General features: G+C 38.3%; 44 protein-coding genes, 1 tRNA gene and 9 pseudogenes. 38 read left to right on the top strand and 16 right to left on the bottom strand.

From position 1 onward, the window contains the following. The 4 genes and pseudogenes from STRIC_RS03190 to recX form a co-directional block, all read right to left on the bottom strand. Positions 1-680, bottom strand: a 680-nt coding sequence (locus STRIC_RS03190) for an IS30 family transposase (protein ID WP_200857367.1), incomplete at its 3' end; no start/stop codon positions are given. Positions 681-777: 97 nt separating this feature from the next. Next, a pseudogene (locus tag STRIC_RS11735) lies at positions 778-885 on the bottom strand (DUF960 family protein); the annotation flags it as partial. Between the two features lie 55 nt (positions 886-940). Next, positions 941-1,474: a nucleoside tri-diphosphate phosphatase gene (gene ntdP / locus STRIC_RS03185; protein WP_008087845.1), complete on the bottom strand. Its 534-nt coding sequence runs from the start codon at positions 1,472-1,474 to the stop codon at positions 941-943. A gap of 80 nt (positions 1,475-1,554) precedes the next feature. Then, complete coding sequence (gene recX, locus STRIC_RS03180) at positions 1,555-2,331, bottom strand: recombination regulator RecX (protein ID WP_040831904.1); 777 nt, start codon at positions 2,329-2,331, stop codon at positions 1,555-1,557. Between the two features lie 103 nt (positions 2,332-2,434). On the opposite strand from recX, the gene rlmD reads away from it, so the two are divergent. From rlmD to STRIC_RS03165, 5 genes and pseudogenes are all read left to right on the top strand, one after another. Beyond that, on the top strand, positions 2,435-3,793 hold the full coding sequence (gene rlmD, locus STRIC_RS03175; RefSeq protein WP_008087926.1) for a 23S rRNA (uracil(1939)-C(5))-methyltransferase RlmD: 1,359 nt from the start codon (positions 2,435-2,437) through the stop codon (positions 3,791-3,793). Positions 3,794-3,882: 89 nt separating this feature from the next. Then, positions 3,883-4,467 (top strand): annotated as a pseudogene (locus tag STRIC_RS03170) (N-acetyltransferase family protein). Positions 4,468-4,507: 40 nt separating this feature from the next. Further along, positions 4,508-4,669 (top strand): ParB/Srx family N-terminal domain-containing protein, encoded by a 162-nt coding sequence (locus STRIC_RS11730; protein WP_234944186.1) that lies wholly within the window; start codon positions 4,508-4,510, stop codon positions 4,667-4,669. Continuing rightward, complete coding sequence (locus tag STRIC_RS12090; protein ID WP_008087991.1) at positions 4,656-4,826, top strand: hypothetical protein; 171 nt, start codon at positions 4,656-4,658, stop codon at positions 4,824-4,826. The genes STRIC_RS11730 and STRIC_RS12090 overlap by 14 nt, the downstream gene beginning before the upstream one ends. Before the next feature lie 11 nt (positions 4,827-4,837). Next, positions 4,838-5,365 (top strand): P-loop NTPase family protein, encoded by a 528-nt coding sequence (locus STRIC_RS03165; RefSeq protein ID WP_008087917.1) that lies wholly within the window; start codon positions 4,838-4,840, stop codon positions 5,363-5,365. A gap of 109 nt (positions 5,366-5,474) precedes the next feature. On the opposite strand, the pseudogene STRIC_RS03160 reads toward STRIC_RS03165, so the two are convergent. After that, positions 5,475-8,168, bottom strand: a pseudogene (locus STRIC_RS03160) (alpha-mannosidase). 15 nt (positions 8,169-8,183) lie between these two features. Continuing rightward, positions 8,184-9,434 carry a glycoside hydrolase family 125 protein gene (locus tag STRIC_RS03155; protein WP_008087859.1) on the bottom strand — a complete coding sequence of 417 codons (1,251 nt, stop codon included), beginning with the start codon at positions 9,432-9,434 and terminating at the stop codon, positions 8,184-8,186. A 171-nt stretch (positions 9,435-9,605) separates the two neighbouring features. Between STRIC_RS03155 and STRIC_RS03150 the strand changes: the two genes are divergently transcribed. The 3 genes and pseudogenes from STRIC_RS03150 to STRIC_RS03140 all read left to right on the top strand — a co-directional run bounded on the left by STRIC_RS03150 (position 9,606) and on the right by STRIC_RS03140 (position 13,808). Continuing rightward, the gene (locus tag STRIC_RS03150; protein ID WP_008088004.1) at positions 9,606-10,658 is read left to right on the top strand and encodes a GntR family transcriptional regulator; all 1,053 of its coding nucleotides are present in this window, start codon (positions 9,606-9,608) and stop codon (positions 10,656-10,658) included. Positions 10,659-10,700: 42 nt separating this feature from the next. Beyond that, positions 10,701-12,385 (top strand): annotated as a pseudogene (locus STRIC_RS03145) (beta-N-acetylglucosaminidase domain-containing protein). Positions 12,386-12,413: 28 nt separating this feature from the next. Further along, complete coding sequence (locus STRIC_RS03140; RefSeq protein ID WP_008087855.1) at positions 12,414-13,808, top strand: glycoside hydrolase family 1 protein; 1,395 nt, start codon at positions 12,414-12,416, stop codon at positions 13,806-13,808. 54 nt (positions 13,809-13,862) lie between these two features. Here the strand turns inward: STRIC_RS03140 and STRIC_RS03135 are convergent. Beyond that, positions 13,863-16,038, bottom strand: a pseudogene (locus tag STRIC_RS03135) (GH92 family glycosyl hydrolase). Then, complete coding sequence (locus STRIC_RS03130; RefSeq protein WP_008087985.1) at positions 16,038-16,922, bottom strand: ROK family protein; 885 nt, start codon at positions 16,920-16,922, stop codon at positions 16,038-16,040. The pseudogene STRIC_RS03135 and the gene STRIC_RS03130 overlap by 1 nt, the downstream one beginning before the upstream one ends. Before the next feature lie 266 nt (positions 16,923-17,188). Between STRIC_RS03130 and STRIC_RS03125 the strand changes: the two genes are divergently transcribed. The 8 genes and pseudogenes from STRIC_RS03125 (at position 17,189) to STRIC_RS03090 (ending at position 26,337) form a co-directional block, all read left to right on the top strand. Beyond that, the gene (locus STRIC_RS03125) at positions 17,189-18,070 is read left to right on the top strand and encodes an ABC transporter permease subunit (protein ID WP_407635922.1); all 882 of its coding nucleotides are present in this window, start codon (positions 17,189-17,191) and stop codon (positions 18,068-18,070) included. A 160-nt stretch (positions 18,071-18,230) separates the two neighbouring features. Next, positions 18,231-19,094, top strand: a complete 864-nt coding sequence (locus STRIC_RS03120) for an IS982 family transposase (RefSeq protein WP_008086983.1) — start codon at positions 18,231-18,233, stop codon at positions 19,092-19,094. A 17-nt stretch (positions 19,095-19,111) separates the two neighbouring features. After that, positions 19,112-19,975 (top strand): annotated as a pseudogene (locus STRIC_RS03115) (carbohydrate ABC transporter permease). A gap of 80 nt (positions 19,976-20,055) precedes the next feature. Then, entirely contained in the window at positions 20,056-21,501 is a 1,446-nt protein-coding gene (locus STRIC_RS03110) for an ABC transporter substrate-binding protein (protein ID WP_008087843.1), read from the top strand. A gap of 184 nt (positions 21,502-21,685) precedes the next feature. Beyond that, positions 21,686-22,291: a YesL family protein gene (locus STRIC_RS03105; protein WP_008087862.1), complete on the top strand. Its 606-nt coding sequence runs from the start codon at positions 21,686-21,688 to the stop codon at positions 22,289-22,291. Beyond that, positions 22,281-24,002, top strand: coding sequence for a sensor histidine kinase (locus STRIC_RS03100; RefSeq protein ID WP_008087872.1), 1,722 nt, complete (start codon positions 22,281-22,283; stop codon positions 24,000-24,002). The genes STRIC_RS03105 and STRIC_RS03100 overlap by 11 nt, the downstream gene beginning before the upstream one ends. Before the next feature lie 341 nt (positions 24,003-24,343). Then, on the top strand, positions 24,344-25,366 hold the full coding sequence (locus STRIC_RS03095) for an IS30 family transposase (RefSeq protein WP_200857358.1): 1,023 nt from the start codon (positions 24,344-24,346) through the stop codon (positions 25,364-25,366). Positions 25,367-25,407: 41 nt separating this feature from the next. After that, the gene (locus tag STRIC_RS03090; RefSeq protein ID WP_156033574.1) at positions 25,408-26,337 is read left to right on the top strand and encodes a hypothetical protein; all 930 of its coding nucleotides are present in this window, start codon (positions 25,408-25,410) and stop codon (positions 26,335-26,337) included. A gap of 187 nt (positions 26,338-26,524) precedes the next feature. Here the strand turns inward: STRIC_RS03090 and STRIC_RS12585 are convergent, their stop codons facing one another. Together STRIC_RS12585 and STRIC_RS13025 are read right to left on the bottom strand one after the other, a co-directional pair. Beyond that, complete coding sequence (locus tag STRIC_RS12585) at positions 26,525-26,782, bottom strand: hypothetical protein (RefSeq protein ID WP_234944185.1); 258 nt, start codon at positions 26,780-26,782, stop codon at positions 26,525-26,527. A 16-nt stretch (positions 26,783-26,798) separates the two neighbouring features. Further along, positions 26,799-26,843 (bottom strand): annotated as a pseudogene (locus STRIC_RS13025) (hypothetical protein); the annotation flags it as partial. A 348-nt stretch (positions 26,844-27,191) separates the two neighbouring features. Between STRIC_RS13025 and aroE the strand changes: the two are divergent. The 12 genes and pseudogenes from aroE to STRIC_RS03025 all read left to right on the top strand — a co-directional run bounded on the left by aroE (position 27,192) and on the right by STRIC_RS03025 (position 38,990). Continuing rightward, the gene (gene aroE / locus STRIC_RS03080; RefSeq protein WP_008087878.1) at positions 27,192-28,073 is read left to right on the top strand and encodes a shikimate dehydrogenase; all 882 of its coding nucleotides are present in this window, start codon (positions 27,192-27,194) and stop codon (positions 28,071-28,073) included. A gap of 124 nt (positions 28,074-28,197) precedes the next feature. Beyond that, positions 28,198-29,109, top strand: coding sequence for an AEC family transporter (locus STRIC_RS03075; RefSeq protein WP_008087929.1), 912 nt, complete (start codon positions 28,198-28,200; stop codon positions 29,107-29,109). Between the two features lie 400 nt (positions 29,110-29,509). After that, positions 29,510-29,680 (top strand): streptolysin S family TOMM toxin, encoded by a 171-nt coding sequence (locus STRIC_RS11725; protein ID WP_083835413.1) that lies wholly within the window; start codon positions 29,510-29,512, stop codon positions 29,678-29,680. Positions 29,681-29,878: 198 nt separating this feature from the next. Next, positions 29,879-30,826: a SagB/ThcOx family dehydrogenase gene (locus tag STRIC_RS03070; protein ID WP_008087933.1), complete on the top strand. Its 948-nt coding sequence runs from the start codon at positions 29,879-29,881 to the stop codon at positions 30,824-30,826. 158 nt (positions 30,827-30,984) lie between these two features. Continuing rightward, a protein-coding gene (locus STRIC_RS03060; protein WP_156033572.1) for an IS3 family transposase occupies positions 30,985-32,090 on the top strand; the annotation gives its coding sequence in 2 pieces (ribosomal slippage) (positions 30,985-31,261 and positions 31,261-32,090; 1,107 coding nt in all). 47 nt (positions 32,091-32,137) lie between these two features. Then, a pseudogene (locus STRIC_RS03055) lies at positions 32,138-33,097 on the top strand (streptolysin associated protein SagC); the annotation flags it as partial. Positions 33,098-33,108: 11 nt separating this feature from the next. Continuing rightward, on the top strand, positions 33,109-34,467 hold the full coding sequence (locus STRIC_RS03050) for a YcaO-like family protein (RefSeq protein ID WP_008087931.1): 1,359 nt from the start codon (positions 33,109-33,111) through the stop codon (positions 34,465-34,467). After that, entirely contained in the window at positions 34,442-35,113 is a 672-nt protein-coding gene (locus tag STRIC_RS03045) for a CPBP family intramembrane glutamic endopeptidase (RefSeq protein ID WP_008087834.1), read from the top strand. Before STRIC_RS03050 ends, STRIC_RS03045 begins: the two co-directional genes overlap by 26 nt. After that, entirely contained in the window at positions 35,110-35,793 is a 684-nt protein-coding gene (locus tag STRIC_RS03040; protein WP_040831897.1) for a SagF family protein, read from the top strand. Before STRIC_RS03045 ends, STRIC_RS03040 begins: the two co-directional genes overlap by 4 nt. Before the next feature lie 20 nt (positions 35,794-35,813). Then, entirely contained in the window at positions 35,814-36,737 is a 924-nt protein-coding gene (locus tag STRIC_RS03035) for an ABC transporter ATP-binding protein (protein WP_008088010.1), read from the top strand. A gap of 10 nt (positions 36,738-36,747) precedes the next feature. Continuing rightward, complete coding sequence (locus STRIC_RS03030; protein ID WP_008087943.1) at positions 36,748-37,875, top strand: SagG family ABC transporter permease subunit; 1,128 nt, start codon at positions 36,748-36,750, stop codon at positions 37,873-37,875. After that, a complete protein-coding gene (locus STRIC_RS03025; protein ID WP_008087994.1) occupies positions 37,872-38,990 on the top strand; it encodes an ABC transporter permease in 1,119 nt (372 codons plus the stop codon). The genes STRIC_RS03030 and STRIC_RS03025 overlap by 4 nt, the downstream gene beginning before the upstream one ends. A 58-nt stretch (positions 38,991-39,048) precedes the next feature. On the opposite strand, the gene aroB is transcribed toward STRIC_RS03025, so the two are convergent. From aroB to STRIC_RS03000, 5 genes are all read right to left on the bottom strand, one after another. Continuing rightward, positions 39,049-40,131: a 3-dehydroquinate synthase gene (gene aroB / locus STRIC_RS03020; RefSeq protein ID WP_008087981.1), complete on the bottom strand. Its 1,083-nt coding sequence runs from the start codon at positions 40,129-40,131 to the stop codon at positions 39,049-39,051. Between the two features lie 26 nt (positions 40,132-40,157). Next, complete coding sequence (locus STRIC_RS03015; RefSeq protein ID WP_008087891.1) at positions 40,158-40,910, bottom strand: bifunctional 3-deoxy-7-phosphoheptulonate synthase/chorismate mutase; 753 nt, start codon at positions 40,908-40,910, stop codon at positions 40,158-40,160. 251 nt (positions 40,911-41,161) lie between these two features. After that, a tRNA-Thr gene (locus tag STRIC_RS03010) sits at positions 41,162-41,232 on the bottom strand. A 79-nt stretch (positions 41,233-41,311) separates the two neighbouring features. Beyond that, positions 41,312-42,682 carry an MATE family efflux transporter gene (locus tag STRIC_RS03005; RefSeq protein WP_008087958.1) on the bottom strand — a complete coding sequence of 457 codons (1,371 nt, stop codon included), beginning with the start codon at positions 42,680-42,682 and terminating at the stop codon, positions 41,312-41,314. 2 nt (positions 42,683-42,684) lie between these two features. Beyond that, positions 42,685-43,131 (bottom strand): MarR family winged helix-turn-helix transcriptional regulator, encoded by a 447-nt coding sequence (locus STRIC_RS03000; protein WP_040831895.1) that lies wholly within the window; start codon positions 43,129-43,131, stop codon positions 42,685-42,687. A gap of 153 nt (positions 43,132-43,284) precedes the next feature. Between STRIC_RS03000 and STRIC_RS02995 the strand changes: the two genes are divergently transcribed. Together STRIC_RS02995 and STRIC_RS02990 are read left to right on the top strand one after the other, a co-directional pair. Next, positions 43,285-43,539, top strand: a complete 255-nt coding sequence (locus STRIC_RS02995) for a DUF1912 family protein (protein WP_008087830.1) — start codon at positions 43,285-43,287, stop codon at positions 43,537-43,539. Positions 43,540-43,558: 19 nt separating this feature from the next. Further along, complete coding sequence (locus STRIC_RS02990; RefSeq protein WP_008087883.1) at positions 43,559-43,984, top strand: helix-hairpin-helix domain-containing protein; 426 nt, start codon at positions 43,559-43,561, stop codon at positions 43,982-43,984. A 19-nt stretch (positions 43,985-44,003) separates the two neighbouring features. Here the strand turns inward: STRIC_RS02990 and STRIC_RS02985 are convergent, their stop codons facing one another. Next, complete coding sequence (locus STRIC_RS02985; protein WP_200857366.1) at positions 44,004-45,026, bottom strand: IS30 family transposase; 1,023 nt, start codon at positions 45,024-45,026, stop codon at positions 44,004-44,006. 394 nt (positions 45,027-45,420) lie between these two features. Between STRIC_RS02985 and STRIC_RS12580 the strand changes: the two genes are divergently transcribed. The 8 genes and pseudogenes from STRIC_RS12580 to STRIC_RS02945 all read left to right on the top strand — a co-directional run bounded on the left by STRIC_RS12580 (position 45,421) and on the right by STRIC_RS02945 (position 55,699). Beyond that, entirely contained in the window at positions 45,421-45,978 is a 558-nt protein-coding gene (locus STRIC_RS12580) for a GNAT family N-acetyltransferase (protein ID WP_008087812.1), read from the top strand. Further along, positions 45,969-46,526, top strand: coding sequence for an ATP-binding protein (locus tag STRIC_RS12575; protein WP_008087974.1), 558 nt, complete (start codon positions 45,969-45,971; stop codon positions 46,524-46,526). The genes STRIC_RS12580 and STRIC_RS12575 overlap by 10 nt, the downstream gene beginning before the upstream one ends. A gap of 4 nt (positions 46,527-46,530) precedes the next feature. Continuing rightward, the gene (locus STRIC_RS02970; RefSeq protein WP_008088013.1) at positions 46,531-47,112 is read left to right on the top strand and encodes a GNAT family N-acetyltransferase; all 582 of its coding nucleotides are present in this window, start codon (positions 46,531-46,533) and stop codon (positions 47,110-47,112) included. Between the two features lie 207 nt (positions 47,113-47,319). Beyond that, positions 47,320-49,971 carry a valine--tRNA ligase gene (locus tag STRIC_RS02965; protein ID WP_008087961.1) on the top strand — a complete coding sequence of 884 codons (2,652 nt, stop codon included), beginning with the start codon at positions 47,320-47,322 and terminating at the stop codon, positions 49,969-49,971. Between the two features lie 437 nt (positions 49,972-50,408). Then, entirely contained in the window at positions 50,409-50,621 is a 213-nt protein-coding gene (locus STRIC_RS12265; protein ID WP_008087948.1) for a hypothetical protein, read from the top strand. A gap of 1,063 nt (positions 50,622-51,684) precedes the next feature. Then, a pseudogene (locus STRIC_RS12065) lies at positions 51,685-51,831 on the top strand (HD domain-containing protein); the annotation flags it as partial. 70 nt (positions 51,832-51,901) lie between these two features. Next, positions 51,902-53,007, top strand: a protein-coding gene (locus STRIC_RS02950; protein ID WP_156033570.1) for an IS3 family transposase whose coding sequence is annotated in 2 segments (ribosomal slippage) — positions 51,902-52,178 and positions 52,178-53,007 — 1,107 coding nt in all. Because the reading frame shifts where the segments join, the coding sequence is not laid out codon by codon here. Between the two features lie 19 nt (positions 53,008-53,026). Next, positions 53,027-55,699, top strand: coding sequence for a CRISPR-associated helicase/endonuclease Cas3 (locus STRIC_RS02945; RefSeq protein WP_008087910.1), 2,673 nt, complete (start codon positions 53,027-53,029; stop codon positions 55,697-55,699). The last annotated feature ends 2 nt before the right edge of the window (positions 55,700-55,701 follow it).

Here is a 55,701-nt window from a genome sequence, read left to right as displayed (position 1 = left end):
TTAACTCCTAGTGCATAGCGTGTCTGGCGCTCTACCAAAGTCAACATAACAGCTTCACCTTTGGTTTTCTTGCCGAGAACCAAATCAATCTCCCAATGCCCAAATTCAGAACGATCATTAATATATTCTGGACGTTCTTCGATAGATTTACCTAAAGTCTTCTTATTCGTCTTCATGACTTTCTTAGAACGTTTTCTGATACTAACCATCTTAGGCAAATCGATTGGTTTAATAGCTAATACCCCCTCTTTGATATAACGATAAATCGTTTTGGTAGAGGGGACGACTTCTTCAGGATGGTTCACTTTGTAAGTCTGAACAAAACTATCCACACTATGGAGACGAATGTTAGCCGTCAAGGCAGATTCTAATTGTTCAATGAACCTAGCGGAGCAGTCATTCAACTTGAGATAAGAACTCTTTTGACGATTGGTTTCATAGACACGTTGCCCACTATCAGCGAAATAGGCGTTGAAGAAGGTTTGTTTTCCATTCTTATCCTTTACCTGTTCTACTGAACCACGTTTTATTTCTCGGCAGATTGTAGAACGGTGACGACCCAAGAGTCGAGCAATCTCAGCGGGTTTCTTTCCCATTTTAAGATAAGCAGCAATTTCACCCCGTTCTGTGGCTGAAAGATGAGAATAGGATGATTTTCTGGTAGAATTAATGTTGGACATGTTCATCTGCTTTCCATACTGAATTGGGGAATTCTAGTATATCAGACGAACATGTCTTTTTTGTTGCACTTCATTTTACAACGCGGGAAATGAAACCCTTTAAATTCTGGTCAATAATTTGCCATATGTCATCAATTAATTCAGGTGGTAAACTTGTAGCCACACCGAAACTAGCATAGCGTTTTTTAATGGTTTGAAATGCCATATATCTTTTCTTTTGTGTAATCAATAAAGCACTCCAAAGGAGCGCTTGACAACTATTAACGATTCTTCAGTTCAAGATAACGTTTGTACCAAATAGTGATGTAAGCATCTGAGAATGGTCCTTTTTGATTATTAATCCAGTCAACTAATATTTTGACATTTTCTTTCAAAATAAAATCCATATCAGGGCTATATTGCATTTCTTTTTTGTGTATTTCATATTCATCAACGTCAAGTAGTCGTTTTTCGCCATCTGCAAAAACTTTGACGTCTAAATCATAGTCAATATATTTTAATGCTTCAGCATCCATGAGATAAGGACTTGCTAAATTGCAGTAATAAGAGACACCGCTATCTCGAATCATTGCAATAATGTTAAACCAGTATTTTTTATGGAAATAAACGATTGCGGGTTCTCTTGTCACCCAACGCCTACCATCGCTTTCTGTGACTAAGGTGTGATCGTTCACTCCGATAAGAGCATTTTCAGTTGTTTTTAGTACCATAGTATCGCGCCAGGTGCGGTGCAATCTACCATCATGCTTATAACTTTGAATTGTAATAAAGTCGCCTTCTTTAGGTAATTTCATGCCTTACCAACTTTCTACAATTAAACTTATCTTTTATAGTTTACCATATTTAAGTAAATAAATCACTTTTTTAGTTAGCATTAGAAATATTCTCGTAACTTAGATTTAATGTCATCGTTATCGAAACCTTTACGGTAAAGTGCTTGATAAAGCTTTTGTTTGAGGTCGTAACCTTGAAATTTTCGACTGTATTTTCGATACTGTTTGTCAAATTCTTTATCGAGTAAATCATATAGGTCTTCAGTTGGCTCATTGAAATCCAACTGCTCAATGGCTTGCTTTGTTTGTTGGTAAGAAAAACCTTTTTGTAATAAATTTTGGTTTATTTTTTCTTTAAGTGCTCTTAGTGGTAGTCGTTTTGCCTGTTTTTGATAGAGTTTTTGAGCTACTTTTTCGGCAATGGGTAAAAAAGATTCTTCTTCGAGAAGAGGTAATAGGATGTCGCTAGTGATTCCTTTTAGCTGAAGTTTTTGTTTCAATACAAGAGGCCCCTTATCACCGGATAATTGATTTTGTCGAATGTAACTTTGGGCATAGCTTTGATCATTTACCCAATTATGATTGATTAAGTCAGTCATAATTTGTGGGACAATTCTTGAGTCAATATCATGTTTTAAGAGATAATCTTGAACCTCTTTTTGGGTACGTTGCTGGAAGCTAATAAAATAAAGGGCTAGATTTTTACCATGTGAGAATTGGGCAAAGCTCGTGATGTCTTTTAATTCCTCTTCAGTGATAATGGTATCTTTGCTCAGCATAAATCTTACAATCGTATCCTCGGTGACGTAAAGTTTTTGGCCATTGTCGAGTTCAATAAGATAAAGACGTTTTTTCTTTTCAATTTTCTGTATTTTCATATTTTCATTATAGCAAAAATGGTAAAATAGAAGTAAGATTTTATGAAACGATAAAGAGAAGTTGACCTTTTTGGGGAGAGTTAGGAGAATTAGTAACAGAACTATGGCTATTAAAGTTAAACAAAAAATTTCGCTAAAAATCAAGCGAATGGGAATAAATGGTGAGGGAATTGGATTTTATCAAAAGACACTGGTCTTTGTTCCTGGAGCTTTGAAGGGGGAAGATATTTTTTGTGAAATTACGGCTGTTAAGCGTAATTTTGCGCAAGCAAAACTGTTAACCATTAATAAAAAGTCTAAACATCGTGTTATTCCTGATTGTTTCATTTATGAACAGTGTGGTGGTTGTCAGATTATGCATTTAGCTTATCCCAAGCAACTTGATTTTAAAGATGATGTGATTAGACAAGCCTTGAAAAAATTTAAGCCTAAAGGCTATGAAGCGTTTGAGGTCCGTCGTACCTTGGGAATGGAGAAACCTCAACATTACCGAGCTAAGCTACAATTTCAAACGCGTTCTTTTGGTGGGAAAATTACATCTGGTTTGTTTTCAGAAGGAAGCCATCGCCTGGTAGCTATTGAAGATTGCTTGGTACAAGACCCTTTAACTCAAGCTATTATTAATAAAGTGACTTCTCTTTTAGACAAGCATAAGGTTCCTATCTATAATGAACGCAAAATTGCAGGGGTCAGAACGGTTATGGTGCGTAAAGCTGAGGCTAGCAATGAGGTACAGTTAATTATTATTAGTAGTAAGGAACTTAGGTTAGCAGCCTTTGTCAGGGATTTAACGGAGGCTTTCTCAGAAATCAAAACGGTAGCTCTTAATATTAATCCTTCTAAGTCCAGTGAGATTTATGGGCCAAATACTGAAATTATCTGGGGACAAGATACTATTCAAGAAGCTGTTCTGGATTATGGATTTTCCTTGTCTCCGAGAGCTTTTTACCAGCTAAATCCTCAGCAAACAGAGGTTCTATATGGGCAGGTGCTTAAAGCACTTGATGTATCGGAGCAAGACCACATTATTGATGCCTATTGTGGTGTGGGATCAATTGGATTTGCCTTTGCTGGGAAAGTGAAGTCGGTGCGTGGAATGGACATTATTCCAGAAGCTATTTCGGATGCTAAAAAGAATGCCAAGGCTATGGGATTTGACAATACTTACTATGAAACTGGTAAGGCTGAGGAGCTGATTCCTAAAAGGTATCAAGAAGGATATCGCGCTGATGCTATTATTGTTGATCCACCACGAACAGGACTTGATGAGAAGCTGCTAGAAACTATTTTAGACTATCAGCCTGAGCAGATGGTTTATGTGTCTTGTAATACCTCGACTTTAGCAAGGGATTTGGTTTCCCTGGTAAAAGCTTATGAGGTTTCCTATATTCAGTCTGTTGATATGTTTCCACACACTGCAAGAACAGAGGCTGTGGTTAAATTGAAAAAGAGAGCGAACTAGTCTTTTTTTAGGTGACTAGTTTGAGAGAGCTTATCACACAAATAGTATGATGATGAGTGATTATCTGTTAGATAGAAGGGGAATCAGAAATGACTATTAGGATACGAGTGGCAACTGAGGCGGATGCAAAAGCTTTGCGTGAGATTTATAAACCTTATGTGACGCAAACAGCCATAACCTTTGACTATGAGGTTCCTAGCTTAGAGGCGTTTAGGCAACGGATGCTTTCGGTGATGACCTTTTATCCTTACTTGGTTGCTGAAGAAAATGAAACGATTTTAGGCTATGCTTATGCGAGTCAGTTTCATGAAGGACCTGCCTATGCTTGGTCTGCAGAGCTAGCGATTTACCTTGCTCCGTTAGCACGTGGCCGAGGAATTGGTCGAAAACTCTATCAGTAATTAGAGGCCTACTTGAAAGAAATGGGAATTCTTAATTTGAATGCTTGTATTGCTTATACAGACAAACAAAGTCCTTTTTTAAATCAAGCGAGTCGTAATTTTCATGACTCTTTGGGCTTTGAGTTGGTGGGAAGGTTTCATCAGTCTGGCTATAAATTTGAGCAATGGTTTGATATGATTTGGATGGAAAAGAGGATTGGTAAACATACTAGCCCTATGAATCCACCTAGGCAGTTTGGAGAAATCTATGACAAAGCTAAAGATAAGTCTTGATTAGCTTCAATCCAGTCAGTTTTACTTGTCTGAAAAGAAAGTGGACCAAGTCGCAACTTGGTTAACTAAGGAAACCATTAATCAAATGTCTGCCATTACGGTTAGGCGCTTTGGAGATGGTTTTTACATTTTAGATGGGCATACAAGGGCATTCTGGGCCATGCGCTTAGGTTTTGAAAGCCTTCTTTGTGAACTTAGATGACAGTGATCAATGGCCTTATTATGAGCATTGCGTAAAGGCATGTCAAAACAGAGGGATTTATCAGGTATCGGATTTAGAAGGGCTTATTGTGACAGAAAGTTCTTATCAAGCCCATTGGTTAGATTATGGTAAGGCTTTGTCAGAAAAGAACATGTAATAGGTGAGTAAATGAAGATGATTGTTATAGGTAGTCCAGGTTCGGGAAAGACCTATTTGTCTCAAATAATTTGCCAGCGTTTGGACCTTCCTTGTCTGCATTTGGATGTGATTTGGCATGACATGGATTATTCAAGTCAAGCTGAAGAACGTTTTGGTCAGCTCTTATTTGAATTTATGCAAGGGCATGAGAGATGGCTTATTGATGGCAATTTTCAAAATAGTTTAGCCATACGCTTAGCTGAAGCAGATCATGTAGTCTGGCTAAAAAGACCGCGAGTTTTCAACCTTTTACGGGTCCTCAAACGAAGTCTGCTCTTTGCCTTTTCTTCTTCTAGTCGACCGGAAATGCCTAAAACATTTAAGGAGTCTTTAGACCGAGATTATTTAACGTTCTTAGCCTTTGTTTGGCAATTTTCAAAGTCTTATCCAGCTATGGAAAAGCAATTGCAAAGTTATGATGGAAAAGTCAGTGTTTTAAGGTCAAAAAAGGAAATGGATGCATTTTTGACCTCTCTCACCAGTTTGGCGACCGATTAATCAGGCAATTAGAAACGTCTGTTTCAAAAGAGCTATTTAGAAAAATGACGGAATTAGTTGGCAAGTAAAAAAGCTTAACACTCTTTTAGGAGTTGCTAAGCTTTTTCTTTTAGTCTTCTTTCCAAGCTAGTGTTATAATTTCTGCCTTTTCTAGATTATGAGGAAGGGAATCGCCCATTTCCCTTTCCAGTAAATCAGTGACTTGTGCTTGGTGGTGAGTAAGGTCTAAGGATAAAGGACAGGACTTATCATTAGAGAGGTTGTAGGCGCGTGTGATTAGGGCATTATCAGAGATACGACGCTTGAAGGCTGTTAAGGCCACTTGATCAGCTAGAGGAGCCAAATAAGTCTTACTTGAAGCGATTTGTCCTTTGTGGTGATCAGTTTGTGTGATGACTGGTGGAACTTGTCCTTCTTGCGCTCTCCAGTAGCTGGCATATTGAGTTTCTTTGCGAATACTTTCAAAGCTATAATGGACTTCTTGCTGACCTAAGCACTGGGCTTCAGGCGTTGGGAAATAGCCCCAATCACCTAGCTCACCAACGCAACGTAGTAAGGTTAAAGCAACCGTAGCTGTTTCTGGTAAGATTTCATATTCATTTAGACCATAGTTGCCGATAGTCAGTCCATTTTCGCCATCAAAGAGGCTGACAAAGCATTCTTGGTGTTGTGGATTACTTGGATTTTCCCAGAACTGTTGGTTTGGTTTATTAGGGCGTTTGACGGTTTCAAAGATACTATCAGCAAAGTGATGATCAACTTCTATTGGACTTGGGAAGAGGACACGTAAGCGATGGTTTGTCATTTGATTGTCAAAAGTAGTTGTAAATTGAAGACGAGGATTGCCTTTTTCTAATCGGATAAGGGTTGTTAAGGTCAGCTTAGCCAGTTCTTTAGAACGTCCAGCACGGCGTTCGGTAATGTCTATGACAGCTTCCATCTCTTCTTGTAAGAGGTCATCTGCTTAGACTGGGATGGCAAAGCTCTGCCTTAAGACTAACTCTGCTAAATTTGGAGTGATGGTCTTAACCTGAAGAGTGGAGTGACCTTCGTGGGCAAAATAAGGTTGATCGTGATTGGGTTGTCTGAAAATGTATTCGTTTCCGACGTCACCACAATCTTCAAATTGTAGGCAGTCGTGGAAAACCTGTTGGCTGACCTTATCTCTAATATCTAAGAGTCCTTTTTCATTCAAAGTGATAGAGAGGTAGTCGTTTTCTAGTGTACCAGTTTCCTCATCAAAGAGACCTTTTTCAGCTTCTGGCTCAGAACTATTACTACTTACTAGGGCAAAACTTTGCCAAGACATCGCTTCTAGAGTTAAAGGTAAGCGCAGATTTACTTTTATGGCGAAATAAGCTTCACGGAAGGTTCTTTCTGGTAAATCGTAATCAAAGGCAATTTCTGTTGATAGGATTTCGGCTTCTTTGACCACTTGTCCCTTAGCGTCAATAATTTGGAAGTGCTGTGGGTGGTTGGCAAGATAATCTTTAGCTTCTTGATAAACATCTTTAGGAAAACGTTGCCCAAAGAAACATTTTTTCCAAGTGATACTAAATTCTTCCACCTTGTTTTTAGGATGTCCACTGGTATTAAAGGCTAAGAAGGGCTGACTATCTTCTGGGAAATAGCTGGTATCAACTGCGTCAGCAATTTGCTGTGCCGCTTTGTCAGCTAAGTAAACACCAACTTGATAAGCTTTTTCAAAGCGGGGCATCATTTCTTGGTGGACGCTATCAACACTACAGCCACAGATGGAATCATGTGGATGGTTCTGCATTAAGGTTTTCCAGGCATAGCGTAATTGGTCATGAGGGTAAGTTCCTGTGATATCATAGGCCATGCTGGCTAGAGGTTCGGTTAGATTTTCCAACTGACGAGAGACTCTGGTATTGGCTTGTTTGATATAAACGCGGGCAGAAGCAGTGTTGGCTAAGATATACCAACCGTTGGTTTCTTGACTGGTAATTTCGCCATAAACAGTTGATAAATCGTCTGGAAGCTCACTTGCCAGATCATTTAGGTAGTCTTCAAAGCAGATGTGGACAAAGTCGTAGTCTGGGTAGAGACGGTTGGCTAGTGCGATAGCTTCGGTGACATCAAGCTGAACGGGTTGATGGTCAACACCATTCATCATTAACAGGTGCTTTGTCGAAGCAAAGCGCTCCACGTCAGCTAATTTTTGGTCCCAATAGGCTTTGGCTTTAGCCTCATCTGTAGGAATCTCATTGCCATTACTATACCAATTGGCAAATAAGAGGCCAAGAATTCGGCTATCATCAGGTCCTTGCCAGGCCATTTCTGAGAATTGTGAGGTGAATTTCTCACTATTGTCTACTTGATTGTTGAAGCCAGTTGGACGAATTCCACGTCCAAAGGCAGCTGCCTTGAGACCTGCTTTGAGCATTAATTGAGGGGTTTGTCCCATGTTACCAAAGGTATCTGGAAAATAACCAAGAGGGACACTGGCTCCCCATTTATCACAGTCTTCTTTACCAATCAACATGTTGCGGACATTTGATTCGCTACTGGTTAAGAAATCATCTTGTAAGATGTAAAAGGGACCAATTCTTAGTTTGCCTTTAGCAATGGCTTGTCTGACTTCGGCTTCTACTTGTAGGTAATCGTCTAGAATAATGGTTTGACCATCAAGATGGAAGCTATGAAAGTCAGGATTTGTCTTGAAGAGGTCAAGCAAATCATCCATCAAGTTGATTAAGCGCATGTGGTGTTGTTCATAAGCCATGTACCATTCACGGTCCCAGTGGCTGTGAGAAATAATATGTACTTTCTTGCGGGTCATAGGATAAGTCCCTTTCTAAGGAGCAATGTGGTAGCCCAGGTAGTCGAGTAAGAGTTCACAAAACATCATGTTAGCCCAAGAGAACCACTGGCGCGTGTATTGTTTAGGATCATCGACATGGAAGCCTTCGTGCATAAGATGGGTTCCGGCATCAGTGGCTACCAGTAAATCAAGCATCGCTTTTTTATCTTCTTTGTCGATGGCTGTTAAGCCCTGCAGCGCTAAAGCGATATGCCAGATATAATCTTCTGGGGTATGGGAGGAACCAATACCAGAAGCCACCTTTCCTTGGTAATAGTAAGGATTTTCTGGGCTAAGGATGGTTTGACGTGTCGCCAGATAAATAGGATCATCTTTGGCACAAAAACCAAGATAAGGAGCCGCTAATAAGCTTGGGATATTAGCATCATCCATAATGGAATAGTGTCCAAAGCCATCTACTTCATAAGCATAAACAGTTTGCCCTTTTTGGTTTTGCACCAAGGCTTCTTCTTGGATACCTTTTAGAATATCTTGTCTGAGCTCATCAGCCTTATTGGCGATAGCTTGATTATCAAAGACTTGACTATAGAGCTCTTTGATGTAGCCTAAGACGACTGAGGCAAACATATTAGAAGGGATGAGGTAACCATATTGACAGGCATCATCGCTTGGTCTAAATCCAGACCAGGTCATTCCAGTTGGCTTGACTGGACTTCCTTTTCCTTCATGGGTTAAGGTATCTTCTTTTCGCCAAGTGTCACGTTCAAAAAGGTAAGGAGCTTTAGAATGATCTTGCTCGACAGTCCATAAGTCAAGGATTAAGGAAATCCCCTTGTGGAAATCATCATTGAAATGGTCAGTGCTGCCAGTTTCTCGGTACAAGAGATAGGCTAACTGAACAGGATAGCAAAGCGAATCTATTTCATATTTACGTTCCCAGATCCATGGATTCATTTGAGTGTGATCACTTTGGTGACCTTTACCATTTTCTTCTTCATTAAAAGCGTTGGCATAGGGGTCGATACAAATGTAACGGAATTGGCGTTTGACTAAGCCAGCAATGATTGTTTCAATCTCTTTGTCTTCTTTAGCTAAAAAAAGGTAAGGTTTCATTTGTTCCGTTGAATCGCGCAGCCACATGGCAGGAATGTCTCCTGTCAGTAAAAAGCTCGTACCGTCCTCATAGGTTTTTAGAGTGGTTTCTAAAGTGTTGGCAAAGCTGGTTTTAAAATTAAGAGCCCAATCGGCGTGTTCTTGACCACACAGGCTTTCAATCTTGTCCATAAAGGTTAAGACGCTTTGTGGAATAGGTCATGTCATGTCATCATCCTCCGAAATGATATATCTTTTTACAGTCAAGTCCATTATAAATGATAAGTCTTTTTTTGTCCATTGTTTTTTGAAAAGGTTTACAATGTTTTTTTATCGTGCTATACTAACTAAAGGAGAACTATCATGGCGGAATTATTGTATAAAAAGATATATCATTTTATTAAAAATCAGATTGACCAAGGCGATTTGAAAGAGGGGGATCGTTTGCCAACTGAAAAAGAACTGTCCCAACAGTTTTCAGTAAGTCGTATTACGTCCAAGCGTGCTTTGGTTGAACTAGAGCAAGAAGGCTTGATTACAAGGACTAGAGGGAAAGGGAGTTTTATTCGACATCAAAAAGAAGTCATCCCTAGTCAGTATCAAGATATTTTGTTGATTTTACCGTTTGCTTCTGATTTTGAATTGGGAGATTATGCCAAGGGTATTATGGAAGTAGCTGCTGAAAAAGGTTACCGACTCATGGTTCAGTTGGCTAGCCAAGTTAAAATGGAAGAGCTTAACGATTATCAGGGCATCATTTTTTATCCTGAGGATGTTAATCACAGCATTGACCTGCCTTTTTATTGCGATTTGCACCATATTCCACTTGTCTTATTGGATAAGAGCTTGGATCTTTTTGCTTTTCCCTCTGTTGTGGCAGACAATAAAGGTGGTTCCTATCAGTTGACCAAACATTTGATTGATCAAGCTTGTGATCGTATCTTATTTGTCACCACTGAATCTTTTGGGGAAGTCTCCTCGGTTCGTGACCGCTATCTGGGTTATTTGGCTGCTATGGCAGAAACTGACGGACAGGCTAGGCTCTTTTCAAAGGAAGCTCTTCAAAGCAAGGAAGATTTTTTGGAATATTTGCTAGAAGACTTGTTAGCCCATAAGGAGCTTAAAACAGGGCTGGTTATGGAAAATGACTGGTTGGCCATTTCCTTGATTCAACTCTTAATCCAGAGTTCTTTAACCATTCCTGATCAGGTGGCCATTGTTGGTTTTGATAACAATCAAGCTTCCAGTCTCTTAAATCCAACCTTGACCACAGCAGGTCAAAACTTTTATCAGATGGGAAAAGAAGCTGCTGAATTGTTGATTGCTCAGATGAAAGATCCTAAACAAGTGGTTAGCTCTTGCCAGCTTCCCGTTCAACTCTATATGAGACAAAGTAGTTGTCAAAAAGACGAGTAGTAGTTATAAAGATTATCAATAAATGTTAAAAGGAGTATGAAGATATCAATTTACCAAGCTCTTAAGCAGTATCAAGAAGTGGTGACCAGAGGGGATTATTTAGTCTTTGAAGCACCAGTAGCCACCCGTTTTGTAGGTCGTTTTTTCCGTTTTGAAAACCAAACGTCTATGAAGGACTCTCTAGCTCAAGCGAGTTACTTTAATTGGATTGAAGAAGGAAAGGCTAGCCTTACCATTAAGCACCTTTTTAACCGTCACTTGGCTAAAGATGCTTTTAAATTGACCATTTCAGATTAGGCAGAAATTGTGATTGAAAGTCAAAATTTACGGGCTTTTGGCTATGCTCAAGAAGCTTTGCAAAAGGTTATTAGCTTTGAAAATGGTCGTCTTTATTTGCCAATCGTTTCTGTCAAACATTTGAGATGCGTGGGGTCATTGAAGGCTTCTACGGTACACCATGGACGAGACAAGAGCGTTTAGATTGCTTGCATTTTATTGCAGATAAGGGCATGAACACTTACATGTATGCTCCTAAAGATGATGATTACCAACGAAAGAACTGGCGTGACCTTTACCCAGAAGATTGGATGGTTTATTTTGAAGAGCTGGTGAAGGTTGCTAAAGACAGACAGGTGGATTTTTGGTATATGATTAGTCCTGGTTTGGATTTTGATTATACTAAGGAAGAAGATTATGACTTGCTTTATCAAAAATTGCAGCAACTCTTAGATTTGGGTGTTTGTCATTTTGGGCTTTTACTAGATGATATTGATTATCAGATTGTAGATGCTGTGGAAAGACGGTTTAAAAAGACGGCTTTTGCACAGGGGCATTTGGCAACTAGCCTTTATCAGTATCTGCAAGCTCATCATGCAGCGCCAGAATTGGTGGTTTGTCCGACCGAATATGACAACCATCATGATTCCTTATATTTAGAAGAGCTATCTCAATCAATTCCTTCAGATGTGGCCTTTTTCTGGACAGGGCCAAGCACACTAGCCAGTCAAATTTCAGAAGATGACGTGGTAACTATGGCAGCCGTCTATCAACGCCCGATGATTATTTGGGATAATATTCCAGTAAACGATTACCAAAATGACTCTGAAAGACTCTTTTTAACGCCTTTTGCTAATCATTCGCCCTTCTTAGCCAAGTCAGATTACCAAGTCAGGGGAATTGTTTCAAATCCGATGATTAGCTGGGAATTGTCTAAGTTGACTTTGACAGATATGAGTTATTATTTGTGGGATGCTAGTCGATACCAACCAAGTCTTTCTTGGCCACAAGCCTTGCTTGATTATAGTGGTGATGCTCAAATGGCAGCATTTCTTGAACAATTTGCTTGGCATAATGGCAATCGACACCTGCATCGTGACTTGCCATTTGAGGTAGAAGAGGCTTTATTAATGAAAAATAAAGCAGCTTTAAGTGCTTGGATGGATGAACTTGAGAAAGTTACTGAGCAATTAAAGGGACTAGCAAATCCAGCCTTTCAAAAGGCAATTGCGCCATGGTTTGAACGTGTTGCGCAAGACAAGGCACTTTGGCAAGTCATTCTAACAGATAATAAGAAAGCAAAAGACCTTTACCAAGCCTTAACAGAGAATCGACATCGCATAGGAAGCAATATCCCTAGCCGCTATTACCAGCTGCATTGCAGTGGTGAATTAGCTACTTTAGCATCCGGTGCACAAGTTAGCCAAGCGCGAGCTGAAGATTATCAGTAAGGCACACGATAAGAGAAAGGAAGACAAGATGTTACAGTTTCCAGACAACTTTTGGTGGGGAGGAGCTACTTCAGGTCCTCAAAGCGAAGGGCGTTTTCACAAACCGCACCGTAATTTGTTCGATTACTGGTATGAGCAAGAACCAGAGCGTTTTTATAATTATGTTGGACCCGATACGGCATCTGACCTTTACCATAACTATGAGAGCGATTTAGCCTTACTAGCTTCGCTTGGTCATAATTCTTATCGCACCTCCATCCAGTGGACCCGCCTGATCAATGATTTTGAAACGGCCAGCATCAACCCAGATGGCCTAACTTATTATAATAAGGTCATTGACGCTTGTCTAGCTAATGGCATTCGACCAGTTATCAATTTGCACCATTTTGATTTGCCAATTACTCTTTATAAGGCTTATGGTGGATGGGAATCTAAAAAAGTTGTAGAGCTTTTTGTCGCATTTGCTAAAGTCTGTTTCGAGGCTTTTGGAGATCGAGTTAAGGATTGGTTTGTCCACAATGAGCCCATGGTGGTTGTGGAAGGTTCATACTTGATGCAATTCCATTATCCTGCTATTGTGGATGGCAAAAAAGCGGTCCAGGTGGCTTATAACTTAGCCCTAGCCACTGCTAAAGTAATTGAGGCCTATCGCCAAATGCCTGCCGATAAGCAAGATGGTCGCATCGGTACAATTTTGAATTTGACACCTGCTTATCCTGCTAGCTCTAGCGAAAGAGATCTTGCGGCTGCTCATTTTGCGGAATTATGGAATAACGAATTGTTCATGGATGCTGCTGTTCATGGGCAGTTTCCAGAGGAATTGATTGCTGTTTTGACAAAAGATGGTGTCTTGTGGGAATCAACAGCAGAAGAACTAGCTATTATTGCCAACAATAAGGTAGATTATCTGGGCTTGAATTTTTACCATCCTAAGCGCGTGAAAGCGCCAGATGTGATCCCTGTCATTAGCCCTTCATGGAGCCCTGAGTGGTATTATGATGCTTACCTAATGCCAGGTCGACGCATGAATGTGGATAAGGGTTGGGAGATTTACCCAGAAGCGGTTTATGACATTGCCATCAAAATGCGAGACCACTATAATAATATTCCTTGGTTTTTATCTGAAAATGGGGTGGGTATCTCAGGAGAAGATCATTACCGTAATTCAGATGGTCGTATTGATGATGACTACCGCATTCAATTTTTAACAGAACATTTAAGGTATTTGCATAAAGGCATACAGGATGGATCTAACTGTTTTGGTTTCCATGTTTGGATGCCAGTTGATGGCTGGTCTTGGCTAAATGCTTATAAAAACCGTTATGGCTTGGTAGAAAATAATATTCATACCCAAGTCAGACGACCTAAAAAATCGGCCTATTGGTTTAAAGATGTGATTGCTCAAAATGGAATAGAAGACTAAAAAAGCTGATACTTGGGAAGAACCTAAGTATCAGCTTTTGTTTTGATCCCTTCTTTAAGTGGTTAAAGAATAAGGAAGATCGTTTTTGGCATAATTGTTAAGAGGAGGGACGAGTCCTAAGGTGACTTCTAGTTGACAACCTTCTATTAAATCTTGGTGATTCAGATAAAGTTTGTCATAGTTACTTTGGTTAAGTCTTGTCTTAGTGACAAATTGGTACTGGGGCACATTGCCCTTACAATGGATAGTGATGTCTTTTTGATTTGGCAGGTGAATGGTAGCTTTATCCAGCATTGGAATGCCTAACAAGTACTGCCCACTGCCAGGCGTGACAGGATAAAAGCCAAGGCTATTAAAGAGGAACCAAGAACTCATGCTACCATTATCTTCATCACCAGGATAGCTATTTTGATCAAAGGCGTGGGTTAGCAGGTTTTTAAGAATTAATTGGGCGTAATGTGGCTTACCAATGTAATGATAAAGGTAAGGCAGGTGGAAGCTAGGTTGATTGGAAATAGCAATTTGTCCAAAATCTTGCGCAGCTAATTCACTCATTTCGTGAATTTCAAAACCATAACCTCCCACCTTAAAGCTAGGGTCTTGGTTACAGAGGTTTTCTAAAAGCTTGATAAAGACTTCTTTGCCTCCGATAGTACGAATATAGCCTTGGATGTCATGGTAGCAAGCAAAGCTATTTTGAAAACTAGAGCCTTCTGTATAATCCTGGCCCCAACTATGGGGATCAAAGTCAGTTCTAAAGTTACCTTTGTCATTCTTGCTACGTAAGAAACCTGTCTCCTTGTCAATAAGATGTCGGTAATTAAGGGATTGAAAATGATGAGATGAGCTTAGTGCCTCATCGCCTAAATGCTTAGCGACTTGACCAATGCAAAAATCACTATAGGCATAATTTTGGGTTTGATTGACACTTTCGTGATAAGTATTTGGAATATATCCCAGTCTTTGATAATCCTCCAAGCCCTAAGCGTCCGTATCGTGGATCATCGCTAGGACTGGTAGCAGTGCTTACCATAGCTTCTAATAGGTCTGGCATTAAGTCCTGTCCAATACCTTTCACGGCAGCGTCAGCAATAACCGCATCTACTAAGGTACCAGGCATCATGCCACGTTCATCAGGAGATAGCCACTTGGGTAAAAATCCGGTATCTTGATAAGCTGATAGCAATCCTTTTAAGACTTCTTCGTAAATATCAGGTGCAATCAGAGATAACAGTGGGTAGACGGATTTATAGGTATCCCAAAAGCCATTATTAGTGTAAAAAATACCTGGAACAACTTTTTTTAGACTAGTATTGTAATGAATGGCTTCATTGTTTTCGTTGTGTTCATACCATTTCTGTGGAAAGAGTAGTGCCCTGTAAAAATGTTGGTAAAAGTGTTTGACCTTGTCAAAGTTCTTGTCTTCAACCTCGATGCGATCCAGATAGCTATGCCAAGAGGCGGCATTTGCCGTCACACTGTCTTCAAAGGTTTGAGGAAATTCTCTTTGCCAGTTGAGCTCGGCTTGTTGAAAACTAATAAAAGAAGTAGCAGCAGTAACTTCTAGCTGAGTTAAATCATCAGAAAATTGGAAATAAGTGAATTGATTAGGTGTTTGATCATCCAGTGTTTTTTTCTTGAGCTCTTTTCCGACGTATTTTTGTTGAATAGGATGACTCAATCTTAAATAAACATACATCTTGAGGTCTTTGTCCAGACAATCGGAAACGTTTTGGACACAGCCTAAGATGGTTTGACGATCAGATTCCACCTGCCAAAAGCTCTGACCAGGGTTGTGAAAAATCAGTCCTGCTTTTCCTATTTCGAAGGTGAACTGACAATGAAAACCATAGGTAGAAGCAGTAGCGCGACTTAAAATGCGGTGGCGCTGACTAACTATTTCTAGACGATGAGGATGGAATCGTGCTTCTTTGGGACGATAGGAACTTTGATTGTGAAACACATCTCCTTTTGTCACTGGACCACTGACCGGCAACATACTGAAGGTTGAAAAATCCCCGATCCAAGGACTGGGTTGATGTGTCAAATGAATTCCTGAAAAGGTGTGGTCATCAGGGTGAAACCACCAAGCTCCTCGGCTTTGATTGTTTTCTATCGCTAAGAAATTCATTCCAAATGGAACACCCGTCAAAGGTAAGCAATTTCCCTTTGAAAATGAGTATTGATTAGCAGTTCCAAATCGTGTGTCAATAAAATCAAGTCTATCCATTAATCAACCCCCTCCAAATAAGTTTGTTCAAAGTCAATGGCAGCGCCCAAAAGATTGGCTTCGTTTTTAAATTGGCAAATACCAATAGATGGTTGCAAATCAGAGATGGCAACCTTCTGGTATATCTTTTCTAACTGAGCTTCTATGGCTGGTAACAAAAAGTCGGCTTGGGAAACACCACCACCGATAAGGATTTTATCAGGGTCAAAAGCGTGTTGAATATTAAAAATCCCCATGGCTAAAGTTTCTAAGAAGACTTGTCTTTCTTCAAGGGCAATGAGATCTCCTTTTTCTGCTAGTTCTAAGACCTCTTTACCGGTAAGAGCTTTGCCTCCATGCATGCGTTGGTTGTAGCGTTTTGCCATGTTAACCACGGTTCCTAACTGACTGAAGGTCTGGTAACGATTATTCATGACCATGAAGCCAAATTCGCCACCAAATAAGTGAGCCCCGTGATGGATGCGGCCATCAATGACAAGACTACCACCGACCCCTGTGCCTAAGACAAGTAAAGCAAGGCTCTTTGCATCCTTACCAGCCCCAAGTCTAGCCTCTGCTAGAGCAGCACAGTTTGCATCATTTTCCATAGAAATAGGAAAGCCGAGTTTTTCTTCTAAAGCTTTTTGGATCGGAAAATGGTGAATGTAAGGTAAAGCGCTAGCTCCCTCAATAGTGCCCTGTAACTTATTGACCGCGCCTGGGCAGCTAATAGCGATTCCCTTGATGTCATAAGGCAAATAGCTTTCAACTTTTTGCTGAAGTTTTTGATAAAAGGCTTCTAAAGAGCTTGGTGTGGGACAGTGACTTTGGTGACTAAGCTCTTGCTTTTGGTAGAGGGCAAATTTAATGGAAGTGCCACCAATATCAATGCATAGAAGTGTCATGAAATCTCCTTTTCTTGGCTATTTTCTACCAATAGTATGACAGAATTTCAAGCAATTGAAAAGGCTTTCTAAGACAAACTATATTTTGTGCTATCATATCTATAGTTTGTTTTATAAGACCTATAATTTGTTGCTTGTGAGATATGTAAGCGCTTGATATACTTAAACCATAACTTGATTAAACAAAGGGAGGGTTCCTTCAATGACGAAGACCAAAAAAGCAATCCTTTTGGAAAAATGTGATTAAATATCGGGCCTTGTTGTTAATGGTCTTACCAGGTTTTATCTGGTTCATCTTTTTCTTTTACATACCAGTATTTGCAAACGTGGTGGCCTTTAAAGCTTTTCATTATTCGGCAGGTGGCTTCTTAGAAAGTCTCAAAGAAAGTCCTTGGGTTGGATTTGATAATTTCAAATACCTCTTTGCCTCAAAGGATGCCTGGCTAATTACACGAAACACTATTGCCTATAATGTTGTCTTCCTAGCATTTAACGTTTTCTTTGCTATCGCTTTTGCCATTGTCATGAGTGAATTGCGTAATAAGAAAACAGTTAAGGTTTACCATACCATGTCACTCTTACTTTATTTCTTATCTTGGGTAGTTATTGAGTATTTTGTATCAGCCTTTCTAAATTCTGACAAGGGCTTGATAAACCAACTGATTACTTCAAGTGGTGGAACAGCCATTAAATGGTATTCTAATCCTACTTGGTGGCCACTCATCTTACTCTTTATGAGTGTTTGGAAGGGGCTTGGTTATAATAGTATTATCTATTATGCCTCAGTTATGGGAATTTCAGATACTTACTACGAAGCAGCGATGGTGGATGGTGCTAGCAAATGGCAACAAATCAAAAATATTACCATTCCGCAATTGTTACCAATGATGACCATTCTTTTGATTATCAATATTGGAAATATCTTCAGATCTGACTTTGGTTTGTTCTTTGTCATTCCAAAGAACTCAGGACCGCTTTATGATGTGACAAGCGTGTTAGATACTTATGTTTATAACGCCTTAGCAACAACAGGTGATATCGGAATGGCCTCAGCAGCCAGTCTTTACCAGTCAGTTGTAGGAACATGTATTTTACTCTTATCCAATGCTGTTGCACGCCGTATGGATCCTGAATCAGCTCTGTTCTAGGAGGAAGCAATGGAGAAAAAGAAAAAAGTCAAAAAGGTTAATATTCGAACCTTTGACAAGAAAACAAACTTTACCCGTGGTGCTAGTTAATCTCAAAATACAATAAAAAGCCCAAAAGGACTATACTGTAAGTGCCTACACAAACAGGAGGTTAGTCCAAATGAGCCACTTACAGTATACAGCTAAATCCCATCACTTACAATGGAATATGCGTCAATTATCAAAAATTTGTTCTCAGTTTTATCAGGATTATTGTCCGGAAGACTTCAAACACCGTCGTAACGTCTGTCTGTCCAAAGTTTCAGACCAATCTCTTCTAGTTTTACTGCTATTACAAGCTGAACTAGGTATTAAATCACAACGTCACTTTTATAGGATTTGTCAGCTATTTCCCTGCGGTACATTACTAGAAAGAAGTCGCTTTAATAGGCGTGCAAGACAGTTGATTTGGCTGGTTCAAGTGATTCGTCAGGCAATGAACACTCAAATTTCTCCCAATACCATTGTTATTATAGACAGCTTTCCTTTGCCACTTTGTCAATCTATTCGTAACCACAGGTTCAGACTTTTCAATGGGATAGCTAATATTGGTTACACCGCCTCTAAACATATGTGGTTTTACGGTTTTAAGGTTCACATGCTAGTGACCTTATCAGGCTACATTCTGAATTATGTTGTCAGCCCAGCCTCTGTTCATGATATTAAGGCAGTTTACGAGTTGCTAGAAAGGTGTGAACAATCCGTCATTTTAGCAGACTTAGGTTACCTTAACCGTGAGCTGAAAGATGAGTTGAAGCAAAATGGCTATCACCTCTGGACTCCCTTGCGTCAAAATATGGAAGGGGCTAAACAGCATAATCATTGGAAACTAATGGCTATGAGACGAACCATTGAGACTAGATTTTCAGAACTTTGTTCCCTTTTTGATATGGAACGAACACTGGCTAGGGGCATGACAGGGCTGCAATTGAGGATTGAACAAATCATACTAGCTTACAATTTGAGATATTTTGAAATTAACTAGCACCATGGGTAAACTTTATATTTAATATCTTAATCGCTCTCTTTGCCGTCTCTTGTATCATTCCGTTTATCTTTGTTATTATCATTTCATTCACAGATGAACATTACTTGATCAATCATGGCTATAGTTTTTTCCCGAAAGTCATGTCTTTGGAAGCTTACCACTTTATTTTCCAAGGAGCTATGTCCCAACGTATTATTCGTTCTTTCGGTGTCTCCGTTTTTGTAACGGTATTTGGAACTTTGCTAAATACAACGATGACGTCAACTTACGCTTACGCTATTTCAAGACCTTATTTCCCATATAGACGATTCTTTACGGTTTATGCTCTTATTACAATGCTCTTTGCACCAGGTATTGTCGCCAACTATTTGGTCGTTAGCAACCTCTTGCAATTAAAAGATTCTGTCTGGGCTTTGATTTTACCAATGGCCTTAGGACCATTTGGGATTTTGGTAATGAGAACCTTCTTTAAAAAGACAGTTCCTGATAGTATTATCGAATCTGCTCGCATGGACGGTGCAACTGAGTTCATGATTTTTAGAAAAATCGTTCTACCTTTGGCAGTGCCAGGGATTGCAACCATTAGTCTCTTTTCAGCCTTGAGTTATTGGAATGACTGGTTCAATGCTTTACTCTATGTGCAAAGTGAAGATCTGTATCCAATGCAATACTTGCTAATGAAAATTCAAAGTAATTTGCAAGCTCTCGCTTAAAATGCCGGAATGAGTGCTCAAATGGCAGATGGCTTTAAATCCTTGCCAAAAGAGTCTGTTCGTATGGCGAATGTAGTTATCGCTACCTTACCAATTGCTTTAACTTACCCATTCTTCCAAAAATATTTTGTTGGTGGTTTGACTATCGGTGGCGTTAAAGAGTAGTTTTCTTAAGGATTAGCGAATCAACTAGTCCTAGCTAAATTAGTGTTAAAAAGTAAAAATTTTTTAGGAGGCCTACACTTATGAAAAAGTGGCAAAAAATCTTGTGTGTTACTGGAACTGTTTTGGCAGCTTCTAGTTTAGCAGCTTGTGGAAGCAAATCTGCTTCAAAAAATGGTGATGTCAAATTGTTGATGTATCAAGTTGGTGATAAACCTGATAATTTCGATGAATTGATGAAAATTGCCAATAAACGCATTAAAGAAAAAACAGGTGCGACTGTTGATTTGCAATACATCGGTTGGGGTGACTGGGGCGAAAAGATGAGTACCATCATTTCTTCTGGTGAAAACTATGATATTGCTTTTGCCAATAACTATGTGGTTAACTCTCAAAAAGGTGCCTTTGCTGATTTGACAAAATTAATGCCAAAATACGCGAAGAAAACTTATAAAAACTTGGACCCAGCTTACATCAAAGGAAATACGATTGACGGTAAACTTTATGCCTTCCCAGTAGATGCTAACGTGTATGCGCAACAAATGTTATCCTTCAATAAAGAATTAGTGGATAAATATGGTCTTGATATTTCAAACATTAACTCTTATGCAGACGCAGAAGCTGTTTTGAAACAATTCCATGAAAAAGAACCAAACACAGCAGCCTTTGCCATTGGACAAGTCTTTAATATGTCAGGTGATTACGATTACCCATTGACTAAAAACCAACCATTTGCTGTGAAAATTGACGAAGGTAAACCTACTATCATCAACCCATATGATGATGACTCCTTCAAAAATGATCTCCGTTTAATGCACAAATGGTATAAAGAAGGTCTCATCCCAACAGATGCAGCAACTAACACAGAAGGTTACCCATTAGAAGGTAACACTTGGTTTATGCGTGAAGAAACCCAAGGTCCTATGGATTACGGCGATACTATCTTAACAAACGCTGCGGGTAAAGAAATTGTATCTCGTCCTTTGACAAAAGCTCTTAAAACAACTTTACAAGCTCAAATGGCAAACTTTGTAGTATCAAATGGTTCTAAAAACAAAGAAAAAGCTGTTGAAGTTCTTTCTCTTCTTAACAGTGATCCAGAACTCCTTAATGGACTTGTTTTCGGTGTTGAAGGCAAAGCTTGGGAAAAAGTTGGCGACAAGAAAATCAAGTTGCTTGATGGTTACCAACCAAAAATGCACATGGGTGCTTGGAACACTGGTAACAACAAAATTCTTTACACTCAAGAATCTATCACAGATGACATGATTGAAAAACGCGATCAATCTATCAAAGATGCTAAAGAATCTCCAATTCTTGGATTTATCGTAGATACTAAAACAATCAAAACAGAATTGTCAAATATCTCAAACGTGATGAACCGTTACAAAGCAAGTATCAACACTGGTACTGTAGATCCTGATGAAACACTTCCAAAACTCCTTTCAGACCTTAAAGGTGCTGGATGGGATAAAGTTCAAAAAGAAGTTCAAAAACAATTGGATGACTTTGTTTCAAAAGAAAAATAAGATGAGATATCTTATCTAAAGTAAAGAATTGAGGACTGGAGTAATTACCAGTCCTTTTTCTCATCAAGCCATGTCAAAAGAAAGCTCAAATATGATATAGTATAAGAGACAAAGACTCATTGGTCTGTTGATCGAAAAGCAGGCTAGTTAATATGTAATACCCAACCTAGAAAAGGAATGACACATGACAGGAATTGAAAAAATCTGCTTTATTATTTGGAAACTTATCCAACTGACTCTCATTTTTCATCTATTATCATTAGCAGGACTTTTTGTTCTTGGTATCGGCCCTGCTTGGCAGACCATCGCAACCTTATTTTTAGAGACCAGTCAAGATGAAAAGCATTACTCACTAAAGAGAGCGTTTCAGATTTGGAAGACTTGTTTTAAAGAAGCTAATAGTCTGTTTTACTTATTTCTTCTTGTCAGTTTCCTCTTGGGCTTAAATCTGCATTTAGCCTTGCAAATGCATTCTCTGATTTGGTTTACCCTGTCTTTTGTCATTATGGTAGCTATGGCTTGCAACTGGATGGTCTATATCTACATGATCTTTTATACTATTAGTTACGAAATAAAATTGTGGGAGAATGCTAAGTTGGCTTTTATCAGTGTCTTTTTGAGCTTCAAGCAGTTTTTAGAGACGCTTGGTGTTCTGATATTACTAAGTTATATCACTTGGCAGTATAAAGGGCTCTTTATTTTCATTAGTTTTGGCCTTTTGGTCTTTCTGTTAAACCTTGTAACCAAACCAAATCGTGAACTTGTGGATGGCATGATTGATGAAGCTTAATTCTTTTAGTAAAGCCCTAACAAGGCATTTTAAGCAAGGGATTTTAATTAATCGCTTGATGAAACTTTATAGTTTTTTGATACTGATTTTTTTCAGCTTAAGTGCCATAGGTCTCAGTACCTATAGTATCAGAAACCGATATCAGATGGTGGAAACAGAGGCTCAAATGCGTTTAGAAGATACGCTAAGCAAATTGCAGTCTCAAAATTACGTGACCTTACGTGTCTTAGAGCAACTAATAGGACGTCCCGAAGATTACCGTAATTTATATCATTACATGATGTTGACCCCAAATCAATATCTCACTAAAGTCTTTGATGACTGGCAAAAAGGAAAAGATACTATTCTTTTCTCAGAACAATTGCGACGTTTATTTGATTTGTATCCAGAGATGGATACCATAACCATCACCTTAGAAGACGGAACCTCCTATCTCTATGCGGATAGGGCTATTAAAACTGGGCGACTTTTAGCAGGAAAGCCTGAAAAAATGACAGGGAATTATTTAATCAGGTCTATTCGTCATCCAGAATCTGGAGATATCACAGGAAAACTGTACCTTCATTTTGATCAGCCTAGTCCTATTTTACACAAGAAACAAAATAACTATCTGGCCACCTTCGCCTTTGATTACTACGGAAGAAAATTGTTTAGTCAAGGTGGTAAGGATGTTAGGACTTTAGAGACTTCTTTTCAAAAAGTGTTGAAAAGAGATGATACGGTCAATCTTAACACCATAGCCAAAGGTTACAACATCCAGTATAATCGATCAGGTGATTTGCTAGCTTATGTCACCATTCGCAAGTCCTATCTTTTTGGAGAGGCTGTTCGAACAGTTATTATTTATAGCTTAAGCTCACTGCTTTTAGCTTGGCTTTTGTTACAATTACTCTTTAGAGTCTTTAAAAACTATATCCAGCAAGTGTCTGAAATCACTGACACCGTTGAAAAAGTAGCAGCTGGTGACCTTTCTCTCACTATTGACAATAGTCATATGGAGTTAGAGCTTTATAATATTTCAGAAGCTATTAACCAAATGCTTAGCAATATCAATGCTTATATTGATGAAATCTACGTTTTAGAAGTCGAGCAAAGAGATGCGCAGATGCGAGCTCTGCAATCACAGATTAATCCGCATTTCCTCTATAATACATTGGAATATATCCGCATGTATGCCTTAAGTTGTCAGCAAGAGGAGCTGGCAGATGTCATTTTTGCCTTTGCTAGTTTGCTACGTAATAATATCAGTCAAGATAAGACCACTAAGTTAAAAGATGAATTGGCCTTTTGCGAGAAATACATTTATCTGTATCAAATGCGTTATCCTGATAGCTTCGCTTATCATGTCAAAATTGACCCTAATATCGCTAATTTAGCCATTCCAAAATTTATTATTCAGCCTCTGGTAGAAAATTATTTTATTAATGGGATTGATTATAGTCGCCAAGATAATGCTCTGAGTATCAAAGCTTTAGATGAAGACGATTCTATCCTTATTCGCGTACTTGATAATGGAAAGGGAATCAGTAAAGAGCGTTTAGCAGAGATTCAAGCTGGTTTAAAAAATCCCCAAGTTTTAGGAAACAGCTCAATTGGTTTGCAAAATGTTTATATGAGACTCTTTCATCAGTTTAGAGATCAGGTAAGCTGGCTAATGTCAGAAGCTGAAGGTGGGGGCTTTATGATTGAAATTAGAATCAGAAAGGATTAGCATGTATAAGGTATTATTAGTGGATGATGAGTACATGATTCTTCAAGGCTTAAAAGTTATTATTGATTGGCAGGAGTTGGGCTTTGAAGTGGTGGCAGGCAAGAGGTCAGTAGCTTAGGGAAAACCAGACGCTTAAGATGGTCTGCCTTTTCGCCTTCTGAATTTTCTAATGGACAATTGGTTTATCTGACCTTAGATTTGCTTGATGAGCATGGTCAATTGGATATTTCAGCAGATGATGAGATAAAAATTGACCCGCGTTGTAAAATGAAGTGCAACAAAAAAGACATGTTCGTCTGATATACTAGAATTCCCCAATTCAGTATGGAAAGCAGATGAACATGTCCAACATTAATTCTACCAGAAAATCATCCTATTCTCATCTTTCAGCCACAGAACGGGGTGAAATTGCTGCTTATCTTAAAATGGGAAAGAAACCCGCTGAGATTGCTCGACTCTTGGGTCGTCACCGTTCTACAATCTGCCGAGAAATAAAACGTGGTTCAGTAGAACAGGTAAAGGATAAGAATGGAAAACAAACCTTCTTCAACGCCTATTTCGCTGATAGTGGGCAACGTGTCTATGAAACCAATCGTCAAAAGAGTTCTTATCTCAAGTTGAATGACTGCTCCGCTAGGTTCATTGAACAATTAGAATCTGCCTTGACGGCTAACATTCGTCTCCATAGTGTGGATAGTTTTGTTCAGACTTACAAAGTGAACCATCCTGAAGAAGTCGTCCCCTCTACCAAAACGATTTATCGTTATATCAAAGAGGGGGTATTAGCTATTAAACCAATCGATTTGCCTAAGATGGTTAGTATCAGAAAACGTTCTAAGAAAGTCATGAAGACGAATAAGAAGACTTTAGGTAAATCTATCGAAGAACGTCCAGAATATATTAATGATCGTTCTGAATTTGGGCATTGGGAGATTGATTTGGTTCTCGGCAAGAAAACCAAAGGTGAAGCTGTTATGTTGACTTTGGTAGAGCGCCAGACACGCTATGCACTAGGAGTTAAGCTAGAAGACAAGCAGTCCCAAACCATTAACCGTGCTGTCACGCATCTCATCAGTCAGTATCCTATTGCATCCATCACAGCGGATAATGGTTCTGAGTTTAGTTTACTCTCAAACTTAGAAGCTGTTGAAGTTTACTTTGCACATCCCTATTCTTCACATGAGAGAGGAAAAAACGAGAACTTCAATGGCCTCCTCAGAGAATATGTCCCTAAAGGAGTCTCACTTAATCCACTAACCTCTGAAGAACTTGACAATTATATTACTGCCATCAATGAGCGCCCAAGACGACTTCTTCAATATCAATCCTCAAAATTCCTGTTTGAGCTATCCCGAACAGCTTAACATCTGGAACTCTAGTTATCTATGAACTGGTTGCACTTGACTTGACAACTTGCGAGATAAAAATTGATTGCCAAGGTCCGATTAAGTTACTTGCCTTGGATAATGGTAACCCTTGCGACCATCAATTGTATCAGGATGCTTCTCGGAAACTTTATCGCGGCAAATTATTAGTGATGTTACAATTAGAGGGGCAAAAAGGTCAGGCACTTATAAGAGCCAGTTCAGCTAAATTTGGACAGTCGGTTTATGAAATGGCAATTACTGAGAAAGCCATTGATAAAGAAATCTTGACAGATTTTCCTTACCCTTATATTTGGTATGATCGAACCAAGGACGTGTCTCAAGCTACCTTGCCAAGTTCTCGCTACTATCGTGCTTTCGATGGTCCTCTTAGCTTTTCAAAAGAGAGTTATGAGTTTAGAGAAGGCGAAGAGATTCGTTTGCCTCAATTGCTGAGCCCAAGGGATGCTCATCAAAAGCCTTTTAAAAAAGCTTTTCCAGTCACCTGGTTCTTGAAAGAATCTATTTTCTCAGGAAAGCAGACGGTAACAGGACAAGCAGATGTTTTTGGTCAAAAGCTTACTCTTGAAGCAGACTTACGCTCATCTCATAACAAAATCTTTCTTCATCAAGACTTAAGTTTGGTTGCCCAACAAAGTTGTCTCTTTAGAGAAGCCCAATCCATTTGCTATCGCTATCAATACGATACCATCCAAGCTATTGGAGCAATCACTCTCTTAGCTAATGACGACTTACAAGAACTGGACCTTTCTCTAAAGGTATACAGTTCTCTAAGTGCTAAACCAGTCCTCTTAGCTTTTCAAACTAATCTTAAAGCTGGTCAAAGGTATCAACTACTCTTTGAGGATTGTCTTGATGCCTTAATCCTTGAATTGACACTTGTTCAGCCTGAAAATGCTGGCATAAAACTTGATGACATTCAGATTGGACTATGGAATTTAACAACTTAAAATACCTTGCAGCTCTTTAAACGAGGGTTGCAAGGTATGTTTTTATTTGCTAGTATCAAGCTTAGAAAATCGAGTGAAAGATGTTGAGTGGGGATTTTAAAAGCCTAACAACCTAACTTATGTTGACTGTTTTATTTAGGAATAGAAAGTTTTTATCATTTAAGGGAATAGGTCATAGAAGAACGAGTTAAGCTTTAAAAAAAGTTTTTGCTGTCTCTGTCCAAGTGCGAAGTTGTGATCTAAGCATTGTTAATCGTTTTTGAAATAAGGGGAATCTCCCTCTTTCAACAAAAAGAGGAAAATCGAAGCCTTCATCATTCATGACTTGAGGAATTTGGAAGCTCCAATCCTCGTTACGAATAGCGATGATTGGAGCTTCTTGCGTTGAAGTAACCAATGACTCGTTTGCTGAAACAGTTGCTACACCACACAATAGTAGTGGCAAGTGCAATTGAAGCTACACCCAGTTTCAATTGACGGTTGGAAAAAAGTTGTTTTGTGTTCATAGTAACCTCTTTTTGAATATTGTTCTTAATAAATTTAAAATTTATAGCTATATTATATAATTTAAATTTAATTAAATTAATATGTCAATCAATAAGAATTGGTATATCTTAACTAAAAGAAGATAAAAACAATGTCTATTTCAGTTTTTATGGTATAACCAAGCAAAAAAAGGAAGAAGGATAGTGAAAATCAAGAAAAATAAAATGATAATTTGATTAAAAATAGTTTCTGTTTTGGTAAAACAAAACTTTCAGCTTTTTGAGGTAAATAAGCTATAATAGAAAGGCAGACTATTTTGTATTTCACATAAACAAAAGAAGCTTTATTTCATGTAAAGGGAGGCTTAGATGACAGAACGCTTAACAGGACATAGCTTATTGGTAGCTTTATTAGCTAATCCAGCTCGTCATAGCTTGTCTCCCAAAATGCATAATGCTGCTTATAAGCTTTTAAATCTTGATTATGCTTACATGGCTTTTGAGGTAGAGCAAGACAATTTTCCAGATGCCGTCCAGGCTATTCGAGCTCTGGGGATTAGGGGTGCCAATGTCTCCATGCCTTACAAAGAAGCTATTATTCCTTTTTTGGATGAGATATCTCCTCTTGCTAAGTTAGTTGGAGCCGTCAATACGGTGGTCAACAAAGATGGAAAAGGTCATTTAGTTGGATATAACACAGATGGAAGAGGAGCAGTGCAATCCTTACTTGAAGCAGGAATTCCAATCAAGGACCAGATCATTACACTAACAGGTGCTGGCGGAGCAGGGAAGGCTGTGGCTGCCCAGTTAGCTTTTGATGGGGCTAAAGAAGTACGTCTTTTTAACCGTCAATCAAAGACCTTTCAAGAGGCTCAATCGCTAGTAACAGCTCTAAACGAAGAGACTGCTGCTAAGGTTAGTCTTACAGACTTGGCAGATCAGCAAGCTTTTCAAAAGGCTTTAGAGACATCGACCATTTATATTGATGCTACTGGACTTGGAATGACGGTTAAAGGCGCTACCAGTTTGATTAAAGACCCTAAAGCTATTGGAGCTGATTTAACGGTTATGGACTTGGTTTATGAACCGAGTGAAACGCTACTCTTAGCTATGGCCAAAGAAGTAGGAGCTAAAAAAACCATAAATGGCTTAGGAATGCTCCTTTATCAAGGGGCAGAAGCCTTTAAGCTTATCACGGGTCAAGACATGCCTGTAGCGGCTGTTCGAGAACTTCTCTTTGAGCATAAGTAGTCAGATTATTACAATTATCGTTTAGAAATAGCCTTTAAAAGAGTGTGCGAAACACTGTTTGCTAGCAGTGCTTTGGCAGCTCTTTTTTGTCGCTATTAGTTCCATAATAAAGAAGGAGTACCAGTTGTTTCACGTTTTATTAAAGGCTAGTGCCTTTATTCTGATTATTGTCCTTGCATATGTGTTAAAAGTTTATCATGTGCTATCTCCTAAAGATGTCAAGTCCTTTTCTAAGTTACTGATGAATGTGACCTTGCCATCTGCACTTATCGTTTCAACTCAAAGCATCTCTATAACGGCGACTTTATTACTTCCCATTCTGATTGCTATTTTAGGAAATTTAACCTTGCTCGGTATCGGTTATGTCAGAGGTCGACATAAGCCTTCTCAAGAAAAAGCTCAAGAAATGATGCAACTGGCTGGTTATAATATTGGAACTTTCGCCTTTCCTTTTGTCCAATCATTTTTTCCTAGTTCTTATCTTATTTATGTCATTTTATTTGATACGGGAAATGCTTTTATGGTATTTGGAGGCAATTATTCCTTAATTAGTCTCATTGCCAAATTAGAAGAAAAAGTAACGGTCCTTGGAATGCTCAAGAAGTTGTGTCGCTCCTTGCCTTTTTGTACCTACCTTTTTTGTTTTTGTCTATCTCTTTTTCAGGTGACAATTCCAGAAAATATCGTAACCTTGGTCAAGGTAGCTGCAGATGCTAATCCTTTTGTAGCCATGATGGTCTTAGGATTAATGGTTGATTTTAAATTCTCTAAAGAAGTACTGAAATCTTTAGGACAACTCTTAAGCCTCAGGTTGTTAGGATCTCTTATCATGTTAGTTTTCTTGTATAGTTTACCATTAGAGTTAGCTATCAAAGAAATGTTGACCATCTGTTTAATAGCCCCAATTTCGGTTGTGACACCTTTGTATGTTCGACAATTAGGAAGTGACAGTAGTCTTCCTGCGACCCTAAACTCAGTCACGATTTTAAGCAGTGTTGCACTAATGACACTATTTATGGTTTTCTTTGTCTCGTAGTTTAAAAGCAAATTGTCATTATTTTTATATTTTTAAAAGAATGGATTTTTATCTCGTCCATTCTTTTTTATTTACTAGCATGGTCTGTCAGATTCTTACTTAGTCAAAAATGCCTCAAAAACTTCGTTCAATAAGCCTAAAATAGTTTTTAAGGCACATTAAATTGTGTAAAAATTATCTAATTTTTTTATTTTTAATATCTCATTTTCTGTCTTTTTTAATATAATATATATGACAAGAGTTGAATGGTTGTATTACTACGAGGATACAATAGCTAGCCTTGTCCCTTGATCAATTGGTTAAAGAACAAGTAACATTTCTTGTTAGAAAAAGTCTTCTAACTTTAACGCTTGTCAATTGATTACTTCTTACCAAGTCGTAAATATAAGGAGGTAAGATTATGTTAAAATTTACTTCAAACATTTTAGCTACTAGTGTAGGCGAAACCACTCAAGTAGCTCCTGGCGGATGCTGCTGTTGCTGTAGTACTACTTGCTGCTTCTCAGTATCTGTTAATGGTAACTCTACTGGTGGATCAACTTCTGGTATTGCTCCAGCGCCGGCAAGTTAAGTTAGTTGGATTTAGGAGTTTAGCCGTAGGTTAATAGAGGGAAATCATTGGTCGCTAGCTACTGATGCTTAACCTTAGAAGGAGGCAACGTTATGCTAACATTAAAAGCTAACATCATGGCTACTAGCGTAGCTGAAACAACATATGTGGCCCCTGCTGGTTACCACAGTATTAGTGAGATGAGATAGAAAGTTAATTATGCCATTTTTTTCAAAAGAAAAGTTTCATGATAGCCCTCAACCACAGTTGACCAGAGAAGAAGCAAGGCAATTGTTTGAGTTTAATACGGGACATTTCTCTTTTTCGGATTATCATCATCAAACCGTATTAAAAACTTCTAAACAACTGGTTGCTCAGCATCTGATGCCAAATGAAACAGATAACCTAAGTCAACGTTTTTTACTTAATTATAAGACTAATAATAATTATCTCGGCTTTAGAGCCAGTGTGGCAGATTTCTTTACAGATAGTGCTGTAACGACCTTTACCAATAGTGCTTTCTTTGAAGATAAAAGCCGGGTCATACCTTTACCTAAAGCAACAAAAATCACAACCAGTCTTTCGACCTGTATTGTGAATCGCAGAAGTCATCGACAATATATCGACTTGGAGATGCCTTTACAAGATTTAGCCAATCTTCTTTATTATGCAACTGGTGTTAGTTCAAAAGTGCAAGTAAAAGAAGAAATTACTAAGACAGTAACATTGCGAAATTGTTCTTCGGGTGGGGGATTATACCCCATCACTTTGTTTTTTTACGCCAGAAATATCGAAAAGCTTGAGGATGGGTTTTATGAATACTTACCTTATCAGCACGCGCTAAGATGTCACAGTCTTGCTCCTCAAGAAGATATTCGAGCATTTGCAGAATACGGTCCTATCAATGCTCAGGATTGTAATATGATTATTATTTATGCCTATGACTATCTCAAAAATACTCGTAAGTATGGTAATCAAGCTACTGCCTATGCCTTTATTGAATCAGGAGAGATGGCGCAAAATATCCAATTAGTTTCGACAGCCTTGGTATATGGCAGTGTCGATATTGGTGGTTATAATAAAGAATACCTTCAAGAAAAATTAGGTTTAGATGGCTTGAATCATCATGTGATTCATATGACTATTGTCGGTAGTAAGGAGTCTTAATGAAATATCAATTAAATAGTAATGTCCGTATTGTCCAATTTAATGACACCTTTTGTTTTCGAAAAGGCTTGTGGGATTTTAACGAAGCTATGAATAGGTTACACTAAACTAGACAGAATTTATAAAGTGTTCTACACTAAAGAAAATAGGAGAATATTATGTCTAGAAAAATACGTCGCCACTTCACCGATGACTTTAAGCAACAAATCGTTGACCTTCACAATGCAGGGATGAAACGAAGTGAGCTTATCAAAGAATATGAGTTAACCCCATCAACCTTCGATAAGTGGGTACGTCAGGCTAAAACAACTGGTTCCTTTAAAACTATTGATAATCTTACAGATGAGCAGCGTGAACTGATTGAACTCCGAAAGCGTAATAAAGAACTCGAAATGCAGTTAGATATCCTAAAGCAAGCGGAGGTGATTATGGCACGAAAAGAGAAGTAATCACTGCTAATAAAGACAAATATAGCATTTCAGCCATGTGTCGTTGGTTGAACATTCCTCGTTCTAGCTATTACTACAAGGCTGTTAAACCAGTCTCTGAAGCGGAACTTGAAGAAAATATCAAAGCTATTTTTCTCGAAAGTAAGGCCAGATACGGGGCTAGGAAAATCAAGAAATGTTTGGAAAATGAAGGCATCCAGCTGTCTCGTCGTCGGATTCGTCGCATCATGCACAAACTCAACTTAGTATCCGTTTATCAGAAAGCAGCCTTCAAGCCACATTCAAAAGGGAAGAATGTGGCAGCTATTCCTAATCACTTAGCCAGACAATTTCATCAAGAAAAGCCTCTAAATGCTTTAGTAACAGACTTAACCTACGTTCGTGTCGGTAATAGCTGGGCTTATGTTTGCTTGATTATTGATCTCTTCAATCGTGAAATCATCGGTTTGTCAGTTGGTTGGCATAAGACCGCCGAATTGGTTAAACAAGCGATTCAGAGCATCCCTTACGCTCTGACCAAGGTCAAGATCTTCCATTCTGATCGTGGGAAGGAGTTTGATAATCAGCTGATTGATGACATGTTGGAAGCTTTTGGAATCAATCGTTCTCTAAGCCAAGCAGGCTGTCCCTATGACAATGCGGTAGCTGAGAGCACCTATCGCGCTTTCAAAATTGAATTTATTCATCAAGAAACCTTTCAGTCACTGGAAGAATTAATCCTTAAAACGAAAGATTATGTGCACTGGTGGAATTACCATCGCATTCATGGCAGTCTCAACTACCAGACACCCATGACATGGAGATTAATTGCTTAAAGAAAAAAGCACTTTATAAATGTTGTACAGAAAAGTGTTGCCTTTTCACCCAAGAGCCTCAAGATCTTAAAGCGGTTTATTACAAAATGATCTCAGATTTATTCAATGGGGTAGCCATCGATACGGACCTTTATCAAGAAGAATTAGAAGAGGAGCTGTTTGTCAAATTAACAGAAGTCATCACAGCGCTCTATTACAACGATATTTTGATGTTTGAAGATGAGCATGCGCTTCAAGAAAACGTCATGAAAATATTAACAGGAAATTTTCATTTTATCGCTGAATCAGAGCAGGGACCAGATAAATCGCCTATTTTATTTATCAGTGATTCAACATATGTTAACCAATCGGCTTTATTACTTGCAGAACAGTTGGATTTAGACTTAAGAGTTGCTGATGATGATCTTAAGATGACCATCCAAACGACAGATGTTTCCTCACGCTTGGATGCCTTAGAGCATCACCGTCACATGAACAGTTTATCAGAGCGTTTAAAGGACTACCAAAGTATCGTTATTTGTCAGGAGCGTCTAAATGTTACCATGTTGAGACATTTAAACGAGATAAGTGTTGCCTTACAAAAACAATTAGTTCTTGGTTTTGTGGATGGGCCATTTTTACATGCTTGTACCTTAAATCCTCCTCATACAGCAGATTTCGATAGTTTAGAAAGAAGGGTATTAGCTCGTTTGCAAGACCATACCCTTTATCAACATTTTGCTAGTCAGGTTTTACCAACAACACATACTGTTAGTAAGGCATACTTGCCACTTCTCAGTGTTTTGATGAATTTGTTGGTTAGTGAAGCTTTTATTATTGCATAAACCGGTAGTTCAAAATTTGAGGGGCGCTTATTAAGTATTTACTTGCCAACTCTTGAAATTCAAGTGCAAGATATTTTGAAAATGTCTAATTCTCAAAGTCGAGGAGCCTTAGCGCGCTTGCGTTACGAAGATCAACAAGTATCAACACGTGAGATTATCAAAGAATTACTTAAAGAAGACTAGGAGGGGAGCAAATGTTAGATTTTTATCCTTCCTTTAACCGTATTTTTTCAGAATTAAAGACCCTCAGTGGTAACCGAACAGGAATTCTGAATCAATCACAGGTTCCAGTTTGTAATCACCCCCATGATGTTTATCTAAAAAGTGTCACGGGGCAAATGCCTGATTATCATAAGCAATTTATTGGCGAGATGAGTCAAGTTAGCTATCACATTATTGGCTATGGTAGTCATTATGAAGAGGCCTTAATCAAGTATTTAGGGGAGAGTATTGAGCGCTATGCCAGTATTATTGCTGGTGATTTGTTATCTGAGCGTATTGTCTATGCTTCTTACAATGACTTAAGTCAAAAAGTGCGTGTGATGCCTCTTGAGTACTTGCAGGTCTTTACTCAAGAACAAATTGATCATAGCCTATCTTTACACATGTCCATGTGTGAAAAGCAGGTTGAACCAGATGATATCTTAGGTTGGGTCAAATGTCCTATGTTCTTTGAAGACCAAGACATGTATGTCCCTGTTCAGATGCTGTGTATTGGCTACATGCCTAAAGAAGAACTAGGAGAGCACCACGCAATTCCTGGTTTCTCAACAGGAACCGCCTCTCATAAAAGCTTAGAAGCAGCCATGTGTAATAGTATCATTGAGTATCTTCAGATTGATTCTATGATGCTAAGTTGGCATACCAAGAAAGCTTGTTCAAGAATTATTATTGATGACCCTGATATTTTAGCCATCCTTGAGGAAGCCAATTTGGGAGAAAATAGTCTTTATGAGATTATTCCTATTGATATGACAGTGGGTGAGGACAATCCTCTATATACCTTTGGGGTTATTTTGAAAAATAAATACGATGAAGGTTCTTATTTACTATTTGGAGTGCAGGCAGGACTGGATCCTAAGCATACGCTATTAAGGGGAATAATGGAAGCTTCAGCTATTAGTTATAGCTATTATTACAGTCTTCTTTACAATCCTGAAAGTCTTGCCAATAGTGAGAGTCAAGATCCTAAGTTTTTAGACTTGGATAGTAACGTCTTTTATTACGCTCATCCTAAAGATAGAGATCTTAAATGGCAAGCCTTCGAGCCCTTGATTTCTGGAAGTGTGCCATTGAGTCAATTGCCAAATCACGCTGGTAAGAACAAAAAAGAAGACTTAAAAATTTTATTAGACTATACCAAGCGCGTCAGTCCTAATGCAGTCTTTCTAGATATAACACCTCCAGAAGCAGCAGAAAAAGGATGGTATGTTACACGTGTTTTGACACCAGAACTACTTGAAATGTGCATTCCAGCTTTTCCTTTTGCCAATCATCCACGCATGAAACAATTTGGAGGTGTCAAAAATGAATTTGTACACCCAATGCCTTAACCTTTGCTTTTTGCTGGTTAGTTTGAATCCAGCGATTGCCATGCAAGCTATTTTTGGGCAAAAAGAAGATGGTCATGGTTTTAAGTTGCTTACCTTTTTAAAAGCAGTTAGCACTTATTACAGTCTTATGTTAGTCAGTATTGCTCTTATCTCTCCTAAATTATTTAGTAGCCTAAGTTTTTTTAGAGTAAGTGATCTTGGACTAGCCTTGGCTTTGATTCCATTGGTCTTGGGGGTAGAGATACTCTTTTCACACCTATTAAGATGTCAACAAAAGGGAAGTTGGTTACCACTAGAGATTACTTTTGTGGGGACTACTAAGGGATTGAAAGAATTATGTTATCCTCTAGCAATTGCTTTTTTTGAAGAGTTGACCTATCGATTGATATGGTTTACCATTTTAATGGAAGGCTTTAAGCTACCGGCACTGTTAGTATTGATTATCAGCAGTTTTTGTTATGCGTGGAATCATCTCTTAATGGGAAAAGCTATTTTTTACGCTAAGTTATTAACAGGATTAATGTATGGCACGCTTTATATTGTGAGCCAATCCATATGGTTAGTCATCATTATTCATGTGGGAGGAAATCTTCTGGTTGAAAGCTTAAGCAGGTGGCAGTTAAAAGAAAAGAAGGTGATGAAATGACACTTGTTAGTATCTTAATGCTAAGCCTTCTAGGTCTTTTCACTTATTTTCTGGCTAGGAATAAACGCCGTGCTTTAAACCGTTGGCATTTTCAACATCGACGATTTTTTACCTATCAACAGTTCGTTGACTTGTTATTAATCATCGTACAGCTGCTGGTAATGACGTTCTTGATGGTGGTAGGCAATCGATCTGTCTTATCACAACATGACCTTTTCTTTGAGCTTAAAACTATTAATTGGGATTGGCATTTGCTCTTTTTTGGACTTTTATATGTCTTAACTTTAGTGGAAATTCCCTTGCTTGTTTTACTTGTGATTTGTGATATCTTGTGTCAAAAAGACAGTCGTCTACACTTTAAAAAAATGAATTGGTTGGCCTTTAAAAAAGATAAAGTTGGGGCAAGTAGTTTTATTCTTATCCTGACCTTGGTTGTGGATGCTTTCTTGTATTTAGGGCTTTTACTTAGTTTAACAGAGGATTCATCCTATGCTGTTTTTGCTTTGATAGTGGCTTATGGACTAATTAAAGCCTTACGTTATCGAGATAGCTTATCTCAGGTTTTAGCTTTAACCGTAGGCATCTGGACAGTGACGGCTACCCTCCTTTACGGGTGGCCAGTTGGAACCTTGCTATTAGCCTTAACCTACATCCTACTTAGTTTTAAAGAACAGCATTAATGATAGAAAGAAGGAACTATATGAGTTTTGTACAATTAGAAGAGGTTACAAAAGTCTATTCAGGTGAGAAGAAGGCTGTGGATAACGTTTCCTTGACCATTGAAGAAGGAAAAATCTATGGATTATTAGGACCTAATGGTGCTGGAAAATCAACTTTAATTAATCTTATTTTAGGTCTTGTTCCCTTGACTTCTGGAGAAATTCACCTCCTTAATCATCCTCATAAAGCCATTCGAAAAGTGAGCTCTGCTATTGGCTATGTTCCGCAGGATATTGTCATATATTCAGATTTAACAGCATACGAAAATGTGGAACTCTTTGGTTCTTTATATGGGTTAAAGGGGACTCAATTAAAAGAACAAGTGCTAAGAAGTTTAGATTTTGTCGAATTAACAGCCCAAGCAAAACAATTCCCGAGTCAATTTTCAGGAGGGATGAAGCGTCGCTTAAACATTGCTTGTGCTTTGGTTCATTCTCCTAAGTTGATTATCTTTGATGAGCCAACCGTAGGTATCGATCCCCAATCTAGAAACCACATTTTAGAATCCATACGTTTGCTGAATCAAGAAGGAGCTACCATTATCTATATCAGCCACTACATGGAAGAAGTTGAAAGTCTTTGTGATTACATTTATATCATGGATCATGGTAGTATCATTGAGCAAGGTAGTAAGTCTTCACTTGAAAAACGCTATGAAAGTGAATTTAAACAAGAAGTGATGGTTACCTTAGTTGGGGATCAAGAGCCGGACCTTACGCAATTACCTGGCTGGCAGCTGGTAACACATGAGGATGAAAAACTATTGGTTATTGAAAACCAAGATATTGAAAAGATTGTGTCACAGTTAAAAGAAGCCAAGATTAGTTTTAGTGACATTAAGCATAATCATTTAAATCTTGAAGAAATTTTCCTTCATTTAACTGGTAAGAAGTTAAGAGATTAGAGGTTGGCTTATGATGTTACTACATTTAATCAAAAAAGAAAGCCTGCAGATTTTTAGAAATCGAACAGCCTTGTTGATGATGGTTATTTTTCCAATCTTGATGATTATGATTTTAAGCTTTGCCTTTAAATCAAGTTTTAATACAACTAGTGCAGTGCCAAAACTAAGCATTCGTTATCACCTAGAAGGTAAGAAAACTCCTTATCAACAAAATTTTGTTGATTTCTTGAAGGTTCTTAAGAAAGAATTGCAGTTAGAAGCAAAAGAAACGCAAGCTATTGGGCGTGCTAAAAAGGATGTTAGCGAAGGTAAAATCAGTGCTCTGCTTGAGGTTGAAAGTAACCAGTCTATTAAAGTGACCACTAACAAAATTAATCAAGAAAATGCTGATTTAATCAACATGTTAGTGACAAATTTTGTGGATAATGCCAAAACCTATGACTCCATTGCAACGCTTTACCCTCAGTCACTTGCTCAGATTAAAAAACGTCAGGCAGATTATATCAAAACAAGTAGTGTTCAGACCAGTAAAGGGATGACATCTGCCGATTACTATGCTATTTCAATGTTTACCATGATTACTTTTTATAGTATTTTATCAGCAATGAATCTCGTATTAAGTGATTATCAGCATCGAACCATGAGTCGAATTCGCTTGACTGGTGTTTCAAATAGTAATCTCTTGCTTGGAAAATTAATAGGTGAAATGATTGCGACAGGAGTGCAGTTAGGGATCCTTTATCTATTTACTCGTTTTGTTATGCTTGTGAATTGGGGCACCAATGATTGGCAAATCATAGGTGTTACAGCATCCTTAGTCTACTTATCCGTTGCCATAGGAATTGGCTTAGCTAGCTTTATTCATAACGAAGCTTTCTTGATGGTTGCCTCCAATGCCATTATTCCTATTTTTGCCTTTTTAGGTGGCAGTTATATCCCATTATCTGTTTTAAATAGTGCTTTTATCAACCAACTTTCTAACTTATCACCTATTAAGTGGGTAAATGATAGTTTATTCTATTTGATTTTCGGAGGGCAAAACAATCCAATTCCGACAGCCCTAATGGTTAATATTGGCTTGGGAAGTCTATTTATGCTTTTAGCTTGGCTAGGAACAAGAAGGCAGGTGGTCGCATGATAGCTTTTATAAAAACCCTTTTTGTTAAAATCAGACGTCGGAAAACCAGCTATGTGACTTTTTTCTTATTACCAATTTTAACCACTCTCTTAGCTCTATCCTTAAGTTTTGCAGGTGGCAATCAAGCTAAAGTGGGAATTTTGGATAAAGATCAAAGTGCTATTTCCCAGTCTTTTATTGCTAAAATCAAAGAGAATAAGAAGTATCAGGTATTTACAAAACTTGATGAAGCCTATATTGATAACTATTTAAAAGATAAAAGTTTAGAGGTGGTTTTGACTATCCAACCTGGATTTGGTCAAAAGGTTTTAAAAGGAGAGAAGCAGACGCTAGCTCTTCGTTCCATTGCTAATAGTCAAGTGACAGAATGGTTTAAGGCTCAGGCTAATCAGTTATTAGATAATTATAATACCATTGGTGATGTAGCCGCTGGAGATCAGAAAAGTTTTGATAAGATTTTGAAAGAAAATCAAAAACAAAAATACCGTGTCAAGACCATTACTTTGGCTGACCGTTCTCAGAGCAAATCTGTTTCATCAACTACTACTGGCTTCTTGTTGATTCTTATGTTGGGAAGCAGCAGTGTCCTTTATGGAGGTATTTTGACGGATAAGACTAGTCGGGTTTATAATCGATTGGTTTTGACGAAATTATCACGGTTGAAGTATCTCTTAAGTTATGTTTGTGTTGGTATTGTAGCCTTTGCTATTCAAATCGCCATCATGATGGGCTTGTTAAAGATAGCCAATGTGAGCTTTTACATTCCAGCAGCTATTTTTATCCTGACTTTCTTTTTGTATAGCCTGTTTGCGATTGCTTTTGGCTTGGTCATCGGAGCAATTGCTCAAAATAGTCAACAAAGTAGTCAATTAGCTAATATCTTGGTCATGCCAAGTTCAATGTTGGCAGGCTGCTTGTGGCCATTGAGCATTACACCTAGCTATATGCAAGCTATCGGAAAACTATTTCCACAAAACTGGGTACTAAGCATCATTACCATTTTTCAAAATGGTGGTAGTTTGACAAGTGCTATACCTTATCTTTTAGGACTCTTAATGCTTTCCTTGCTTCTTATGATGGTTGCTCGTTTTTTACTAAAACCCTTAAGGGCATAAGTCTCTAATTTACTTGCAAAAAAACCTAGGTTTGGTCTGTGAACCAAACTTAGGTTTTTTAGTGAAGTTGAAGGAGTTGGCGAATGGTCTCCACAAATGCTTGATTTTCTTTTGAAATAGCAAGTGGTAAAAAGCCATTCTGATTAGGTAGGATAAAAACGATTGTATCCTTGCTATTTTTTTTATCTGTTTTTAAGACGTCAAAGAGTTCTTCAGCTTTAGGCTGAAACTTGTTTAGAGCAGTTGGTAATTGAAAGGCTTGGAAGGCTTGAGTCAATTGATCCAAATCTTCCTGCTTAATTTCTCCATGCGCCAGAGCTAGCTTAGCTTCAAAAATCATGCCAACAGCAATAGCTTCACCGTGATGATAGGCATCGTGATGACAGAGCGCTTCAATAGCGTGACCAATGGTATGGCCGAAGTTTAAGGAAAGGCGTTTACCATTTTCAAATTCATCTTCTTCGACAATCTTTTTCTTATGATTAATAGCTTGATATATCAAAGGTTTAAGAAGGGATTGGTCAGGATTTTTTTGATAAGCTACTATCTCTTTGAAATAGGGCTTGTCATGAATAAATGCTATTTTCAACATCTCACTGATCCCGCACGAAAATTCCCGCTCAGGCAAGGTTAACAAAAAGTTGGTGGAGACAATAATTAATTCTGGTGGGTAGATGCTCCCAATCATATTTGTAAAGTCATTAAAGTGAATACCTACTTTTCCACCAATACTACTATCCACTTGACTTAAGAGAGTCGTCGGAATTTGCACATAACTAATGCCACGATAAAAAGTAGCTGCCACAAAGCCCCCCAAGTCTCCGATAACGCCACCACCAATGGTAACAATCATGTCTTTACGAGTAAAGTTTTCATCTAAAAGCTTATTATAGATACGACTCGTCTCTTCTAAAGATTTCGATTGACCTCCGGCAGGACTGATATGAAGACAAGCCTTAAAGCTTTCTTGAAGTTTCTCAAATAAGGGTTGGTATAGATCATAAACATTTTGATCGGTTAAAAAGAGGATCTTTGGCTCTTTTTTTGTGGCAACGAGCTCTTGTAAGGGTTGAAAAATGTCTTCTGTAAAGAGAATAGGATAGTCTCTTAATTTAGAATGAATGGTTAGTTGATCTGTCATAAGGTTACCTCTTAAAATAGGAAAAACTAGTCTGTCCAAAGCTCTTGGCCAAGTTTGGCTAAGGTTTGGTAATCAATTTGTTGGTCAGCATCGGATAAAGCAAGTTCTGGATTGGGATGAACTTCCATCATAATGCCATTAGCACCAACGGCTTTAGCAACTTTTGCAGCGGGAAGAAGGAGGTCACGCCTTCCTGTAGAATGAGAGACATCAACAATGATAGGCAGGTTCACTTTTTCTTGGATAATGGAAATGGCCATGATGTCTAACATATTTCGTGTATGGGTATCGTAACCACGGATACCTCTTTCACATAAAATAATGTTGGTTTTGCCGTCCTCTTGCAAGTAAGACAGTGCTCCCAAGTATTCGTCAATAGTTGCCATCAGCCCACGTTTGAACAAAATAGGCTTGTCCACTTTGGCTAAGGTCTTTAAAAGCTCAAAGTTTTGCATGTTACGAGCCCCAACTTGAATCACATCAAGGTAGTCATAGGCTTCCTCGAGTTGTTTTTCAGACATGATTTCACTAACTGCTTTTAGCGAAAATTCTTGACAGACCTCGTTTAGGTATTGCATGCCTTTAAGGCCTAAGCCCTGAAAAGAAGCAGAGTTTGTACGAGGCTTGTAAGCTCCTCCTCTGAAGTATTTATAGCCCAGCTCTTTAGCACTAGCTGCAGCTTGTCTAATTTGGTCGTAAGATTCAATGGAACAAGGGCCAACAATAAAATTGTTTTTCTGACAACCCTGTTTCAAAAAATCAGACATAATGTCATTCATTTCGTCATTTCCTTTTATCTTATTTAGAATTGATTTGTTTTAAAAATGTGTGAGAAGACTGTTTATGATTTTGTTAGTAATCAAAAGCCTAAAAGGTTAGCTTTTTGATTATTGAAAAAAACACGACTTTCTTCATCCTGTGAAATCATATCATAAAGAGGCTGAAATATCAAGTTTATAGAGGTTTTGAGGCCTCATTAAGCATTAGAGTGCCAATAAAAAAACTGCCCTAAAATAGGACAGTCTTACTTTGCCACCACCGAGAATCGAACTCGGAACGAAGCATTACCATTGCTTTATTATACCATTTAACTATAGCGGCTACCTTTCTATAATACTATAACTTGCTTTGGGACGCAAGCCCCTAATTTAAAAAAGCTACCTTTGGGTAGCTTAGTTCATTATAAACCATCGGCACGCAAATCATGTGGCATACGCTGAAATTCGCGTTTTAAAAGGGTTAGTGCTGCAATAAAAGCAATTAAATCTGAAATAGGACCAGCATACATCACACCTTCTACACCAAAGAAATAAGGGAGTAACAGCAATAGTGGTAAGAGAAAGATAACCTGTTTGGTTAGAGATAAAAAGGCTCCGATACTAGCTTTTCCAATGGCTTGGAAAAAAGTAGTGGCTGCAATCTGAACACCATTTAAGATGACAAAGAAGAGAAAGACACGGACATATTTCATGCCAAATTGGAAGTAAAGATCTGATCCTGTTCCAAAAAGATTAAGAAAAGAACGGGCAAAGACCTCAAAGCTAAAGAAGGCAATGATAGAAATGACAATGGCTGATTTTAGCAAGAGACCTGTGGTAGCACGCACTCGCTCTAAATCTTTGGCACCATAATTATAACCTAAAATGGGCTGTGCCCCTTGAACTAGTCCGATAATAATGGCAATAAAAAGAGAATTAATCTTCATGACAATACCAGCCACTGCAATGGCAATGTCACTGGCATAAATGGATTCAGCTCCATATTTGCGTAACATGTTGTTAGTGACAATTTGGATAATCATGGTTGAAAATTGAAAGATAAAAGAAGATGACCCAACAGACAAAATGGATTTCACGATATCTGTTTTTAATTTAAAATCATTAGGGCATAGTGACACCGATTTGAACCGTCTAAAGTAGAGCCCCATATAAATAGCAGATAAAATCTGACTAATTAAAGTTGCTAGAGCAGCACCTTTGATTCCCCAGCCAAATTGGAAGATAAAGATAGGAACCAAAATAGTATTTAAGACAGCTCCAAAAACAATGGCCATCATAGAATAAGTTGGGCTACCGTCAGCTCGGACTAGTGGATTGACACTCATGGTAAATAAAAGAAAGGGAATCCCAAAGGCCGTAATAGACGTGTAGTCAAAAGCATAGGCCATAGTGGCATCTGTGGCCCCAAATAAGAGTAAAAGAGGTTTGATAAAAATAATAATGAGAAGTCCGATTAAAAATCCAACAGATAGGGATAAAGTAATTGCATTTCCAACAACTTTACTAGCACGATCAATTTGCCCACGACCTAAGGAAAGGTTGAAGTTAGAGGCACCACCAAGTCCAAAGGTTAAGCCAAAGGCTAAACAAATAATGGTCAGTGGAAAAGCAACACTAGTTGCGGCATTCCCCAAATAGCCTACACTGTGACCGATGAAAATTTGGTCCACAATGTTATATAGGGAGTTGACTAAATTAGCAATGATGGCTGGCATTGCCATTGCAAAAAGTAGGGATGAAATGGGTTGTGTTTGAAATTTATTGGCTTGCATGGTTACCTCTCTTTAGATTTGGTAGAATCAGTGGTTTGATTAATGAGAATCAATAGTAACTCTTTTAAACTGTCTTCTTGTTGAGGGGTTAATCCCTTGGTGAAAAGCGCTTCGATATCTTGACTCTTTTGGAGGTAATCGCTAGCTTTTAGACTGGCTTGATGATTTAACACAATTAATTTAGACCGTTTATCTTGAGGATGACTGAGACGCTCGATTAATCCTTTTTTTTCCAGATTATTCAAGACACCAGTTACTGTAGGATTAGACATTTTAAAGAAGTTTTCTATATCAATCTGTCTGGTATCTTGGTCTTGATGTAGACTTAAATATTTTAGAATTTTAAATTGACTAGGGGTGAGGTCAAAATCGCTTAATAAGTGACTAGCTGTTCGATCGAAAGCCAAACTAGCCATTTTTACGAGTACCCCTAAATGGTTATATGACATGTTTTTCCTTTCAAAAAAGCATAGTGTCCTATGCAACTAGACGATTATAACATAGTTTCCTATCTTTTTCTAGACTAAAGTTTAGCTGGGATAGCGCAATAAGCAAGGCTATGATATAATGATTGGGATAATATGAGAAAGAGGAAGCTAAGCATGTCTTATGACAAAGAATTTTTAAAAGATTTTGAAGCTTGGGTTAAGACTCAAATTCAAGTCAATCAGCTAGCCATGGAGACCAGCAGACAAGTAGCTCAAGAAGATGATGATGACCGCGCAAAAGATGCCTTTATCCGTTATGAGAGCAAATTAGATGCCTATGAGTTCTTGTTGGGTAAGTTTGACAACTACCATAATGGCAAAGCATTTCACGATGTACCAGATGACTTATTTGGTGCTAGACATTATTAAGAATTAAGAGGAAAGAAACGTGGCAAAACAAAAAAACCGTAAAAAAGCATTAAAATTAGAAATGAAACGTCAAGGCTTATTGACAAAAGCAGGTCAAGTTTTTAATCAAACTGTAGAAACTGTAGAGATAGTTGTAGACAAAACGATTTCAGCAGGCAAAGACTTAGTGACAAAAGGCAGTCAGAAAGTTGAAAGCTTAACATCTCATGACAATAAGGCTTCACTTGATGAGTTTGCCTCACAGCCACAATTGAACGGTTTACGCTCCGATCTTGTGGAAACTTTATATATGGAAGGAATTCATTCGGTAGCTGCTTTTAGTCAATGGACGGAAAAAGAACTTCTTGCATTGAAAGGAATCGGACCAGCTACCGTTAAGAAATTGCAGGAAAATGGTGTTGCTTTCAAAACGCAAGTTGTCAAGTCAAGTGCAACCAGTTCATAGATAACTAGAGTTCCAGATGTTAAGCTGTTCGGGATAGCTCAAACAGGAATTTTGAGGATTGATATTGAAGAAGTCGTCTTGGGCGCTCATTGATGGCAGTAATATAATTGTCAAGTTCTTCAGAGGTTAGTGGATTAAGTGAGACTCCTTTAGGGACATATTCTCTGAGGAGGCCATTGAAGTTCTCGTTTTTTCCTCTCTCATGTGAAGAATAGGGATGTGCAAAGTAAACTTCAACAGCTTCTAAGTTTGAGAGTAAACTAAACTCAGAACCATTATCCGCTGTGATGGATGCAATAGGATACTGACTGATGAGATGCGTGACAGCACGGTTAATGGTTTGGGACTGCTTGTCTTCTAGCTTAACTCCTAGCGCATAGCGTGTCTGGCGCTCTACCAAAGTCAACATAACAGCTTCACCTTTGGTTTTCTTGCCGAGAACCAAATCAATCTCCCAATGCCCAAATTCAGAACGATCATTAATATATTCTGGACGTTCTTCGATAGATTTACCTAAAGTCTTCTTATTCTTCTTCATGACTTTCTTAGAACGTTTTCTGATACTAACCATGTTAGGCAAATCGATTGGTTTAATAGCTAATACCCCCTCTTTGATATAACGATAAATCGTTTTGGTAGAGGGGACGACTTCTTCAGGATGGTTCACTTTGTAAGTCTGAACAAAACTATCCACACTATGGAGACGAATGTTAGCCGTCAAGGCAGATTCTAATTGTTCAATGAACCTAGCGGAGCAGTCATTCAACTTGAGATAAGAACTCTTTTGACGATTGGTTTCATAGACACGTTGCCCACTATCAGCGAAATAGGCGTTGAAGAAGGTTTGTTTTCCATTCTTATCCTTTACCTGTTCTACTGAACCACGTTTTATTTCTCGGCAGATTGTAGAACGGTGACGACCCAAGAGTCGAGCAATCTCAGCGGGTTTCTTTCCCATTTTAAGATAAGCAGCAATTTCACCCCGTTCTGTGGCTGAAAGATGAGAATAGGATGATTTTCTGGTAGAATTAATGTTGGACATGTTCATCTGCTTTCCATACTGAATTGGGGAATTCTAGTATATCAGACGAACATGTCTTTTTTGTTGCACTTCATTTTACAACGCGGGGTTGCTTTCAAAAACTAAAAAGAGCTTGCTTTCCCCTATAAACTCTGTTAAAATAATAGCAATCAGAGGTGTTTTGAGTTAGTCTGTTTCAGAGAGCGGTGGTGTTGAGAAATCCGTACAGATGTCAAGGCATGTAGCTGAGGTTTACAAGTAAAGAGATAAAGTGGCAGATTCTTTTTGTAATCTGAAACAGTGGTGGTACCGCGGATTAAGCAATCGATTCGTCCCTGTCTAGCTAAGGCTAGATGGGGCTTTTTTGATATCAGAAGATTTTTAATGGATTTGAAATGATCTGTTGGAGGTGATTATGGATGCATTTGTGAGAATTGATACTGAGCGGTTAAGCTTGAGACCCGTTCGCTTGTCGGATGCTGAGGCTATGTATGAGTATGGACACTGCCCTGAAGTGGCCCGATTGGCTGGTTTTCCTGTCAATCAATCTGTTGAAGAGTGTCAGGCCTTTATTGAAATGGATTTGGATAAAAAGGGTGATGCTGTGCGTCAACGCATCTATGCCATTTGTCTTAAGGGGAAAGATAGACTCATGGGCACTGTGAATTTTGCCAAAGCCATCACATCAGATATTCTGGAAATTGGCTATGTCTTACACCCTGATTTGTGGGGACAAGGACTCATGCCAGAAGCAGTCTCTGCCTTAGTTGATTTTGGGTTTCGAGAGCTCAATCTTCACAAAATCGAAATTGTCAGTTTTGACTATAACTCTCAAAGTCAGCGCGTGGCGGAGAAATTAGGTTTTCAGCTAGAAGCAAGGCTTCGCCAACGTATGAAAAGTGATGATGTTTACCGTGATAAATTGATTTTTGGCTTGCTGAGGGAAGAATGGGAGGAGAGAAGATGCATTTAGTTATGATCGGAGCCCAGGCTTCAGGAAAAATGACCATTGGTCAAGAAATCGCTAAAAGGACAAAAATGACCTTATTTCATAACCATGAAAGTATTGATTTTGTCCTTCGATTCATGCCCTGGTCTGAAGAAACCTTAGAGTTGATTCATAACATTCGTTTTGATTTTTTTGAAGCATTTGCGAAGAGTCGACAGAAAATGATCTTTACAGTGGTCATTAATTTTGCAGATTCTCAAGATATTACTTTTTTAGAAGAAATTCAAAATATCTTTAATCGTCATGGACAAGAGGTTTGTTTTGTTGAATTGGAGACGGATTTGTCTGAACGTCTACGTAGAAATAAGACAGAGAATCGACTTTCTCATAAACCATTAAAACAGGATGTCGAATGGTCAGAAAGAGATATCTTAGATACCATGGAATATGCTGTGTATAATCCAGAAGTAGCTCCCCAAAAATTGAAAAAGTATTATAAATTAAATAATACAGAGCTTACAGCAGAGGAAGCAGCTTTAAAAATTATAACTTTAATGGATGAGGAGGGATAAACTGATGAAAATCCTTGGCAAAATCGAAAATAATTGTCTCCCAGATGTTGAAACTGACCGTCTTTATCTGCGTCAACGGACGCTTGATGATGTGACGGATATGTTTTGCTATGCTAGCCTTTCTGAAGTCTGTTATCCAGCAGGTTTTCCACCAGTCAAGGCTGTTGAAGAAGAACGTGATTATTTTGAAAATAATTACCTTAAAAATCTTCAAGAAAAAGAACTACCGTCAGGCTATGGTATTACTATCAAGGGCGAAGATAAAATTATTGGTTCTTGTGACTTTAACCACCGTCATGAAGATGATGTCTTTGAAATTGGTTATTTGTTGCATCCTGATTATTGGGGCAAGAGTTATATACCAGAAGCTGTTTCTGCCTTGATTGAAGTTGCCTTTACTCTACTTGACCTCCATAAGGTAGAAATTAGATGTTTTAGTTATAACAAGCAGAGTCAGCGAGTTGCTGAAAAACTTGGCTTTACTCTTGAAGCTTGTATTCGTGACAGAAAAGATGCCCAGAATAATTGCTGTCATGAGTTGGCTTATGGTTTGCTTAAGAGTGAATGGGAGAGATATCATGATTAGTCAATTTGATATTTCAAAACTTGTTTGGATGCGTCATTCATAATCTTTTGAAATGATGGACAATAACTGGATTGAGTATCGTATTATATTTTCACCCCATACTTTCCGCCGTGGTGAAAGTGTCAGAAAGGAATTCGCTTCCGTCCATAGCCACTTAAGGAAAATATTCAAAAAGAAATTACATTAACACATCAAGAAAGGACTTATATGTCTAAAGAATTATCACCAAAATACAATCCAGCGGAAGTTGAAGCTGGGCGTTACCAAACTTGGCTTGACCAAGATGTTTTCAAGCCATCAGGCGACAAAACTGCTAAACCTTACTCAATCATTATTCCACCACCAAATGTTACGGGTAAACTTCACCTTGGACATGCTTGGGATACAACCCTTCAAGATATCATCATCCGCCAAAAACGCATGCAAGGCTTTGATACCCTATGGTTACCAGGGATGGACCATGCAGGGATTGCGACTCAGGCTAAAGTAGAAGAACGTCTGCGTGAGCAAGGTATTACTCGCTACGATCTTGGCCGTGACAAATTCCTGGAAAAAGTTTGGGATTGGAAAGATGAGTACGCCTCAACTATCAAGGAACAATGGGGCAAGATGGGAATCTCAGTTGACTATTCTCGCGAACGCTTCACCCTCGATGATGGGTTATCAAAAGCTGTTCGTAAGGTCTTCGTTGACCTCTATAAAAAAGGCTGGATTTACCGTGGCGAGTTCATCATTAACTGGGACCCAGCTGCCCGCACAGCCCTTTCCGACATCGAAGTTATCCATAAAGACGTAGAAGGTGCTTTCTACCACATGACTTATATGTTGGAAGATGGCTCGCGCGCATTAGAAGTGGCAACTACTCGTCCTGAAACCATGTTTGGTGATGTGGCCGTAGCGGTCAACCCAGAAGATCCTCGTTACAAAGATTTGATCGGTAAAAACGTTATCTTACCAATCGTGAATAAGCCTATCCCAATCGTTGGTGATGAGCATGCGGATCCTGAATTTGGAACTGGGGTTGTTAAGGTAACACCGGCCCATGACCCTAACGACTTTTTAGTAGGTCAACGCCATAACTTACCACAAGTTAATGTCATGAACGACGATGGAACAATGAATGAGCTGGCTGGCGAATTTGCTGGCATGGATCGTTTTGACGCCCGTAAAGCAACAGTTGAAAAGTTAAGAGAACTTGGTGCACTAGTAAAAATTGAAGAACGTGTTCACTCAGTAGGACACTCAGAACGTTCAGGTGCTGTCGTTGAACCGCGCTTATCAACCCAATGGTTTGTTAAGATGGACCAATTGGCAAAAAATGCTATTACTAACCAAGAAACAGAGGATAAAGTTGAGTTCTACCCACCACGTTTCAATGATACATTCATGAGCTGGATGGAAAATGTCCATGACTGGGTTATCTCACGTCAATTATGGTGGGGTCACCAAATCCCAGCTTGGTACAATGCTGAAGGTGACATCTATGTTGGCGAAGAAGCACCAGAAGGCGACGGCTGGAAACAAGATGAAGACGTTCTTGATACCTGGTTCTCATCTGCTTTATGGCCGTTTTCAACTATGGGTTGGCCTGATACAGATGCTGAAGACTTCAAACGTTATTTCCCAACTTCCACATTAGTTACAGGTTATGACATCATCTTCTTCTGGGTATCGCGCATGATTTTCCAATCATTGGAATTTACTGAGCAACGCCCATTCCAGAACGTTCTTATCCACGGACTTATCCGTGACGAAGAAGGACGCAAAATGTCTAAATCATTGGGTAATGGTATTGACCCAATGGATGTTATTGAAAAATACGGTGCAGATGCTCTCCGTTGGTTCCTATCAAACGGTTCTGCTCCAGGACAAGATGTTCGTTTCTCTTATGAAAAAATGGATGCCAGCTGGAACTTCATTAACAAGATTTGGAACATTTCCCGCTACATCTTGATGAATAACGAAGGTTTGACACTTGAAGAAGCTGAAAGCAATGTCGCTAAGATTGCTAATTCAGAAGCGGGTAATGTGACGGATCGATGGATTCTTCACAACCTTAATGAGACTATCGTCAAAGCTACAGAGAACTTTGACAAGTTCGAGTTCGGTGTTGCAGGCCACATCCTTTACAATTTCATTTGGGAAGAGTTCGCCAACTGGTATGTTGAGTTGACAAAGGAAGTGCTCTATTCCGAAAATGAAGCCGAAAAAGTGATGACCCGTTCTGTCCTTCTTTATACCTTGGACAAAATCTTGCGTCTTCTTCACCCAATCATGCCATTTGTGACGGAAGAAATTTTCGGACAAATCGCCCAGGGCTCAATCGTAACAGCGGCCTATCCTGTTGTTAATCCGGCTTTTGAGAATGAAGCTGCGCACAAGGGCGTGGAAAGCCTCAAAGACTTGATCCGTGCGGTTCGTAGTGCGCGTGCAGAAGTGAACGTTGCACCAAGCAAGGCCATCACCATCATGATTAAAACGTCTGACAAAGAATTAGAAAACTTCTTCACGGACAACACAAATTACATCAACCGCTTCACAAACCCAGAGAAATTAGTCATTTCATCTGACATGGAAGCACCAGAGTTGGCCATGACCAGCATCATCACAGGGGCAGAAATCTACTTGCCACTAGCTGACTTGCTCAACGTCGAAGAAGAACTAGCTCGTCTAGACAAAGAATTAGCCAAATGGCAAAAAGAACTAGACATGGTTGCTAAAAAACTTGGCAACGAATGCTTTGTCGCTAACGCCAAACCAGAAGTGGTTCAGAAAGAACGAGACAAGCAGACCGATTATCAGGCTAAGTATGATGCGACGAGTGAGCGTATTGCTGAGATGCAAAAACTTGTAAAATAGTAAAATGAGAACACAGTCGAAAGGCTGTGTTTTTTGTATAATATTACTAATAAAATTTTTAGGAAGAGTAATATGCTAGAAAAAAGTTCAATTCATAAGTTATAAATGCTTGTCATAAAAGTGGATTAAGAAATAAGATAACAAATTATTTTTGGTTAACAAGATTTATTAGTAAATCAATGAAGCAAGAAAAACTTTTTGAAAAGTGAATAAATTTTACTATAATTTCTACAATCCAAAAAAATCTATTAGATAATAGTCCTATCAAAGTGATGGGGCTATTTTTAGTATAATTTAGATTTCGGAGCTCAGTTGTCAATATCTATGCGGTTTGGTTTGATTAATCGGTTAGCTTTCGGGATGGGACTTATGCACCCAAGGTTTTGATTAACAAAACGAAAGAGAAGCGTTTTGTTTTGACGGATTTACAGTAGGAATTGTTTAAGAACACAGCCTTTTATTTTTCAGTGGCTTTTGTGACGCAGTCTGGGATTTCCATGATTAAGGCGCAGCTTTCCTTTAAAACGGATAGTGAATTGTTATCACAGGCTAAGCAGGTTTTAACTGAAAATAAGGCTGTCATAACTAAGAAACTGAACTTGTTTTTGAAGAATCTTGTGATGAGATGTGAAATCCCTTTGTTGACATAAGAGGAATTGAAGCGCGAGCAGTTGCTTAGCCAATTATAGATAGAAATTTCTGAGAGTATTATGGAATATAAGATGGATAAAGGCTATGAATGTAATGCTATCAATAAGGAACTTGAATTGGATGATTTACAAGGTTAAAGTTTCTTCAAGAGCTCACAAGGATTTTTATCAGATCTGTAACTAAATTTCAGATGTTCTAAAAGCGTTACTCACAGCCCAAAAACTTGTTGATAAATTAACAGGCTGTTTTTAGAGATTAGTCTTATTCCGTTAGGTCGCTTTCTAAGTTGATTAGAAATTAGGAATGAGGCTTCATTCGAATTATCTTATCTAAGGTTATATTTATAGGAAATTTCTTATTTTTTATATGATTATGAAGAATATGAAGTGGTATGGGTTTCTCATAGTTTAGATTCTCATAGTGATTATTTGGCACTTTTAATGGATAATGAAAAGGGTGATTAATATGCAAATTGTAGTGGCTCAAAAGGTAAAGTAAAATCTGGCTTAAATGAGTTTGGTTGACTAAGAGATCTTTTGGATGATTTGTCTTTCTGGGTAGATCGATTGACTAATGTATTTGAGGACGGTTATACCGATCTGTTTGTTATGATAAATTAGGTGACCACTGAGACCTTTTTTCTTTATCCAGTGAAAGTTGTATTTTGGCAGGAACTAGCTGAGACAGAGGCGCAGCGATGTTTCAAAAAATATCTCAGAGAATCTTTTAACAGTTAGGCTTCTCATGTAACTGATATTAGAATTTACTTGAAGAAGACGGAAGCTCTTAAAAATGAGAGAATTTTGAAAATGTGTGTAATTAGAAAATGTGTGTAATTAGAAAATGTTGCACACATTTTATACTAGTATTCGGCATAAAAAAAGCTTCTTCACCTAAAAATGTAAGCGCTTTTATGATAAAATAAGAATAACTCAATTGTATTAGGAAAGTTAACGTTTAATAGATAAATCAAAGTGATTTTAGATTTTAAACTATGATACTAAGGCTTCTCTTGTAATTATTTTAAGAGTGAGACGTATATCATAGTTAGGAGAAATATTAATGTATAGTAAGGGCGAAGATATTTTTTGGGCCAAGAAGAAGGAAAAAAATGGTAGATTGTTGTGGTTACCACTTGGACAACATTTAAAAGATACCCACGATATAGCAGGTTTACTTTGGGAACACTGGTTAGGAGAGGGACAAAAAAATGAATAGGTTACACTAAACTAGACAGAATTTATAAAGTGTTCTACACTAAAGAAAATAGGAGAATATTATGTCTAGAAAAATACGTCGCCACTTCACCGATGACTTTAAGCAACAAATCGTTGACCTTCACAATGCAGGGATGAAACGAAGTGAGCTTATCAAAGAATATGAGTTAACCCCATCAACCTTCGATAAGTGGGTACGTCAGGCTAAAACAACTGGTTCCTTTAAAACTATTGATAATCTTACAGATGAGCAGCGTGAACTGATTGAACTCCGAAAGCGTAATAAAGAACTCGAAATGCAGTTAGATATCCTAAAGCAAGCGGCGGTGATTATGGCACGAAAAGAGAAGTAATCACTGCTAATAAAGACAAATATAGCATTTCAGCCATGTGTCGTTGGTTGAACATTCCTCGTTCTAGCTATTACTACAAGGCTGTTAAACCAGTCTCTGAAGCGGAACTTGAAGAAAATATCAAAGCTATTTTTCTCGAAAGTAAGGCCAGATACGGGGCTAGGAAAATCAAGAAATGTTTGGAAAATGAAGGCATCCAGCTGTCTCGTCGTCGGATTCGTCGCATCATGCACAAACTCAACTTAGTATCCGTTTATCAGAAAGCAGCCTTCAAGCCACATTCAAAAGGGAAGAATGTGGCAGCTATTCCTAATCACTTAGCCAGACAATTTCATCAAGAAAAGCCTCTAAATGCTTTAGTAACAGACTTAACCTACGTTCGTGTCGGTAATAGCTGGGCTTATGTTTGCTTGATTATTGATCTCTTCAATCGTGAAATCATCGGTTTGTCAGTTGGTTGGCATAAGACCGCCGAATTGGTTAAACAAGCGATTCAGAGCATCCCTTACGCTCTGACCAAGGTCAAGATCTTCCATTCTGATCGTGGGAAGGAGTTTGATAATCAGCTGATTGATGACATGTTGGAAGCTTTTGGAATCAATCGTTCTCTAAGCCAAGCAGGCTGTCCCTATGACAATGCGGTAGCTGAGAGCACCTATCGCGCTTTCAAAATTGAATTTATTCATCAAGAAACCTTTCAGTCACTGGAAGAATTAATCCTTAAAACGAAAGATTATGTGCACTGGTGGAATTACCATCGCATTCATGGCAGTCTCAACTACCAGACACCCATGACATGGAGATTAATTGCTTAAAGAAAAAAGCACTTTATAAATGTTGTACAGAAAAGTGTTGCCTTTTCAAAAGCTCATAATAGACTCCCTAGAGACTAATAATGATATTGATAATTTAGGAAAGAAAGTCATACAATTTTTAGCAGCAGTCCATGACATAGGCAAAGCAAGTCCAGCTTTTCAGACTCAAAAAGGTTATTGTCATTCTGAAGATTTAGATCTTCGTCTCTTGGAACGTCTGGAACGAAATGGTTTTGAAGGAATCAGTTCACTTCAGCTGGCTAAACCTAGCAAAAGTCATCATAGTATTGCTGGTCAATATCTTTTACACTCCTATGGCGTCAAAGAAGATATCTCAACGATAATTGGTGGACATCATGATAAGCCGATTGATGAGGTTGATCATTATAAAAATCAAGGGTTATCTTATCCAAGTAATTATTTTCAAATTCAAGATTCAGGTAATGGGATTAATAAAAAGTGGAAAGATAAACAAAGAAGTATTTTTGACTGGGCGTTGGGCATAAGTGGATTTGACAGCGTTGAGAGTTTACCTAAGATTAGGCAACCCGCACAAGTTATCTTATCAGGCCTTCTTATTATGGCTGACTGGATTGCTAGTAACGAGTACTATTTCCCTTTACTATCTATTGATGATATAGCCGTAAGACATCCATTAGAACGAAAAATTTTGGGTTTTGAAAAGTGGAAAAAGACTGGGCTATGGGAACCTGGAGTTACTGTGAACTTTAATAGACTTTATGAAAAACGTTTTGACTTTCAACCTAGAAATGTTCAAATGGTGTTAGCAGATACTATAGCAAATACACGCAATCCTGGAATTTTGATATTAGAAGCTCCTATGGGGATTGGAAAAACAGAAGCAGCCCTTGTAGCAGCAGAGCAATTAGCAGCTAAGACGGGTAGAAATGGTATATTTTTTGGTTTACCAACCCAGGCGACTTCGAACGGTATCTTCTCTAGAATCGAGAAATGGCTTGAGAGTGTTCAAGGGGAATTAGAAGAAAATCTTTCTATTCATCTTGTGCATGGGAAGGCACAATTAAATGAGGACTTTTCTTGTCTGTCTGAGAATATTAATATTGACGATGCTGATAACGGTAGTGTTATTGTTAATGAGTGGTTTTCTGGTAAAAAGACGACCTCGCTAGATGATTTTGTTGTCGGGACAGTTGATCAAATGTTGATGGTGGCTTTGAAGCAAAAACATTTAGCCTTACGACATTTAGGTTTTAGTAGAAAGGTTGTGATTATTGATGAAGTTCATACCTATGATGCTTATATGAACCAATATTTGTTAGAAGTACTGCGATGGATGGGAGCCTATGGTGTACCAGTTATCATTTTATCTGCAACCTTACCTGCTGAAAGAAGAGTAGAACTTTTAAAAAGCTATATGTTCGGATTAGGAAAGGAATTCAATAAAACAGAGCGAAAGCAATTAGCCCACGAATTAAAAACAGATGCTTATCCTTTAATTACTTACAATAACGGAACTGAAGTTTGTCAAATTAAGGAATTTCAAGAAAGTAAGCATAAACGGATCATTATTGAAAAGTTAAAAGAAGATCAGCTACTCAATCTAATAAAAGACGCTCTTCGTGATGGAGGTGTAATTGGTCTCATTGTCAATACAGTCAAAAGAGCTCAGAAATTAGCTCAATATTTTGCAGAAAAACTTGGTGAAGACATGGTAGAACTACTACATTCAGGTTTTATTGCAACTCACAGGGCGCAAAAGGAAAAAGAGCTCCTACAAATGATTGGTAAGAAAGCTAAGCGACCCAAACAAAAAATTATTATTGGCACACAAGTGATTGAGCAGTCTTTAGATATTGATTTTGATATGTTAATCAGTGATTTAGCGCCGATGGATTTGTTAATCCAGCGGTTAGGACGGCTGCATCGACACGATGACATAAAGCGACCTGCACAACATGAACAACCTCATTGTTATGTTTTGGGAACAAGTGACCAGTTAGAATTTGAAGAAGGTTCCTCCTTTGTCTATGGCGATTATCTCTTGGCGAGAACACAATATTTTTTACCAGATTCTATTAATTTACCAGAAGCTATTTCTCCTCTTGTACAAAAGGTTTATGAGTTTGATATCAAATCTGAGGATGTTCCGAATATTGACATTGATGAAGTGTTATTATCCAAATATATGGAAGGACGACAGAAATATATCTCTAAAATGGAAGAGAAAAAATCAAAGGCTAAAAACTATCGTATTGCTAATCCTGTTTTGAAGCCGTCTAGAAAACGGTCAGAGAATCTTATTGGCTGGCTAAAAAATCCAAATCCTGATGAAAATGAAGAAAAAGCTTATGCGCAGGTCAGGGATATTGAAGACACTATTGAGGTTATTGCCTTAAAGAAAATCAATGATGGTTATGGCTTATTTGGAGATGAAAAAGATATTTCAGCTGATATAGTAGAAGGTGATCTGGCCAAACAAGTTGCACAAAATACCTTACGGCTGCCTTTAACATTATCTAAATTTTATAATGTTGATAAGACCATTGAGGAATTAGAAAGATACTATCTAAAGCATTTTTCTAACTGGTCTAGTTCTCCTTGGCTAAAGGGATCTTTAGGCATCATTTTTGATGACAACAATGAGTTTATAATAAAAGGTTTTAAACTAATTTATGATGAAAAATACGGCATACAAGTAGAAAGGATGTAATA

It is taken from the genome of Streptococcus ictaluri 707-05 (assembly GCF_000188015.2).
GTDB lineage: Bacteria > Bacillota > Bacilli > Lactobacillales > Streptococcaceae > Streptococcus > Streptococcus ictaluri.
The sequence above is the reverse complement of the archived record's forward strand: the minus strand, read 5'-3'. Positions and strand labels throughout refer to the sequence as shown.

What these genes read in the sequence shown, in the direction of transcription:
- STRIC_RS02965 (WP_008087961.1), top strand. Translation starts at nt 47,320, where the DNA reads ATGTCTAAAGAATTATCACCAAAATACAATCCAGCGGAAGTTGAAGCT.
- STRIC_RS03100 (WP_008087872.1), top strand. Translation starts at nt 22,281, where the DNA reads ATGAAGCTTAATTCTTTTAGTAAAGCCCTAACAAGGCATTTTAAGCAA.
- STRIC_RS02985 (WP_200857366.1), bottom strand. Translation starts at nt 45,026, where the DNA reads ATGTCCAACATTAATTCTACCAGAAAATCATCCTATTCTCATCTTTCA.
- STRIC_RS03155 (WP_008087859.1), bottom strand. Translation starts at nt 9,434, where the DNA reads ATGGACAAGATTGAAAGCCTGTGTGGTCAAGAACACGCCGATTGGGCT.
- aroB (WP_008087981.1), bottom strand. Translation starts at nt 40,131, where the DNA reads ATGACAGATCAACTAACCATTCATTCTAAATTAAGAGACTATCCTATT.
- STRIC_RS03130 (WP_008087985.1), bottom strand. Translation starts at nt 16,922, where the DNA reads ATGACACTTCTATGCATTGATATTGGTGGCACTTCCATTAAATTTGCC.
- STRIC_RS12580 (WP_008087812.1), top strand. Translation starts at nt 45,421, where the DNA reads ATGGATGCATTTGTGAGAATTGATACTGAGCGGTTAAGCTTGAGACCC.
- STRIC_RS03120 (WP_008086983.1), top strand. Translation starts at nt 18,231, where the DNA reads ATGAGCCACTTACAGTATACAGCTAAATCCCATCACTTACAATGGAAT.
- STRIC_RS03165 (WP_008087917.1), top strand. Translation starts at nt 4,838, where the DNA reads ATGAAGATGATTGTTATAGGTAGTCCAGGTTCGGGAAAGACCTATTTG.
- STRIC_RS03015 (WP_008087891.1), bottom strand. Translation starts at nt 40,910, where the DNA reads ATGAATGACATTATGTCTGATTTTTTGAAACAGGGTTGTCAGAAAAAC.
- STRIC_RS03095 (WP_200857358.1), top strand. Translation starts at nt 24,344, where the DNA reads ATGTCCAACATTAATTCTACCAGAAAATCATCCTATTCTCATCTTTCA.
- STRIC_RS03125 (WP_407635922.1), top strand. Translation starts at nt 17,189, where the DNA reads ATGGTCTTACCAGGTTTTATCTGGTTCATCTTTTTCTTTTACATACCA.
- STRIC_RS02995 (WP_008087830.1), top strand. Translation starts at nt 43,285, where the DNA reads ATGTCTTATGACAAAGAATTTTTAAAAGATTTTGAAGCTTGGGTTAAG.
- aroE (WP_008087878.1), top strand. Translation starts at nt 27,192, where the DNA reads ATGACAGAACGCTTAACAGGACATAGCTTATTGGTAGCTTTATTAGCT.
- recX (WP_040831904.1), bottom strand. Translation starts at nt 2,331, where the DNA reads ATGAAAATACAGAAAATTGAAAAGAAAAAACGTCTTTATCTTATTGAA.
- STRIC_RS03050 (WP_008087931.1), top strand. Translation starts at nt 33,109, where the DNA reads ATGTTAGATTTTTATCCTTCCTTTAACCGTATTTTTTCAGAATTAAAG.
- STRIC_RS03025 (WP_008087994.1), top strand. Translation starts at nt 37,872, where the DNA reads ATGATAGCTTTTATAAAAACCCTTTTTGTTAAAATCAGACGTCGGAAA.
- STRIC_RS03045 (WP_008087834.1), top strand. Translation starts at nt 34,442, where the DNA reads ATGAATTTGTACACCCAATGCCTTAACCTTTGCTTTTTGCTGGTTAGT.
- STRIC_RS03040 (WP_040831897.1), top strand. Translation starts at nt 35,110, where the DNA reads ATGACACTTGTTAGTATCTTAATGCTAAGCCTTCTAGGTCTTTTCACT.
- STRIC_RS03000 (WP_040831895.1), bottom strand. Translation starts at nt 43,131, where the DNA reads ATGTCATATAACCATTTAGGGGTACTCGTAAAAATGGCTAGTTTGGCT.
- STRIC_RS03105 (WP_008087862.1), top strand. Translation starts at nt 21,686, where the DNA reads ATGACAGGAATTGAAAAAATCTGCTTTATTATTTGGAAACTTATCCAA.
- STRIC_RS03150 (WP_008088004.1), top strand. Translation starts at nt 9,606, where the DNA reads ATGGCGGAATTATTGTATAAAAAGATATATCATTTTATTAAAAATCAG.
- rlmD (WP_008087926.1), top strand. Translation starts at nt 2,435, where the DNA reads ATGGCTATTAAAGTTAAACAAAAAATTTCGCTAAAAATCAAGCGAATG.
- STRIC_RS03035 (WP_008088010.1), top strand. Translation starts at nt 35,814, where the DNA reads ATGAGTTTTGTACAATTAGAAGAGGTTACAAAAGTCTATTCAGGTGAG.
- STRIC_RS03030 (WP_008087943.1), top strand. Translation starts at nt 36,748, where the DNA reads ATGATGTTACTACATTTAATCAAAAAAGAAAGCCTGCAGATTTTTAGA.
- STRIC_RS03005 (WP_008087958.1), bottom strand. Translation starts at nt 42,682, where the DNA reads ATGCAAGCCAATAAATTTCAAACACAACCCATTTCATCCCTACTTTTT.
- STRIC_RS12575 (WP_008087974.1), top strand. Translation starts at nt 45,969, where the DNA reads ATGCATTTAGTTATGATCGGAGCCCAGGCTTCAGGAAAAATGACCATT.
- STRIC_RS03110 (WP_008087843.1), top strand. Translation starts at nt 20,056, where the DNA reads ATGAAAAAGTGGCAAAAAATCTTGTGTGTTACTGGAACTGTTTTGGCA.
- STRIC_RS11725 (WP_083835413.1), top strand. Translation starts at nt 29,510, where the DNA reads ATGTTAAAATTTACTTCAAACATTTTAGCTACTAGTGTAGGCGAAACC.
- STRIC_RS03140 (WP_008087855.1), top strand. Translation starts at nt 12,414, where the DNA reads ATGTTACAGTTTCCAGACAACTTTTGGTGGGGAGGAGCTACTTCAGGT.
- STRIC_RS03070 (WP_008087933.1), top strand. Translation starts at nt 29,879, where the DNA reads ATGCCATTTTTTTCAAAAGAAAAGTTTCATGATAGCCCTCAACCACAG.
- STRIC_RS02970 (WP_008088013.1), top strand. Translation starts at nt 46,531, where the DNA reads ATGAAAATCCTTGGCAAAATCGAAAATAATTGTCTCCCAGATGTTGAA.
- ntdP (WP_008087845.1), bottom strand. Translation starts at nt 1,474, where the DNA reads ATGAAATTACCTAAAGAAGGCGACTTTATTACAATTCAAAGTTATAAG.
- STRIC_RS02945 (WP_008087910.1), top strand. Translation starts at nt 53,027, where the DNA reads ATGTTGTACAGAAAAGTGTTGCCTTTTCAAAAGCTCATAATAGACTCC.